The following is a 55,895-nucleotide window of genomic DNA, read 5'->3' as shown; positions in this document are numbered from 1 at the left end:
TGCCACGCGTGATCAGCATGATGACCACCGGGTCGGTGCGCGGGAAATGGTGCCCGCCGCAGGCGGGGCAGATGCGCTGCCAACCCGCCTGGTGCAGGTCGGACTCGGCGCCGCAGCGGGCGCAAAACCCGTGCGTGGCGTGCCAGCCGTGCAGCGCCTTGGCGGTCGAGGCCAGCTCGGCATCGCGCGGCGTCAGGCGCGTCATGATCTTGCGCAGCTCGGCAAAGCCGCCCTCCGGGCAGGCGGGATGGCTGTATTCGCTGGGATCGAGGAAAGACGCCGCCTGCGCCGCGTCGAAATCCGCCGGCGTCCAGCCGGAAATGTCGTGCGAAAAGACCGCCGCCCCGTTCTCGCGCCCCAACAGCAGCGGCGGCCCGCCCGCCTCGGCCAGCAGCGGATGGTTCAGCGGCAGGCGCATGAGGTCCAGAACCCCTTCCCCCGAAACCAAAGGCTTGCCACGCCAGATCAGCACCGTGCGCGCCGCCGGGTCCTGCATGGCCGCCGCCAGCGCGGGGACGTCGCCGCGCAACTCCGCCGCCCGGTCCAGCCCCGACCCCCCGAATGTCACCTCTTCCGCATGCCGCATGGCCCCTGCCCCTCCTGTCAGCCGTTGTGCATGCTTTGCCCACGATCCCGGCGAATGGCAAACCCCAAAACAGCCGGGAAACGCGGCTGTCGCAAGGGCCGCACGCCCCGACAGCAGAAAAAATGCCGCTGCGACACAAGCCTGTGTACACTTGGCGTCAGGCTACGCGCCACCACTGGTCTTAGGGGGATTCCATGCCAAACCTTGTCAAAAGCAACCTGTCACGCCGCCAGTTCCTTGCAGTCACAACGGCCGGAGCCGCCTTGATCACACTGCATCCCTATTCCGCCCGCGCCGCCGCCAACCAGGCCCACCTGCGCATCATGGAGACGACGGACATCCACGTGCACGTCCATCCCTATGACTACTACGCCGACAAGCCGGTGGACACCGTGGGCCTGTCGCGCACCGCCTCGATCGTCGATGGCATCCGCGCCGAGGCCACCAACACGCTGCTGGTGGACAACGGCGACTTTCTCCAGGGCAACCCGATGGGCGATTACATCGCCTACGAACGCGGCATGAAGGACGGCGACATGCACCCCATCGTCACCGCCATGAACACGCTGGGTTTCGACGCCGCCACCATCGGCAACCACGAGTTCAACTATGGTCTCGACTTCCTGATGAAGAGCATGGCCGGGGCCGACTTCCCGGTGGTGCTGGCCAACATCGCGAAATCGCAGGGCGCGACCGCGCGCGAGGACGAGACGCTGTTCAAGCCCTACGTCATCCTCGACCGGATGCTGACCGACGGCGCGGGCGACAGTTTTCCGATCAAGATCGGCATCATCGGATTCACCCCGCCGCAGGTGATGAACTGGGACCGCAAGCACCTGGAGGGCAACGTTACCGCGCGCGACATCGTCGAGACGGCCAAGGCCTACGTGCCGCAGATGCTGGAGGAAGGCGCCGAGATCATCATCGCGCTGTCGCACTCCGGCATCGGGTCGGCGGACCACACCGACGGGATGGAAAACGCCTCGGTGCCTTTGGCGGCGGTCGAAGGCATCGGTGCGGTGATGACCGGGCATTCGCACCTGGTGTTCCCCTCGCCGACCTACGCGGACTATGCCGCCGTCGACGTGGACAAGGGCACGATCCACGGCAAACCCGCCGTCATGGGCGGCTTCTGGGGCTCGCACATGGGGCTGATCGACCTGCTGCTGGAGCGCGACGGCAACAGCTGGCGCGTGGTCTCGACCATGTCCGAGGCGCGCCCGATCTCGAAACGCAACGAGGACCGCAGCTACACCGCGCTGGTCGAGGACTACCAGCCGGTGATCGACGCCACCCAGAAGGACCACGACGAAACGCTGGCCTACGTCCGCCGCGCCGTGGGCCAGACCGAGGCGCCGCTGCATTCCTATTTCGCCCTGGTGGCGGATGACCCGTCGGTCCAGATCGTCTCGATCGCGCAGAAATGGTACATCGCGCAGATGATGCAGGGCACCGAATACGAGGGCCTGCCGATCCTGTCGGCCGCCGCGCCCTTCAAGGCGGGTGGCCGCGGCGGACCGGAATATTATACCGACGTCGCGCCCGGCGCGGTGGCGATCAAGAACGTCGCCGACCTCTACCTCTATCCCAACACCGTGCGCGCGGTGAAGGTGACCGGCGCGCAGGTCAAGGACTGGCTGGAACGCTCGGCCGGGATGTTCAACCAGGTCACGCCGGGCAGCACCGACGCGGTGCTGCTGAACCCGGATTTCCCGTCCTACAACTTTGACGTGATCGACGGGGTGACTTACCAGATCGACCTGTCGCAGCCGTCGAAATACGACTCCAAGGGCGGGCCGCTGAACCCTGACGCCAGCCGCATCGTCAACCTCGCCTACAACGGCGCGCCGGTGACCGATGACATGGAGTTTGTCATCGCGACGAACAACTACCGCGCCAGCGGCGGCGGGTCCTTCCCCGGGGCGATGGGCGACACCATCATCTTCGAGGCGCCGGACACCAACCGCGACGTGATCGTGCGCTACATCGTCGAACAGGGCACCATCAACCCCTCGGCCGATGCCAACTGGTCCTTCGCGCCGATGGAAGGCACCACCGTCCTGTTCGAGACCGGGCCGCGCGCACGCGAGCACCTGGCCGACGTCAAGGGCGTCACCATCGAGGACGCTGGCGAGGGCGAAAACGGCTTCGCCCTGTTCCGCATCGCGCTCTGATCGCTGCTCGGGACGTCCGCCCCCAGGGCGGGCGTCTTCGGGGACGGCGGGCGGGGCGACATTCCGGCCCGCAGGGGCCGGAAGCAGCGCCGGACCGCCGTTCCCCCTGCCACGATTATGGCTTATGCCGGGGCCACAACGACCCAAGGCAGGATACCCGAATGCTCCGCTTTTTCCTCGGCATGATCGCCATGGCGCTGATCGCCGCCTTTGCCACGAAACCCGGCCGCGACGCGGCGCAGGACGAATTGCGCCGCCAGGTGCAACTGGCCGTCGCCAGCCAAGGGCTGGATGGCAAGTCCGGGCTCGATGCCGCCGCCCTGCTGCTGTGCCGCGCCGATCCGCGCGCCTGCACGGATTTCCTCGTCTCCGGCATCGACCTGACCTACGAGGACCGTTATCTCTACGCCCGCATCGACCTGTCCGGCTACGACATGACCGCCACCTGCTACGGACTCTACATGCGGTTCTGGTGCCCCGACGGATTGCGCCCGGCCGATCAGGGCTGAGGTCCGTCAGGGCAGGACAAACCGGGGTGCCTGCCCCAGCGGGATCACCCCCAGCGACAGACGCCCCGCGTCAAAGCTCAGCGGCAGGTCCAGCGTCTCGGCCCGCCCCTTCAGCCCCGCCGCCAGCGACAGCCCCGCCTCCAGCGTATCGGCCAACCCGTCCGGGATCTGCCCCGCCGCGCGCGCCTGTTGCAGCATCTCGCGCCAGTTCACCGCGCGCACGGTAACCTCGCCATCGGCGCGCCCGCCGTCCGACACCGCCAGCCGCCCGGCCAGGTTCAACTCCAGCCCTTCGAACCGGTACTCGGCCCGGCGCAGGTCGATCTTGCGCGGCTGCGGACGCGCCTCGGCCAGAACGCCGATGCGCCAGACCTTGTCGAACAGCACCTCGGCCTGCAGCTGCAACCCGTCGCCCTGCCCGCTGCCCGGCGTCATCGGCCCGCGTGGCCCCGCCACCGCCGCCGCGCTGAGACCCAGGCGATAGACCTCGGGCGCCGCACCGGGCGCCTCCAGCAGCGCCAGCCGGAACCCGGCAAAGGCCAGGGCGCGGTCAGGCATGTCCAGGTTCAGCTCCTCGGCCTCGAAATTCGCGCGCAGCACGACGCCTTCGGAGGTATGGATGACCGAGGCGCGCATCCCGCTGCCATCGACGGTGACCTTGCCCGACGGCAGCGTCAGCACCTGCCGGTCCGGCCAGGCCAGGATCAGGTGCCCGGGCTTGTAGGTCAGCCCGAGGACCTGGAAGAACGGACCTTCCCAGCCGGTGCCCCGCTCCGGGTCCATCAGGCGGACATCGCTCAGCGTCGCGTCCAGCCGGCTGGGAAAGCCGCGCACGGTCAGATCGGCATACTCCGCCTCCCAGCCTTCGGCCCGGCGCGCCTCGAACCAGCCCTCGATGTCACCGTGCAGGCGCCACGACGAGGTCATCCAGACCCCGGTCCACCCCAGGCCCAGCGCCAGGGTGACCCAGACCATCATGCGATAGATTTTCACCGCCGCCTCTCTTCCTCTGCCTCGCCCGATCGTGTTTACAAGGGGGCATCGGGAAGGACCAGAATGATGACGCTTTGGGTGTTCGGATACGCTTCGCTGTTGTGGAACCCGGGATTCCCGGTGGCCGAAAAGGTGCAGGCCCGCCTGCATGGCTATTCCCGCAGCTTCTGCATGTATTCGATCCACCACCGCGGAACCGAGGAAAAGCCGGGCCTTGTCCTGGCGCTGGACGAACAGGAAGGCGCCTGCTGCGACGGGCTGGCGCTGCGCGCGGTGCCCGGAACCGAGGACGAAACCCTCACCTACCTGCGCGAGCGTGAGCTGATCTCCTCGGCCTACCTGGAGCGGACCTTGCCGCTCAGCCTCAGGGACGGCCGCAGGGTGCAGGCGGTGTCCTACGTGATCGACCCGCACCACGTGCAATACTGCCACCTTCCGCTGGAGGAACAGGCGCGCATCATCGCCCGCGCGCACGGCGGGCGCGGGCCCAACACCGAATACCTCTACAACACCGCCGCCCACCTGGACGAGATCGGCGTGCCCGACGCCGACCTGCACTGGCTGGTGCGCGAGGTAAAGGCGCTGACCTCCGATTGCTGAGCCGACAAGGCGGCCGCCGGTGCCGCCGGGATGCGCAACTGACCTGCCGGGTGGCCACTGTTGCGCAAACCGCCGGTTTTCCCGGCCATGCACCGGGCATTGTTCATAACTTCTTGGCTCTGCCTCGCTAAACCCTTAGGAATGATATAACAGAACAAGCGTCAGGTGTCCGATGGACCAGCCCGACCTCGAGGCCGAGCCACACTTCAGTCAACCGGTCCGTCAGGTGCTCCTGATGCTGGCCGTCCTGGGTCTATCGGTATTTGGTGGCGTCCTGGCGCTGCCCAGCGTCCTGCCGGTGTTCCAGTCGAACCCCTACCTCAACGGCTTCATCGGGTTTGTCTTCATCATCGGCGTGCTGGCCTGTTTCCTTCAGGTCGCGCAGCTCATCGTCTCGGTGCGCTGGATCGAACGCTTTGCCGCCCGGGGCGATCAGGGCGTGCGGGCGCAGCCGCCACTGCTGCTGGCGCCGCTGGCCGCGCTGCTGCGCAAGCGCCGCGACAAGCGGATGCAGATCACCACCAGCTCCACCCGGTCGATCCTCGACTCCGTGGCGCAGCGGATCGACGAGGCGCGCGAGATCACGCGCTACATCGTCTCCCTGCTGATCTTTCTCGGCCTGCTGGGCACCTTCTACGGCCTGGCCACCACCGTGCCGGCGCTGGTCGACACCATCCGCAGCCTTGCCCCGAAAGATGGCGAAAGCGGCGCGGTGACCTTCTCGCGCCTGATGTCGGGGCTGGAGGGGCAGCTGGGCGGCATGGGCGTGGCCTTTGCGAGTTCGCTGCTGGGCCTGGCCTGCTCGCTGATCGTCGGCCTGCTGGAGCTGTTCGCCGGACACGGTCAGAACCGCTTTTACCGCGAGCTCGAGGAATGGCTGTCCACGATCACCCGGCTGGGCTTTTCGCATGACGGCGAAGCCGGGCCTGACCTGGGCGCCGCCGGCCTCGTGCTGGACCGCATGGCCGAGCAGATGGAGCGGCTGCAATTCCTCTTCGCCGAGGCTGAACACAGCCGGTCCGAGGTCGACACGCGCCTAGCGCAGCTGGCCGACAGCGTCGAGCGGCTGACCGAACGGATCGAGGCAACGGCGCCTTCGGCATCGTCGCTGGCGCGCATCGCCGAGGGGCAGGAACTGCTGGCCGAGGCGATCCGCGGGAAAGAGACCGAAGAGGGGCTCGACGCCGAAAGCCGCATGCGCCTGCGGTCGATCGACGTGCAGATGCTGCGCATCCTCGAGGAAATCAGCGCCGGCCGGCAGGAAAGCATGGCCGAATTGCGCACCGACCTTGCGGCGCTGGCGCGGTCTCTGGGGGCGTCCCGCAGCGTGCGGCCCCGCGGGGAGGGCTGAGCCATGCCCCTGTCGCGACGCACCGGCGCGCGGTTCCAGGCCAATATCTGGCCGGGCTTCGTCGATGCGATGACCGGCCTGCTGCTGGTGCTGACCTTCGTCCTGTCGATCTTCATGATCATCCAGTACGTCCTGCGCGAGACGATCACCGGGCAGGAAACCGAACTGGACAGCCTGAGCGTCGAACTGGACCGCCTGGCGCAGGCGCTGGGGCTGGAAAAGCAGCGCACCACCGCCCTGACAAACGATGTCGGGCGGCTGGAGGCAACCCTGTCGGACCGCAACCTGCGGCTGGCCGAACAACAAAACATCATCGACAGCCTGACCGCCACCCGCGACCGGCAGGCCGCCGACTTGGCCCTGGCCGAGGATCGCATCGCCTCGTTCGAAGACCGGGTGGCCGCCCTGCTGCTGGAGCGGGACGCGGCCCGGGACGAGGTGCAGACCCTGACCGTGGCGCGCGACGCCGCGCGGACCGAGGCCGAGGCGCTGGCCGCCGAGCGGGACGACCTGACCGCCGCGCTGGCCTCCGCCCGGACCGAGATCGACGCACAGGCCGAGGCCGCGCGCCTTGCCGCCAGCCGGCGCGAGGCGCTCGAGGTGCTGATCGCCGACCTGCGCGCCCGCAACGCCGACCGCGACGCACAGATCGGCACGCTGACCGCTCGGCTGGCCGAGGTCGAAACCGCCCTGACCGAAGAGGAACAGGCCCGCCTGGTCGAGGCCGAGGCCGCCGCCGCCCTGCGCAAGCGGCTGGAGGAGGCCGACGCCGAACTGACCGCGATGACCATGGCGCTGGAGCAGGAGCGCGCCCGCGCCGAGGAGACGCTGACCCTGCTCGCGGCCGCACGCGCAGCCGAACAGGACCTGAACGCCCAACTGGCGGCGGCATTCCTGGCCGGGCAACAGCAGAGCGACGGGTTGCAGGCGCGGATCGACGCGCTGGAGGCCCAACTGGCCGATGCCCGGCGCGCGCAGACCCGGCTGCAGGCGCAGCTGGCCGACTTGCAGGACGAAACCGCGCTCGAAGCGCAGCGCCTCAAGACCCGCATTGACGAGGCCGCGTTGCGCATCGCGAAGCTCGAAGCCGCGCTGACGCAATCCGAGGACGGCAGCGCACAGCTGGCCGCCGACCTTGCCGCCGCCCGCAGCGCCGGCGCCGAACAGGCCGTGTCGTTGCAGACCCAGGTCGACGCGGCGCTGGCCCGGATCACCGAACTGGAGGCCGCGCTGACCACGGCCCGCCAGACCGAGGCCGACCTGAATGCCGAGTTGGCGCAGACCCTCTCCGAAAGCGAAGCCGAGGCGCGCGCCCTGCAAACCCGCATCACCGAAGCGCTGGCCCGCATCGCCGAGCTGGAGGCAACCCTGGCCGACGCCCAGGCGCAGGGCGCGGACACCGACGAACGCCTGGCCGCCCTGCGCGATGACCTGACAGCGGCCAGGACCGCCGCCCGTGACGCCGAAGAGGCTCGCGCCCGCGAGGCCGATGCCCGAACAGAGGCGGAACGCGCGCTGGCCGACGCAAGGGCCGAGGCCACGGCACGCGCCTCGCGCCTCAGCGACCTGTCGGCGCAACTGGCGCAGGCGCTGGCCCGCCTGGCCGAGGCAGAGGCGCTGAAGACCGAGCTCGACTCGCTGCGCACGCGGAACCTGACGCTGGTGTCGGAGCTGTCGATTGCGCAGGGTCAGGCCCAGGACCGCGCCCAGGCCCTGGCCGAGTTGCGCGACGAGGGCCAGCGCCTCGAATCCGCCCTGGCGCTTGCGCGCAGCGAGATCGGCGAAGCGCGGGGCACTGTCGCCGCGCTGCAGGACCAGGTCGATGCGCTTGACCTCCAGCTGACCGAAACCCGCGCCCGCGAAGCCGACAAGACCGACCGGCTGGAGACGCTGCAAGGCCGGCTCGCCCAGATCGAGGCACAGCTGGACGCCGCCCTGAAACGGGTGTCCGACCGTGGCGACCGCATCGCGCAGCTGGAAACACAGAACGCCGACCTCGCCGCGCAGCTTGGCCAACTCGGCGGCGCGGCGGCGCAGAAGGATGCCGCCGTCGATGCCCTGCGCGCCGCCAACACGCGGCTGACCACCGAACTGGAACTGACCCGGGCGCTGTCGCTGGAACGCGACGCCGAAATGGCACGCGTGCAACAGGAACTGGCCGAAGCGCAGGCGCGGATCGACGACAGCACCGCCGAAGCCGCCGAACTGGCGACCCTGCGCGGCGACCTGGCCCAGTTGCAGACCCGGCTCGACACCGCGCAGCAGCGCGCGGCGCAGGGGCTGTCGCGCATCGTCGCGCTGGAGGCGGAGAACAGCGACCTGGCGCGCAAGCTGTCCGCCGCCGACGGCCGCGACGCCGAACGGCAGGCCGCGCTGGACCTGATGGAAACCCGGCTGGCGCGCATCAGTGCCGAACTTCAGGCCCTGCGCGACAGGGATGCCGGCCGCGATGCCATCATCGCCGACCTTCGCCAACAACTGGCCGAGGCCGAGGCCCGGGCCGCCGAACAGGCCGATTCCTCGCTTTCGCTGGAGGAGCGGCTGGCCGCCGCTCTGGCCGCCAGGCTGGCCGCCGAGGCCTCGGTCGAGGACACGCGTGAGCGGCTTGCCGCGGCCCTTGCCGCCCAGAAGGCCGCGGAGGCGCAACTGACCGATCGGCTGGACGAGGTCGAGCAGCGCCAGATCCTGCTAAACGAAGCGCGCGAGAAACTGGCCCAGACCCAGGAACGCGCGACCCGGTCCGAGTTGCAGGTGGAGGCGCTGAACCTCAACGTCGCCGAACTGCGCCGCCAGTTGGGCGAGCTGCAGGCGATCCTGGACGAGTCCAAGGTCAAGGACGTGGCAGATGAAGTCCGCCTGCAGAACCTCGGCTCCGAGTTGAACGCCGCGATTGCCCGCGCCGCGCAGGAAGAACGCCGCCGCCGCATCGCCGAGGAGGAAAAGCGCAAGGCCGAAGAGGAAAAGCGCAAGCTCGAGGAAGAGCGGGCGGCGCGGCTGGAGGAGGAAAAGAAGGACCTGGAGAAATACCGCTCCGAGTTCTTTGGCCGCCTGCGTGACATCATCAGCGACCGCGAGGGGATCACCATCGAAGGCGACCGCTTTGTCTTTTCCTCCGAGGTGCTGTTCGAGGTCGGCTCGGCCGATCTGTCGCCCGCCGGCCGGCAGGAGATCGAGAAGGTGGCCAACATCCTGCGCAGCCTCTCGACCGAGATCCCGCCGGGCATCGACTGGGTGATCCGGGTCGACGGTCACACCGACAACACCCGGATCCGGCCCGGCGCCGCCTTTGCCGACAACTGGGAACTCAGCCAGGCACGCGCGCTGTCGGTCGTCCGCGACATGATCGACAACTACGACATCCCGCCCAACCGCCTGTCGGCCAACGGCTTTGGTGAATTCCAGCCGATCGACGACCGCAACACGCCGGACGCCCGGGCCAGGAACCGGCGGATCGAGCTGAAGCTGACCGAACGCTGACGCCCGGCTCAGTCGGCCACGGTCACATGGGAAAAGCGGTGCGCGATGACGGCGCCGTCGCGGGTCAGCAGCGCCTTGCCCAGGTATTCCCCCTCCGGCCAGCCGCCGGCAGGGGCCTTCTTGCCGAACGCGCGCATCTGGCTGATCTGATCGTTTTCGAAGGTGATCTCGCGACGAAAGACCTCGGTGCCCGCAGGTCCCTTTGCCGACAGGGTCAGGACGTCGCCGGGTTGCGGATACCCGGCGTGGGCATAGACCACCAGCGGCTGACCGGGGGACAGGCCGTCGCGGCGCGCCGAGCCGTCATTCACCGCGTCCAGCGTCGGCACCCCATCCGAAAAGCCGGCGGTGATCAGTCCCGTCGGCGTATAGGCCGGCGGGTCGATCCACAGCGTTTCACCGGGTGCGCCGCAGGTGCCGGTGGCAGCGGGGCGAAAGGGATCGACGGTCTGGCCGTCGCGCAGCACGGTCAGGTGGACGTGGGGATGGTTGGTCTGCCCGGACAGACCGACCATGCCCAGCGCATCGCCCGCTTGCACCCGGTCGCCAGGCGCCACGGAGACGGAGCCCAGCCGCAGGTGGCAGTAGAGCGTTTGCCACCCCTCCCCGTGGTCGATCAGCACCGCGTTGCCGCAAGCGTTCGAGTCCGTCACGCCGCGCATCAGCCGGTCATCCGGCATCTCGTCCCGCGTGCGCAGCACTGTTCCCGCGGCAGAGACCCTGACCGCAACGCCCTGGGCAACAGAGCCGAAGTCCAGCAAGGCATAGTCCGTGCCACGATGCCCGTCGCGCGACTTGATCCCGCAGGTGTAGTCCTTCTGGCTCCGCTCCGCGGGGTCGTTGTCGACGTAGTCCTCGATATAGCAGGTCTGGCCAAGCACACAGTCGATGGGTTGGGCCAGACGAATGTCCTCCGCCCCGGCAACCGGGGCGGAGGTGATCAGGACAAGCGCCCCAATGAGGCGCGCGGGTGTCATTCCGCCGTGAGGAGCGGCGGTTTCTTCGACCCGAGGCGGGGCTTTTCCGGGCCGTCGAGGTCCAGCACCAGCTTGCCGTCGCGCATCGACACCTTGACGATTCCGCCCTTGGTCAGCTTGCCGAACAGCAGTTCCTCGGCCAGCGGTTTCTTGATGTGCTCCTGGATCACGCGGCCCAGCGGACGCGCGCCCATCTTGTCATCGTAGCCCTTGTCGGCCAGCCATTCGGCCGCCGGCTTGGTCAGTTCGATGGTCACGTTGCGATCCAGCAGCTGCGCTTCAAGCTGGAGGACGAACTTCTCGACCACCTGCATGATCACCTCCTTGGGCAGCGGCGCAAAGCTGATCACCGCGTCCAGGCGGTTGCGGAACTCCGGCGTGAAGGTCCGCTCGATCGCGGCAGTGTCCTCGCCTTCGCGGCGGTCGCGGCCGAAACCGATGGCCGACTTGGCCTGCTCCGCCGCACCGGCGTTCGAGGTCATGATCAGGATCACGTTGCGGAAGTCCACCGACCGGCCGTTGTGGTCGGTCAGGGTGCCGTGGTCCATCACTTGCAGCAGGATGTTAAAGACATCCGGATGCGCCTTCTCGATCTCGTCCAGCAGCAGCACGCAGTGCGGATGCTGGTCGACGCCGTCGGTCAGCTGGCCGCCCTGGTCAAAGCCGACATAGCCCGGAGGCGCGCCGATCAGGCGGCTGACGGCGTGCTTTTCCATGTACTCGGACATGTCGAAGCGCAGCAGTTCCACGCCCAGCGAATCCGCCAACTGCTTGGCCACCTCGGTCTTGCCCACACCCGTCGGGCCGGCAAAGAGATAGTTGCCGATCGGCTTTTCCGGTTCGCGCAGGCCAGCACGCGCCAGCTTGATCGCCGAAGACAGCGCCTCGATCGCGGCATCCTGGCCAAAGACCACGCGCTTGAGCGTGTTTTCCAGGTCTTTCAGCACCTCGGCATCGTCCTTGGAGACGTTCTTGGGCGGAATGCGGGCGATCTTGGCCACGACTTCCTCGATCTCCTTGGTGCCGATCGACTTGCGCCGCTTGGAGGCGGCCACCAGGTGTTGGGCCGCGCCGGCCTCGTCGATCACGTCGATCGCCTTGTCGGGCAGCTTGCGGTCGTTGATGTAGCGCGCCGACAGTTCGACCGCGGTCTTGATCGCGTCGCCGGTGTATTTCACGCTGTGGTGATCCTCGAAGTAGGGCTTCAGACCCTTGAGGATCTTGATGGTGTCCTCGACCGAAGGCTCGTTCACGTCGATCTTCTGGAACCGGCGGCTGAGCGCGCGGTCCTTTTCGAAATGCTGGCGGAATTCCTTGTAGGTGGTCGATCCCATGGTGCGCAGCTTGCCGCCCTGAAGCGCGGGCTTCAGCAGGTTGGACGCGTCCATCGCCCCGCCCGAGGTCGCCCCGGCGCCGATCACGGTGTGGATCTCGTCGATGAAGAGCACCGCGTCGGGATGTTCCTCAAGCTCCTGCACCACGGCCTTCAACCGCTCTTCGAAGTCGCCGCGGTAGCGGGTCCCGGCCAGCAGCGCGCCCATGTCGAGCGAATAGATCGTCGCCTCGGACAGCACCTCGGGCACTTCGCCCGAGACGATCTTGCGCGCCAGCCCCTCGGCGATGGCGGTCTTGCCCACACCGGGGTCGCCCACCAGCAGCGGGTTGTTCTTGCGCCGGCGGCACAGCACCTGGATGCAGCGCTCGACCTCGGCATGGCGGCCGATCAGCGGGTCGACATCGCCCTTGCGCGACTTGGCGTTGAGGTCGACGCAATACTTGCCCAGCGCGGATTCCTTGTCGGATCCCGGCGTCGCCGCCTCGGCCTGGGCCGCTTCTTCCTCGGCGTCCGTCGCGCCCTGCACCGGGCGGCTTTCGCCGTAGGCCGGGTTCTTGGCGACGCCGTGCGCGATGAAGTTGACCGCGTCGTAGCGGGTCATGTCCTGCTCCTGCAGGAAGTAGGCGGCATTCGACTCACGTTCGGCGAAGATGGCGACCAGCACGTTGGCGCCCGTCACCTCTGTCCGGCCCGAGCTTTGCACGTGGATGGCCGCGCGCTGGATGACCCTTTGGAACGCGGCGGTGGGCACCGCCTCGGATCCCTCGATGTCGGTCACCAGGTTCGACAGGTCATCGTCGATGAATTCGACCAGCGTGGTGCGCAACTCCTCGGTATCGACCGAGCAGGCTTTCATCACGCGGGAGGCATCCGGTTCGTCGATCAGCGCAAGGAGAAGATGTTCGAGCGTGGCGAATTCGTGGCTGCGCGAGTTCGCGAGCGCGAGCGCCGCGTGGATTGCCTGCTCAAGGGTGTTCGAGAATGAAGGCACGGTTGTGCTCCTCTTGTCTGCGCCGGTCCGTGAGGATCAGCATTGCCTCATAGTATTAAAGTTTGGTCGATTGTGTCCGCTCTTCAAGTTTTTTCTCTCGCGCAGCGCTTCACATTTGGACAAACCACCGAAACTTGGCGCGAGCATGGTCAAAACCTGTCCTTGCGCGCGCGCACCTCGGCAAAGACCTCGGCATCACTGGCATCGGGCAGGCCCACGGAAGCCTTTACGCCGGGCTGCGCGGCCCTGAGGAAGGGGTTTGTTGCCAGTTCGACGGAAAGCGGGACCTGCGCCGTCGGGCGCCCCTTTGCCCGCGCTGCATCGATGTCCTGCGATCGCGATATAAGCGCTTGGTTCTCCGGTTCAATGGTCAGCGCAAAGCGTGCGTTGGCCTGGGTGTATTCATGCCCCGAGTATACCATGGTTTCAGGCGGCAATGAGGCCAGCTTTTCCATACTTTCCCACATCATCTCGGGCGTGCCTTCAAAGACCCGCCCGCAGCCCAGCGCCATCAGGCTGTCGGCGGTGAACACCGCCCTGGCCTCGGGGTAGTGGTAGGCGATGTGGCCCAGGGTGTGGCCGGGCACCGCGATCACCTCGCAGCGGCCCTCGCCGGTGCCGCCGGCAAAGCCGGGCTCCAGCGCGTGATCCAGCCGGGGCAGCTTGTCGACCTCGGCCTTGGGGCCCATGACGGCACAGCCGTAGCGGTCGCGCAGTTCGGCGACGCCGCCGACGTGATCGTGATGGTGGTGGGTGATCATGATGACCCCCAACGTCCATCCCCGCGCGTCCAGGGCCGCGATGATCGGGGCGGCTTCGGGCGCGTCGATCAGCGCGGTGCCGTCCGGTCCGTGCACGAGGTAGGCGTAGTTGTCCTTCAGGCAGGGGACAGTGACGATCTCGAGGGGCATGGTCTTTCCTCCCTGGCTTTGTCAGGATGCGCTTGTGGCCACAGTGGCGCATCGGATCAGGGGTATCAATGCATCTGGATGTGCAGGTGTTGCGCGATTTCTACTACCGCAGTGCGCTGGGTCGCGCTGCGCAGAAGATCCTGCGCGACCAGGTGCTGCGCTTCTGGCCCGAGGCACAGGGACAGACCGTGGTGGGATACGGTTTCGCCGCGCCCTTGCTGCGCCCCTACCTCAAGGACTCGCGCCGCGTCCTGGCGCTGATGCCGGCGCCGCAGGGCGTGATGCCCTGGCCCGCGGGGATGGCCAACGTGTCGGTGCTGAGCGAGGAAACCCTCTGGCCGCTGGAAACCGGGCATGTCGACCGGCTGATCCTGATGCACGGGCTGGAAACCTCCGAGCGTCCATCGGACCTGCTGGACGAGGCGTATCGCGTGCTCGGACCCGGCGGCAAGGCGCTGTTCATCCTGCCCAACCGCTCGGGCCTCTGGGCGCGGGCGGACCACACGCCCTTCGGCTTTGGCCGCCCGTATTCCATCGGCCAGTTGGAGACGCAGCTGAAGGCGCATGACTTCGTCCCCGAACGCCACGTGTCGGTGCTGTATCAGCCGCCCTCGTCGCGCCGCTTCTGGATGAAGACAGGACCGGGCTGGGAACGGATCGGCCGCGCCGTGCCGGTGTTGGCGGGCGGGGTCATGCTGGTCGAGGCGGCCAAGCGCCACCCGCCGTCCCGGCGCCGCGTCGGCCAGGCCGCAAAAGTGCTGAACCCGCTCGAGGTGCTGAGCCCGGCGGGCAAGCCGAAACCGGTCTGACGGGCCCCGCGCGGGACACCGCAGGACAGCTCACCGGCGCCGGTTTTCGCACCGCGCAACGCGCTGGCAGGTCCGGGAAAACCGCCCGGGAATCGTGCAAATGCAGAAAAAACCGTGGTTTCGATGCACCTTGGGCAGGCACGAAAGGTCGCACCAACAGCCCGAACAGGGCCAAATATCTGAAAACGCACACTTTGGCGCCCGCTTTTATCTTTCCTTAGCATGTTGCTAGGTGGGGGAGGCTCTGCTACATCCGCGTCGATTTGATCGCCTTGGGAAAATTCAGGGTGAGGGACAGCCGGTCAGGTGCCGCCCCCGAGGGGGGCGCGTGCCGTGTCGGCATACTATCGGAAGGGTGGACGTGTCTGACTCAGCATCGATTTCCTCCGGCATCGCCAACCGCTATGCCACCGCCGTCTTCGAGATCGTCAAGGAGGCCGGCGCGCTTCCCGAACTCGAAGCCAACCTGGATGACCTTTCGGCCGCTCTCTCCGAGAGCGCGGACCTGCGGGAGCTGCTGGTGAACCCGGTCTACTCGCGCGACGCGCAGGGCGCCGCCATCGCCGCGATCGCCGACAAGATGGGCCTGATGCCCGCGATCAAGAACGTGCTGAGCCTCATGGCTTCCAAGCGCCGCCTGTTCGTCGTGCCGCACATGGTGTCCCGCCTGCGCGAGATGATCGCCGTCGAAAAGGGCGAGGTGACCGCCGAAGTGGTGTCCGCCACCGCGCTGACCGATGCCCAGGCCGCCCAGCTGGCGGATACCCTGAAGGCGAAGGTCGGCAAGGATGTGAAGATCAGTGCGACCGTCGATGAAAGCCTCATCGGCGGTCTTGTCGTCAAGATGGGCTCCAAGATGATCGACACCTCGATCCGCGCAAAGCTCAACTCCCTCCAGAATGCAATGAAAGAGGTCGGATAAATGGGTATCCAAGCAGCAGAGATTTCTGCGATCCTGAAGGACCAGATCAAGAACTTCGGCCAGGACGCCGAAGTCGCCGAGATCGGTCGCGTGCTCTCGGTCGGCGACGGTATCGCCCGTGTCTATGGCCTCGACAACATCCAGGCCGGCGAGATGGTCGAGTTCCCCGGCGGGATCATGGGCATGGCGCTGAACCTCGAAACCGACAACGTCGGTATCGTGATCTTCGGCTCCGACCGCGACATCAAGGAAGGCGACACCGTCAAGCGGACCAACGCCATCGTGGACGTGCCCGCCGGTGAGGCCCTGCTGGGCCGCGTCGTGGACGGCCTGGGCAACCCGCTCGACGGCAAGGGCCCGATCGCGACTTCCGAGCGCCGCGTCGCCGACGTCAAGGCGCCGGGCATCATCCCGCGCAAGTCGGTGCACGAGCCGATGGCGACCGGCCTCAAGGCCGTCGACGCCATGATCCCGATCGGCCGCGGCCAGCGCGAGCTGATCATCGGCGACCGCCAGACCGGCAAGACCGCCGTGGCGCTCGACACGATCCTGAACCAGAAGGCCTACAACGACGCCGCCGGCGACGACGAGAGCAAGAAGCTCTACTGCGTCTACGTCGCGATCGGCCAGAAGCGTTCGACCGTGGCGCAGCTGGTGAAGAAGCTCGAGGAAACCGGCGCGATCGACTATACCATCATCGTGGCAGCCACCGCCTCCGACCCGGCCCCGATGCAGTTCCTGGCGCCCTACGCCGCGACCGCGATGGCGGAATACTTCCGCGACAACGGCCGCCACGCGCTGATCATCTACGATGACCTCTCCAAGCAGGCCGTCGCCTACCGCCAGATGTCGCTGCTGCTGCGCCGCCCGCCGGGCCGCGAAGCCTATCCGGGCGACGTCTTCTACCTGCACTCGCGCCTGCTGGAACGTTCGGCCAAGCTGAACGAGGACAACGGCTCGGGGTCGCTGACCGCGCTGCCGATCATCGAAACCCAGGGCGGCGACGTGTCGGCCTTTATCCCGACCAACGTGATCTCGATCACCGACGGCCAGATCTTTCTGGAAACCGAACTGTTCTACCAGGGCATCCGCCCGGCCGTGAACACCGGTCTGTCGGTGTCGCGCGTGGGCTCCTCGGCCCAGACCAACGCGATGAAATCCGTCGCCGGCCCGATCAAGCTGTCGCTCGCCCAGTACCGCGAGATGGCCGCCTTCGCGCAGTTCGGCTCGGACCTCGACGCCGCGACCCAGCAGCTGCTGAACCGTGGCTCGCGCCTGACCGAACTGATGAAGCAGCCGCAGTATTCGCCGCTGACCAACGCCGAGATCGTGCTGGTCATCTGCGCGGGCACCATGGGCTTCCTCGACAAGGTCGCGGTCAAGGATGTCGGCCGCTACGAAAAGGGCCTGCTGGCCCATGTTCGCGGCAAGCACCAGGACCTGCTGGACTGGATCACCAAGGAAGACCCCAAGATCAAGGGTGACGCCGAAGCCAAGGTCCGCGCCGTTCTGAATGAATTCACCAAAGACTTCTCGTAAGGGGATCGACTGATGCCCAACCTGAAGGACCTCAAGAACAGGATCGCGTCGGTCAAGTCGACCCGCAAGATCACCAAGGCCATGCAGATGGTGGCCGCCGCAAAACTGCGGCGGGCACAGGATGCGGCCGAGGCGGCCCGCCCCTACGCGGACCGCTTCAACGGTGTGATGGCGTCGTTGGCCGCCTCGGTCGGTGACAGCGCCAGCGCGCCCCGGCTTCTGGCCGGGACGGGCTGTTCCGACGTGCATCTGCTGGTGGTCATGACCTCCGAGCGCGGCCTCTGCGGCGGCTTCAACACCAACATCGTGAAGCTGGCCAAGACCCACGCGGACAAGCTCAAGGCCCAGGGCAAGACGGTCAAGATCCTGACCGTCGGCAAGAAGGGCCGCGAGCAGCTGAAGCGCGACTACGGCAACCTCAGCGTCGGTCACATCGACCTCTCCGAGGTCAAGCGTGTCGGTTACGGCAACGCGCAGGACATCGCGCGCAAGATCCTCGGCCGGTTCGACGCCGGCGAGTTCGACGTCGCGACGATCTTTTACGCAAAGTTCCAGTCCGTCATCAGCCAGGTGCCGACCGCGCTGCAGATCATCCCCGCCGCCTACGAAAGCGACGGCTCGCAGGACGAGGGCGGCTCGACGCTCTACGACTACGAACCCGACGAAGAGGCGATCCTGGCAGACCTCCTGCCGCGCGGCGTGGCCACGCAGATCTTCTCGGCGCTGCTTGAGAACGCCGCCTCCGAACAGGGCGCGCGGATGTCTGCAATGGACAACGCGACGCGCAACGCGGGCGACATGATCGAGCGGCTGACCATCGAATACAACCGTTCGCGTCAGGCCGTCATCACCAACGAACTGATCGAAATCATCTCGGGCGCCGAGGCGCTCTAAGGAATACCGGAGAAACCACATGGCAAACGCACAAGGCAAGGTCACCCAGGTGATTGGCGCCGTGGTCGACGTGCAGTTCGACGACCACCTGCCGGCAATTCTGAACGCGCTGACCACTGAAAACAACGGCAAGAAGCTGGTGCTCGAAGTGGCCCAGCACCTGGGCGAAAACACCGTCCGCACCATCGCGATGGACGCGACCGAAGGCCTCGTTCGCGGCCAGCGCGTCAGCGACACCGACGGCCCGATCTCGGTGCCGGTCGGCCCGGCGACCCTGGGACGCATCATCAACGTCGTCGGCGAGCCGGTGGACGAAGGCGGCCCGGTCGAGGCGGACGAGTACCGCTCGATCCACCAGCCCGCCCCCGCGTTCAGCGAGCAGGCGACCGAGTCCGAGATCCTCGTGACCGGCATCAAGGTCGTCGACCTGCTGGCCCCCTACTCCAAGGGCGGCAAGATCGGCCTGTTCGGCGGCGCCGGCGTGGGCAAGACCGTTCTGATCATGGAACTGATCAACAACATCGCCAAGGTGCACTCGGGCTTCTCCGTGTTCGCCGGCGTGGGTGAGCGGACCCGCGAGGGCAACGACCTTTACCATGAGATGATCGAATCCAACGTCATCAAGCCCGACAACCTCAAGGAGTCGCAGGTGGCGCTGGTCTACGGCCAGATGAACGAGCCTCCGGGCGCCCGTGCCCGCGTCGCGCTGACCGGCCTGACCCTGGCCGAGCAGTTCCGCGATGCCTCCGGCACCGACGTTCTGTTCTTCGTGGACAACATCTTCCGCTTCACCCAGGCGGGCTCCGAGGTGTCGGCCCTTCTCGGCCGTATTCCTTCGGCCGTGGGCTACCAGCCGACGCTGGCCACCGACATGGGCCAGATGCAGGAACGCATCACCTCGACCAAGGCCGGTTCGATCACCTCGATCCAGGCCGTCTACGTTCCCGCGGACGACCTTACCGACCCCGCCCCGGCAACCACCTTCGCCCACCTCGACGCAACCACCGTTCTGTCGCGTGCGATCTCGGAACTCGGCATCTATCCCGCCGTGGACCCGCTCGACTCGTCCTCGCGCCTGATGGACCCGCAGATCGTCGGCGAAGAGCACTACCAGGTCGCGCGTGACGTGCAGGGCATCCTGCAGCGCTACAAGTCGCTCCAGGACATCATCGCCATCCTCGGGATGGACGAACTGTCCGAAGAGGACAAGCTGACCGTGGCCCGTGCACGGAAGATCCAGCGCTTCCTGTCGCAGCCCTTCGACGTGGCCAAGGTCTTCACCGGCTCTGACGGCGTGCAGGTTCCGCTCGAGGACACCATCAAGTCGTTCAAGGCGGTTGTCGCCGGCGAATACGACCACCTCCCCGAAGCGGCCTTTTACATGGTCGGCGGCATCGAGGACGTGATCGCCAAGGCCGAGCGTCTGGCCGCCGAGGCTGCCTAAGGTGGTGGTGGGTTGAAAACCCACCCTACGGAAACCTCAAACGCCGGGGTAGGGTGGGTTTGTAACCCACCGCCCCGGAACCGGAGATGAACATGGCAGAAACGATGCAATTCGACCTCGTGTCGCCCGAGCGACTGCTGATGTCGGCTGAGGTGATCTCGGTGCAGATCCCCGGCGCGGCCGGCGATCTGACCGCCATGCCGCACCACGCGCCGCTGATCACCACGCTGCGCCCCGGTGTCCTGACGGTCGAGACCGAAAAGGGCACCGAGCAGTTCGTTGTCACCGGCGGCTTCGCCGAGATCGGCGAGAGCCTGTCGATCCTGGCCGAGCAGGCGCTGCCGCGCGCGGACATGGACCAGGCGACCTACGAGGCTCTGGTGGACGAGGCGCACCGCGTCTACCAGCAGACCAAGGAAACCGCCGAGCATCCCGGCCTCGTCGACGACGCGGTCAAGATGCTGCAGGACATGGTGGCGATCGGCACGCACATCGGGCTGGACCCGAAACAGCCCTCGCTCTGAGGCGCCGCCTCGTGTAAGGCGAACAGGCCCCGCCCCGGCGGGGCCTTTTGTTTTCCGGCCGCGTCATTTGCGGCACAGCCCCGGTATTGGTCCCATGGCAGCACGGCGCGGCGCGCTCTGGTTCATCCTGGCCACCATCCTGCTCGACGCGATCGGCATCGGGCTGATCTTTCCGATCATGCCCGACCTGATGGCCCGCGTCGGTGCCGCGGACACCGCCACCGGGGCCTTCTGGGGGGGCGTGCTGATGGCGGCCTATGCCGGGGCGCAGTTCCTGTGCTCGCCCGCCGTGGGCGGCCTGTCGGACGCGCTGGGACGCAAGCCGGTGCTGCTGGTGACGCTGGCGGCGCTGGCCCTCGACTATGTCATCATGGCGCTGGCCACCGGCTTTTGGGTGCTGCTGGTGGGCCGGATCCTCGCCGGGATCGCCGGGGCCACCTACATCACCGCCACCGCCTACCTGGCCGACATCTCGGACCCGAAGGACCGCGCCGCCAACTTCGGCCTGATCGGCGCCAGTTTCGGCGTCGGTTTCATCCTCGGCCCCGCGCTGGGCGGGCTGCTGGCGGGGGTGCATGTCACCGCCCCCTTCTGGGCCGCCGCAGTCCTTGCCGCCGCCAACTTCCTCTTTGGCCTGGTCGTGCTGCCGGAAAGCCTGCCGCCCGAAGGCCGCCGCGCCTTTCACCTGCGCGACCTCAACCCCTTCGGCAGCATCCTCGCCGCGCTGCGCCTGCCGGGCCTCGGCCTGCCGCTGGCGGGCCTGTTCCTGTTCGAGTTCTCCAACATGGTCTACCCGGTGCTCTGGGCCTACTGGACGCGCGAGACATTCGGCTGGTCCTCGGCGCTGATCGGATTGTCGCTGGCGGCCTACGGGGTGGGCGTGGTCATCACCCAGGGCGGGCTGATGCGCGTCATGATCCCGAGCCTGGGCGAATGGCGCACGCTGATGGTGGCCGTCGCGGCCGGCATCGTCGTTGCGTGCGCCTACGGGGTCATTCAGTCGGCCTGGCTGGTCTGGGCCTTCCTGCCGCTGGCCTGCCTGTCGGACATGGCCCCGCCCAATGCCACTGGCATCGCCTCGAACCTGGTCGACGACGACCGGCAGGGCTTGCTGCAAGGCGTGATCGCCAGCCAGAACGCCATCGCCGCCGTGACCGCGCCGCTGATCGTCACCCCGCTGTTCCGCGTCTTTGCCGCGCCCGATGCGCCGGTCTACCTGCCGGGCGCGCCCTTCCTGCTGACCGCCGTCCTGCTGGTGGTCAGTGCCGCCGTCTTCTGGCCTCTGCGGCCGCGCGGTGTCGCAGGTGCGTGACGCCCTTTCCGCTTCACATTTCCGCCCGATTGAAAAACTATCGAACATGGAACGAGGCGAGGCAGGGCATGAAGAAATACGTGGGCAGCCTGATCGGCGTGGATCAGGGCAATGACGAGGTGTTTTCCGATTTCGCCAATGGCGGCGAGATGTGGACGGGCGACGGTGCCCGTGAGCGGCGCAAGCCGGTCCTCTTCTCCGAACCCTTCCTGTCGGACCCCACGGTGCAGGTCTCGCTGTCGCTCTGGGACATGGACCAGGGCGCCAACGTCCGCGCCGACATCGCGGCCGAGAACATCACCCCCACCGGCTTTGACCTCGTGTTCCGTACCTGGTCCGATACCCGGGTCGCCCGGGTCCGCATGAGCTGGACGGCGATCGGTGAAGTCAGATCCGAAGACGACTGGGAACTGTACTGACCGCTACTCGACCAGCGTCTCGAACAGGGCCATCAGCTGCGTGACCTCCGCCTCGGTCAGCCTGCCATGGCCCGACATGAGATACTGCGCCACCGGCACCCCGGTCTCGACCCCGGTCAGCGTGCCGCCTGTCCGTGTCACGCCCTGAGAGAGAAACCCGGCGGGATCCGCCCCGTGGCACTTGCCGCAGGCGCGCGCGAACAGCGCCGCCGTGGCGGCCTCATCCGCCTGCGCCATGCCGCAGGACAGCGCCATCATTGCCCCGGCCAAGGGGACCAACACGCGGTTCATCAGCACGCTCCTGAAAACCTTTCGAGGGACAGTAGCACCCCCGCGGGCCCGGTCCTTGATCCGGGTCAAGCCCCGTGGCCTGCCGGTCCGATCTCAGAGGATGCCTTCGTAGATCGGGCCCAGCGTGTCGGTCTCGAACAGCGACGACACCGAGGTGCCGTTCCAGATGTTCAGGATCGCCTGCGCGAACAGCGGCGCGGTCGGCAGGACGCGGATATTGGTGGCGCCCGACACCTCATCGGTCGGCTCGATGGTGTCTGTCAGCACCAGCGACTTCATCACCGATTTGGACACCCTCTCGACCGCCGGGCCGGACATGACGCCGTGCGTGATGTAGGCATGCACCTCGGTCGCGCCGTGCTCCATCAGCACCTCGGCCGCCTTGCACAGCGTCCCGGCGGTGTCGCACATGTCATCGACGATGATGCAGCGCTTGCCCTCGACGCTGCCGATCACGGTCATCTCGGCGACCTCGCCGGGGTTCTCGCGGCGCTTGTCGACGATCGACAGCGGCGCGTTGATCCGCTTGGCCAGTTCGCGCGCCCGCGCCACGCCGCCCACGTCGGGCGAGATCACCATGACGTCGCCCAGGTCCTGGAACTGCCGCTTGATGTCCAGCGCAAAGATCGGCGAGGCATAGAGGTTGTCCACCGGGATGTCGAAGAAGCCCTGGATCTGCGCCGCGTGCAGGTCCATCGTCAGGACCCGTTCGATCCCGGCCTCGGCGATCATGTTGGCCACCAGCTTGGCGGTGATCGGCGTGCGCGCCTTGGTGCGGCGGTCCTGCCGGGCGTAGCCGAAATAGGGGATCACCGCGGTGATCCGCGCCGCCGATGAGCGCCGCAGCGCGTCCGACATGATCAGCAGTTCCATCAGGTTGTCATTCGCCGGGTTCGACGTCGACTGGAGGATGAACATGTCCTCGCCGCGGACGTTCTCGAAGACCTCGACAAAGATTTCCTGATCGTTGAACCGCTCGACCCGCGCATCGACCAGCTTGACGCTCATCCCGCGGTACAGCGACATGCGGCGGGCGATGGCCTTGGCCAGTTGCGGGTTGGCGTTGCCGGCGATCAGTTTGGGTTCGATGACAGAGGGCATGGGCGCGTCCCTTGCAGATGACGGATTCGTGACGTGTTGCGGTTCGGTTAGCACGACCCTAGGGTCGGCGCCAGCACAGGACCCCGGAGGCGGCAACATGGCCCATATCGACTATTTCTTCTCGACGATTTCCCCGTTCACCTATTTCGCAGGTGACCGGCTGGAACAGATCGCCGAGAAACACGGCGCAACGATCACCTACAAGCCGCTCGACATCATTGCCCTGTTCGGCCGGACCGGAGGCACCCCGCCCGGCCAACGCCACGCCAGCCGGCAGGCCTACCGCCTTCAGGAACTGGCCCGCGCGTCGAAAAAGACCGGCCTGCCCTACCATGCCAAGCCCGCACATTTCCCCACCAATGCCGCGCCGTCCTCCTACGCCATCATCGCCGCGCAAAAGGCCGGCGGAGGCGACATCGGCCTGCTCTGCCGCCGCCTCCTGTCCGCCTGCTGGGCGGAACAGAAGGACGTCGCCGACGAAGCCGTGATCAAGGCCAGCCTGGAGGCCGCCGGCTTCGACCCGGCCTTGGCCGACAGCGGGCTGCTGACCGGGGCCGAGATCTACCCGGCCAACCTCGAAGAGGCGGTGGAGCGCGGCGTCTTTGGCGCGCCCTTCTACGTGGTGGACAGCGGCCAGAGCTTCTGGGGCCATGACCGGCTGGAGGATCTCGACGCGCATCTTTCCGGCACGCTCTGATGCGCGATGCGGCCCCGGTAAGCGGCTTGCACAGCCGGAGCTGGGGCAGCGGCCCCGCCCCGGTACTGGCCCTGCACTGCGGGCTGGGCCAGGGCGGGATGTGGAAAGCCGTGGCCGAAACACTGGCCGCCGATTGCACCCTGACCGCCCCCGACCTGCCCGGCCATGGCCGCAGCCCCGGCTTCCCTGGCGGCGCGGACGTGCATGACGCGGCCTGCGCCGCGCTGCGGCCCTTTCTGGACAGCGGCATTCACCTCGCCGGTCACAGCTTTGGCGCGACGCTGGCCCTGCGCCTGGCGCTGGAGCACCCCGGGCAGGTCGCCTCGTTGCTGCTGATCGAACCGGTGTTCTTTGCCGCCGCGCCGGACAGCCCGCTGAAGCGCGATCACCAGGCGGCCGAGGCCGCGATATACAGCGAATGCGACGCCGGCAACCTGCCCCTGGCCGCGCGCCTGTTTCACGAACTCTGGGGCGGCGGCCTGCCCTGGGACGGTTTCCCCGAGCGGATCCAGGCGGGCATGGCGCGGCAATTGCCCTTTGTCCGCGCCACCGAATCCGCGCTGTGGCACGACCGCGCCGGGATGCTGGTGCCCGGCGGGCTTGAGCGGCTGGATATCCCCGTCACGCTGCTGCGCGGCGCGCAAACCCTGCCGATCGTCGCCGAGGTGCATCGCGGCCTGATGTCCCGCCTGCCGCAGGTGCGTGAGACGGTCGTCGGCGGTGCCGGTCACATGGTCCTGACCTCGCAACCCGGCCCGGTGGCCGAGGCGCTGAGACAGCAGATCGCCGAGGCGCAGGGTCAGAGCCGCGCCTGATACAGCTTGACCGACAGCCCGCCAAAGGCCACCGGCGGCCCGGCCTCCAGCGGCAGGCCGGTCGCCTTGGCCAGCCCGCCGTCCGCCGTCACCATGCCCAGCCGCCAGCCGCCAAACCGCTCGCGCAGCACCGCGCCCAGGCTGCCATACAGCGCGAACAGCAGCTTGCGGTTGCCGATCCGGGCGCCATAGGGCGGGTTGACCATGACTAGCCCGGGCGGGCCCTCGGGGCGCTGAAGGTCGCTCACCGCCGCGCGGGTAAAGGTGCAGAGCTCCGCCACCCCGGCGCGGGCCGCGTTGGCCTGACTCATGCGGATCGCGCCATCATCCCGGTCCGATCCGTAAAAGCGCTGCGCCACCGGCCGCGCCGTGGCCGGGCTGGCTTCGGGCACCGCGACGGCCAGCTGTTGAAAGCCAAAGGCGCGCGACCGGCCCGGCGCCAGCCCCGCCGCCCATTCCGCCGCCTCGATCACGAAGGTGCCCGAGCCGCACATCGGATCCACCACCGGCTGCGTGCCGTCATAGCCGCAGGCGCGCAGGAACAGCGCGGCCAGCGTCTCGCGCATCGGCGCCTTGCCGACCTGCTCCTTGTGGCCGCGCTTGTGCAGCGGCACGCCCGAGGTGTCGACCGAGAACACCGCCAGGTCGTCCTCGATCCGCAGCATGATGCGCACCGCCTCGTCCGAAGCCTCGGACAACACCGGCGCGCCCACGGTCGCGGTGATGGCTCCTTCGACCCGTTGGCGCGCGGCGCGATCATGGTAGATCTTCGAATTGCGGCAGGTCGCTTCGACCCGCACCGGCACGTCCGCGCGCAGCATCGCGGCCCAATCCAGCTTTTTCGACCGCTTGTCGAGTTGTGCCAGGTGCATCGCCCGAAAGGACGCGAACCGCGCCAAAATGCGCCCCGCCCCGCGCAACTCGCGGTTGGCCCGCGCCACCTGCGCCCAGCCGCCCTGAAAGGTCACGCCGCCCGGCACCGCCACCGCACCGGCAAAGCCCGCCTGCCGCACCTCGTCCAGCAGGAAAGGCTCCAATCCGGGAGGCGCGCTTGCGAATATCTCGAATGTCTGGTCCATCGCGCCGTCATAGCGCCCCTTGCCGGCGAACGGGAGGTCCTTGCCGCCCCCCATTGCAAAATGTCTCCGGGTCGCCTAAATGAGGCCTCGAGAGGTTGTGCGGGCAGGCGCCTCGCCAACTCGGTCAGGTCCGGAAGGAAGCAGCCGTAACGAGTCCCGCTTGGGTCGTTGCAATCTCTCACCTCCGGGTTTTTCGCGCAGGCGAAAAAACCGCGTTGGCAAGGGTGTCTTTCGCAGCGCGAAAGATCACCGCCAACTCCCTCTCCATGCCAGGCATCCATTTCCGATTTCATTCGCAGAGCCGACGGCGTTTGGCCCCCTATCGCACCGCAGACGCGGCGCACACCAAGATCGCCAACCGGGACAAAGCCTTGGCCCGCGCTCCTGCCGGAACACCTCAGCCGGACTTCGCGTGCCGGACAAACGGCACAGGCTCACGCTCTGCCGCAAGAGCCCAGTCCAACTGCTCCTGCGACAGGAACAATCCGCCCTGGACCCCTTCCAGACGCGCCTGCGCCTCGTCCGGCGCTTCGCCCGCCTCGATCATCAATCGCAGGCTCATCATGCCGGCCCGGCCACGCCCTTCGCGGCTGTGGATCATCACGCGCCCGCCGCCCAGCAGCGCGCGCCGCGCCTGCGTGCTGATGGCGGGCCAGCTTGCCTCGACATTGGCGTTCGGAGCCTTGCCCATGCGGATCGGCAGATGCGACCATCGCGTGCCCTTGTCCTGGATGTTCTGGCCCAGTTCCTTGGCCCCGGCCTCCAGCATCTCGACATGGCTGACCAGAGAAATCACCAGCGCAGGGCGCCAGCTGGACAGATGCTCCAGGTCACCGCGATAATCGCCCCCGGCGCCCGGCAGCGGGGACAGCGCCAGGATGCCGCCGCCGACCGGCAACACATGCAGGACAACAGTCTCGGCCTTTCCGGCACGATCCTGCTCATCCTCAAGCATGTAAAATCTCCTCAAGAAACGGCAGCGCAGAGCAAGGCCCGTCCCCACGGGCGCGGAAATCCGCCACCCCGGATAATACACGCCGCGTCCCGATGTCCTAGCGATTCGACCCGGACCAAATGCGCATTCATGGCCGGATTCAGGACAGTTGGGGCCAGTTTTTCACGCACTGCGTTCAGAATGTCACGCTCTGGCCGCGCGGTTTCAGACCACCTGCCCGGGATAGCGTTCGGCCCAATCCTCGAGAAAGCCGCGTATGTCCTCGCGCCCGGAAAACCCGATCGCGTGCCTTGGCAGGGCCACGCCCTCGCGCAGCGCCAGCTCCAGGCAGGCGATGTGGTCCCGCGTGTCACGGTCGGGCGCGTTGTCGGCGCCGTGCAGGATCGTCGACAGCAGCGTGCCGCCGTAGCCGTTCACATGACCCAGGTCTGGCTTCAGGCGCAGGAACGCGGCCATGACCTCGGGCAGCCCCTCCCACCCGGCGACTTGCACCGGCGTGACCCCCATGCCGTCCGGCAAATCCCAGGGCAGGCCCAGCGCCACCAGCCGCCGGATCTGCGGCAGGCGTCCGGGCAGGTGCAGTATCTCGCGCAGGATGTTGCGATAGGCCTCTGGCAGGCGCGCCGGGTCGATGAACTCACCCGGGCTGTCCAGCCCCTCGGCCGCGCGCGCCATCAGCGCCTCCTCGCGGCTCAAGGGCACAGCACCACCCCGCGCCTCGATCGCCTCCCTGACCGCCGTGTTGCCAAACACGCAGGCATAGGCATAGGCGCTGGCGCCCTTGTAGCTCCGCGCCGGGTCGGCGCCCGCCTCCAGCAGCAGGTCCACCATGCGCCGGTCACAGCCGCGCCGCGCGGCCTGGTGCAGCGCGGGGACGACCCAGGGCTGCTCACCGCCGATCACCTCGTCGTTGTAATCGTCGGCCCGCGCCCCGTGCGCCAGCAGCAGGGCCACGGCGTCATGGTCGTGAAAGTCCATCGCCCGCAGCAGGGCATTGGTGCCGCGCGGATCGGCGCCCGCCTCCAGCAGCATGCGCAGCCCCTCGTGATGCCCCAGTTCCGTGGCGTGGTAGAGTGACTCGCCGTCGTTTGCGTCCGCGCCGTGCTCCAGCAGCCAGCGCCCCAACACCATGTTGTCCGCATGGCCGATCGCGCCGTAGAGCGCCGACAGCAGGTGGTCGTCCCCTTCCTCGAAGGGGTATCCGTCGTTCACGTCCGCGCCATGCGCGACCAGCATTTCCGCCACGGCCAGCATGTCCGCCTCAAGGTCCGGCCGCTGGTGGATCCAGCGGGAAAAGGCCAGGTGCAGGATCGGCCGTTTCGGCCCCATGGGGCGCACCGCCAGCCCGGGGTCGCGCGCCAGCGCCGCCGCCACCGCCGCCCGGTCAAACAGCGCGCATTGCAGGCCAAACAGCCCCTCGGCCAGGTCCGGCGCCTGCTCCAGCAGCTGCGCCGCCACCGCGTTCTGACCATGCGCCAGCGCGATCTTCAGCCGTTGCTGGCGCGCGGCGCGGTCCAGCCCCTGCGTCTCGGCCGCGAGTTTCAGCGCGGGCCAGCTGGCAAAGCCGGTCTCCTGCGCGACCACGTGCAGGAAATCGGCGCGTTTCAGCGCCTGCGCTCCCCGCCGGGGCGGATGCTGGCGGACGCGCTGCACGGCCCAGGCCTCGCCCCGGTCATAGGCGCGGTGCAGGCGTTTGGCGTCGAATCGCAACGCATCGAGGGAAAGGTCGGACATGGTTCGGGTTCCTCCATGAGGGCCCGTGATCCGCTGCGTCGGGCCAGAGAAAACCGATATGTGGTGTCGGCTCAGGTCAGGCAGGTGCGCGCGCTTTCCGCGGATCGGGCGGCCCCCTGCGCCGGGCCTGCCGCATGGTGCCACGCGGACCCCGGCGCAGGCAAGCCCGTTACAGCCGGTCCGTGTTGAAGGTGTCGCAAACGGTGGGATCGCCGGAGTCGAACCCGGTGACGAACCAGCGCGACCGCTGTTCCGACGTGCCATGGGTGAAGGTATGCGGCTGCGGCACCCGCCCCGCGCGCCGTTGCAGCGCGTCGTCGCCGATCTTGCGCGCGGCGTTCAGCGCCTCGTTCAGGTCGCCGCGCTCCATCAGCCCCTTCACGTTTCGCGCCCAGACCCCGCTGAGGCAGTCCGCCTGCAATTCCAGCCGCACGGTCAGCGCGTTGGCCTGGGTCTCGCTGGCGCGCTGCCGGGCGTCCTGGACCTGTGACAGGATGCCCAGCTCGTTCTGGACGTGATGGGCGACCTCGTGAGCGATGACATAGGCGGCGGCGAAATCCCCCTCCGCGCCCAGTTGCCCCCGCAGCGTGGCAAAGAACTGGGTGTCGAGGTAGGCCTTTTCGTCCGCCGGGCAGTAGAACGGCCCCGTCGCGCCCGAGGCGCCGCCGCAGGGGCTTTGCGTCACGCCCGAGAACAGCACCAGCACCGGCGGCGCATATTCCAGGCCGAAAGCCTGCGGAAAGACCTCGTCCCACACCTGTTCGGTGGTGGCCAGCACGCGGGCGCTGAACTCGCCGGCCTGCTTCTCGGCCTCGCTCAGGTCGCGCGGGGCGCTGGCCTGGGTGCCGGGCTGGTCCCCGGTCAGCAGGGGGGTGACGTCAATGCCGGTGAAATAACCCAGCGCCAGCACGATCAGCACCCCGCCGATCCCCAGCCCGCCGAGGCCCGCCGCCGCGCCGCCCCTGCGCCCGCGCCGGTCCTCGACGTTCCGGCTGCTCTTCACGTTTCTCAACCGCATGGCTTTCCCCCCGCCGCGACCCGTCAACCTTCAACCCGCCGCACCCCGCCCCGGTTCCGGCGCGATCTGCTTGCCCTCCCCCCGGCGCAACCGATAGCCTCCACAGGTCGCCGGAAGGACCGTACATGACCGACTCGCCCGCCTACCAGGTGCTCGCCCGCAAGTACCGCCCCGAGACCTTTGCCGATCTCGTCGGACAGGATGCCATGGTGCGCACCCTGCGCAACGCCTTCAAGGCGGATCGCATCGCGCAGGCCTTCATCATGACCGGGATTCGCGGCACCGGGAAGACGACGACCGCGCGGATCATCGCCAAGGGCATGAACTGCATCGGTCCGGACGGCCAAGGTGGCCCGACGACCGACCCCTGCGGCACCTGCGAACACTGCGTGGCCATCATGGAGGGCCGCCATGTCGACGTGATGGAGATGGACGCCGCCTCGCGCACCGGCGTCAACGACATCCGCGAGATCATCGATTCGGTGCACTACCGGGCGGCCTCGGCCCGCTACAAGATCTACATCATCGACGAGGTTCACATGCTGTCCAAGAACGCGTTCAACGCGCTTCTGAAGACGCTCGAGGAGCCGCCGGCGCATGTGAAGTTCATCTTTGCCACCACCGAGATCCGGCAGGTGCCGGTCACCGTCCTGTCGCGCTGCCAGCGGTTCGACCTGCGCCGGATCGAACCCGAGGTGATGATCGCACTGTTGCGCAAGATCGCCACCTCCGAAGGCGCCGAGATCACCGACGAGGCGCTGGCGCTGATCACCCGCGCCGCCGAAGGCTCGGCCCGCGACGCCACCTCGCTGCTGGACCAGGCCATTTCGCACGGCGCCGGAGAGACCACCGCCGACCAGGTCCGCGCCATGCTGGGCCTCGCCGACCGCGGCCGCACCATGGACCTGTTCGAAAGGATCATGCGCGGCGACGCGGCGGGCGCGTTGGAGGAACTGTCGGCGCAATATGCCGACGGCGCCGATCCGCTGGCCGTGCTGCGCGACCTGGCCGAACTCACGCACTGGATCTCGGTCGTCAAGATCACGCCCGACGCGGCCGAGGACCCCACCGTGTCACCGGATGAACGCGCACGCGGCAAGGCTTATGCCGAGGGGCTGGGCATGCGCGCGCTGGCCCGCGCCTGGCAGATGCTGCTCAAGGCGATCGAGGAGGTGTCCAACGCCCCCTCCGCCATGATGGCCGCCGAGATGGCGGTGATCCGCCTGACCCACGTCGCCGACCTGCCCTCACCGGACGACCTGGTGCGCAAGCTGCAGGACACGCCGCCGCCGATGCCCTCGGGGCCGGGGGGTGGCGGGGCCGGCACGTCCTCCGGGGCAACCCAGGCACGCGGGCCGCGCGCGGCACCACCGACCGGCGGCGGCGGCACGGTCACCGCCCTCGCCCCGCAGGCGGCCGAGGCGCTGGCGCATTACCCCACCTTCGAACACGTGCTGGAGCTGATCCGCGCCAACCGCGACGTCAAGCTGCTGGTCGAGGTCGAGGCCGGCGTGCACCTCGCCGCCTATCAGCCCGGCCGGATCGAGTTCACCCCCGCGCCAGCGGCGGCGCAGGACCTGGCCCAGCGCCTGGGCAGCGCGCTGCAACGCTGGACCGGCAACCGCTGGGCGGTGACGCTGGTCAACGGCTGCAAGACGCCGACAATCGTGCAGCAGCGCGACGCCGAGCGCCTCGCGCTCGAGGCGGAGGCGCGCGAACATCCGCTGGTCAAGGCGACGCTCGCCGCCTTTCCCAAGGCGCGCATCACCGGGATCAAGACCCTCAAGGAAGCCGAGACCGAGGCCCTGCAAGACGCCCTGCCCGAGGTCGAGGACGAATGGGATCCGTTCGAGGAATGACCTGGATCCCCGCGGCGCAAACACGCGGCATCGCCCTCGCCCTCACGGTCCTCGCGCCGACCTCCGCCCTGGCCGAAGCCTGCGCCCAGGCGCGCCCCGGCTGGGACGGCACCCCGGCCGACGCCCTGAGCGAGACCCTGTACCTCGCCTCCTCGCTGCCCTCGGTCGTGCTGATCGTCGCCACCGCGCTGGCGCTGCGCTTTCGCAGCAAATGGGGCGGGCTGGCCGTGGTCTGCGGCTGGTCGATCCTGATCTCGCTGCTGGTTTTCGACAGCGATCCGACGGGCGTCCGGCAAATGGCGACAAACGAAGGCTGCATCGGGTCGCCCACCTTGTTCATCGCCCTCGTGGCTGCGATATGTACCGGGACCATCCTCTACACCGCGCCGACGGAACGGCGGTCCAACGACTAGGAGAACAGACGATGCTGAAAGGTTTGGGCGGGCTTGGCGACATGGCCAAGATGATGAAACAGGCGCAGGAGTTGCAGGCCAAGATGGCGCAGATGCAGGACGACCTGGCGCATATGACCGTCACCGGCGAATCCGGTGCCGGGCTGGTCAAGGCCACCGCCACCGCCAAGGGCGAATTGACCGGCCTCGAGATTGACCCTTCCATCTTTGTCCCCTCCGAAAAGGAAGTGGCCGAGGACCTGATCCTCGCCGCGATCAAGGACGCGCAGGCCCGCGCCTCGGCCCGCGCGCAGGAAGAGATGGGCAAGCTGACCGAGTCGCTCGGCCTGCCCGCCGACATGAAGCTGCCGTTCTGAACCATGCGCAAACGGCCCGTCCTGACCGCTGCCCTTGCCGCCGCCCTCGCCCTGGCCGGGCTGGTGACGTCGGCCAGTGCGCAGGACTGGGCCACGCGCGAATTCTGCCAACCGCCCCGGATCGAGGTCATCGACAGCGTCTTTGACCCCGAGGGCCGCGCCGAACTGGAGAGCCGCGCCGCCGGGATCCCCAACGGGGTCGGCCGCTTCTGGCAGGTCACCGGCCCCGATGGCGCGGTGTCGCACCTCTGGGGCACCATGCACAGCAGCCACCCCAGCGTGCTCGACCTGCCCGACGAGGTGGTGGCGACGCTGACCGATGCCCGTCTCATCGCGCTCGAGATCGACCCCACCTTTCCCGACCGCGCCAGCCACGGCCGGTTCATGCGCGGCGCCGATGTCTACCGCCCCGCAGAGTCGACCTTCCGCTTTGCCGATCTGGGCCTGCCGCGCGACATCGAACGCCACATCTCGGCCCGGCTGACCGCGCTCGGCTGGCACGAGACGGCGATCGACGACCTGACCTACGGCGCGCTCACCGACCTGCTGCTGTTCGACCCCTGCGAGGACTTCACCGCCGGGGTGCTGCCGACGCAGGACAGCTATATCCAGACCCTTGCGCATATCGAGGGCATCCCGGTGATGGCGCTGGAACCGGTGAACCGGCTGGCGAAAAAGCTGGACCAGACCGGCAACGAGGATCTGGCCCGCGCGGTGATCGCCACCTATTCCGTCTACCTGCTGCCGGGCAGCAGCCGCGACAGCCGCGCCGCGTCCTTTGCGCTGTACCAGCAGGGCCGCGTCGGCCTGATGATGGCCTGGGACGAGGCCGCGGTGATCGGCACCCTGGGCGCCGAAGGTCCGGCGCTCTACGACCGGATGAACGCTTACCTCGTCGAAGAGCGCAACATCGACTTCTTCAAGGCCTCGGTCGAGGCGCTGCGCGAGGGCGGCGTGTTCCTGGCGGTGGGCAACTTTCACCTGCCGGGAGAGACCGGTCTGGTCGCGCAACTGCGCAACGCCGGGTTCGAGGTGACGCGCATCCCGCTCCCGGGCGAGGCCCCCTGAATGGCCCGCGACGCCGACCCGATTGCCCACCTGATCGACCTGATGGCCCGCCTGCCCGGCCTTGGCCCGCGCTCGGCCCGCCGCGCCGTCCTGCACCTGATCCGCAAGCGCGCCGTGTTGCTCGGACCGCTTGCGCAGGCCATGACCGAGGTCGCCGCCCGCGCCCGCGAATGCCTGAACTGCGGCAACGTCGGCACCGCCGAGATCTGCCCGATCTGCGCCGACGAGTCCCGCGCCAACGGGCTGCTCTGCGTGGTCGAGGAGGTTGCGGACCTCTGGGCGATGGAACGCTCCGGCACCTTCAAGGGCCGCTATCATGTGCTGGGCGGCACGCTGTCGGCGCTGGACGGCATCGGCCCCGAGGACCTGCGCATCCCGCAACTGCTGACCCGGATCGAGGCCGAGGCTGTCGCGGAGGTGATCCTGGCGCTGAACGCCACCATCGACGGCCAGACCACCGCCCATTACATCGCCGATCAGCTGGAGGGCCGCGTCGCGCTCAGTTCGCTGGCGCAGGGCGTGCCCATCGGCGGCGAACTCGACTACCTCGACGATGGCACGATCACCGCCGCGCTGAACGCGCGCAAGCGGATGTGACTGCGCCGCATCAGCGCTGAGCGCTGGCGAATTGGCCACAGTGGCCCCTCCACCCGGCCTGTGCCAGACAGTGCGCGCGACCCATCGGCCGCCCCCACCTGCATTCCAGGATGATCCGGTGCTCAGACCCCTCGCCCTCACCGCCTGCCTCGCCCTCGCGCCCGTCACGGGCCTTGCCCAGACCCTCCAAGGCACCACGGTCCCGGGCAAGACCGTCAGCGCCGTGGTCAACGTGCCGCCCGCCCTGCGGATCGACGAGGCGCCGCTGTCCTCCTCCGACCGCCTGTCGCGCGAACTGGGCTTTGGCATCGCCGGCACGGCGCTGGGGTTCCAGACCCGGGGCGCCTGGCTGGGCACCTTCGTCACCGGCGGCGGCATCGCGCCGGACATATCGCAGGGGGCGGACCATGCCCTGCGCGGGGCGGTGGCCGGATACGGCTTTGACTGGCTGGGCCTGTCACCCTTCATCGGCTACGGCCAGGGCAAGAGCGGGCTGGACGACGGCGTCACCGAAACGCGCATCCGGTCCTACTTCATCGGCCTGGGTCTGTCGGGGGAAACGCAACGGTTCCGCTATGGCGCAGCGGTATATGCCGGCCGCTCGCACAACGCGATTTCCGCCCCCAACGCGCTGACCGGCGAGACCGACCATGACGGCCGCATCCTCGGGATCAGCCTCAGCGGCAGCGGCATCGTCTGGCAGTCCCCCACCGCCGACCGCGCCGTCGACCTGCGCCTGCGGGCCGACGTCCTGCACCACAGCACAGACGCCCATGACCTGACCGGCCTGCGGGGCGGCAGCATCGCTGAACGCACCGCGACCAGCACGGCCCTGCGGGTGGAACTGGGGATGCCGATGGCGCGCGGCGAGGTGGCGTTCCGGCCCTACCTTGGCCTGTCGTCCTTTGGCGGAACCCAGGACGACATCGGCTTTTCCCTGCCCGGCGTCAGCGCGCAATTTGCCGCCGCGGATGTTCTGACCGGCAATGCCGTCTCGATCGGGTCGGACTTTGCCATGGGGGGAAACGGGCTGAAGGGCCGGATGGACCTCAGCCGGGACGATGCGGGTCAGACCATGTGGAACGTCAACCTGGGGCTGGCCTTCTAGGGGCCCGGGGGCCATCACCCGACTCAAGGCACCCATGCTCGCCCGGGCACCGTCAAGGGACGGTGGGCGGGGCGATGCGGCCCACAGGGCCGCGAGCGTCCGTCCCGCCGTACCCCGTCACCATCAGCGGCGGGGATCTTCGTCCTCGTCCTCGTCCTCGTCGTCGTCCTTGCCGCCCGGCAGGTTGAAGAAGCTGTCCGCGTCGAGGTAGTTCGCGTTGTCCTTCTCTTCCTCTTCGTCCTCGCCGCGCGGGTCGGACAGGCTGAAGGTCTCGAGCCCCTCGATGGCGGTCGGCAGGCGCTGCTCGGTCGGCTCCATGCCCAGGCTCTGCTCGGTCGACACCAGCTTGCGCCGCTCGTCGTCGCTCATCACCTGCTGCGTGGCCTTGGCGGCCTTGGCCACCGCGGCGTCCAGCTCGGACTGGCGGCACAGGCCCAGCGCCACCGGGTCGATCGGCTGCATGTTCTGGATGTTCCAATGGGTGCGCTCGCGGATCGACTGGATCGTCGGCTTGGTGGTGCCCACCAGCTTGGAGATCTGGCCGTCGCTCAGCTCGGGGTGGAACTTGACCAGCCACAGGATCGCGTTCGGCCGGTCCTGCCGCTTGCTCAGCGGGGTGTAGCGCGGGCCGCGCCGCTTTTCCTCGTCGCGCGCCGCCGGGTTGTGCTTCAGCCTCATCCGGTAGGTCGGGTCCTTCTCGGCCTTTTCGATCTCGGACGGGTCCAGCTGGTTGTTGGCGACCGGGTCAAAGCCCTTGACCCCCGCGGCCACGTCGCCATCGGCGATGCCCTGGATTTCCAGCTCGTGAAAGCCGGTGAACTCGGCGATCTGCTTGAAGGACAGCGTGGTGTTGTCCACCAGCCAGACGGCGGTCGCCTTGGGGTGCAGCAGTTTCGACATGGCTCTTCTCCTAGCTTTGACCGGACCCGCCTGCATGCCTCCTGCCCGACCCGAGGCTTTTGGGCCAAGGGCGGCTCCGGCGGGCGGAGCGGGTTACCGTTGTCGGGGAACTTCGGGCCTATATAGTGACGTCAGCCGAAAAGGGGAAGCAAAAATGCGCGCATTGTATGGACTGGCCCTGGCCCTGGCCCTGTCGGGATCGCTGGCCCGCGCCGATGGCGAACAGGCGGGGGTGTTCGATTACTACGTCCTGTCGCTGTCCTGGTCGCCCAACTGGTGCGCGCGCGAGGGCGACGCCCGCGAGGCCGAACAATGCGCCACCGATGCCGGCTGGATCCTGCACGGGCTCTGGCCGCAGTATCACCGCGGCTGGCCGGCCTTCTGCCCCACGGCCGAACGCGCGCCGACGCGGCGGATGACCGGCGAGATGGCCGACATCATGGGGTCGGGCGGGCTGGCCTGGCACCAGTGGCGCAAACACGGCGTCTGTTCGGGGCTGAGCGCGGCGGACTACTTTGCGCTCTCCCGCGAGGCCTATGGCCGGATCACCCGCCCCGAGGTGCTGCGCCGGCTGGACAAGCCCGTGACCCTGCCCGCCGCGCTGATTGAAAAGGCCTTTCTCGAGGCCAACCCGGGGATGGCACCGGACATGATCACCATCACCTGCACCGACGGCCACATCCAGGAGGCCCGCATCTGCCTGTCGCGGGACCTGGACCCGGTGCCCTGCGGCCGCGACGTGGTGCGCGACTGCACGATGACAGACGCCCGGTTCGAGCCGGTACGCTAGGCGATCCCGGCACGGGGCCTATTGACCTGAACGAACAGCCCGGAAGTCCCGGACCAGGTCCGGGGCGCGCCTGACCCATGTCAAAGACGGAATGTGTTCTCCCGGTGCAGACTCGGCCCTGCGCCATCGCGGCGCGACACGAAAGGGAGAGACGCATGTCACGTATCGCAGCACTTGCCGCAGCCGCCCTGCTGGCCTTTGGCGCGGTCCCGGCACAGGCCGGGGACTGCACCGGATGGGTGGTGGGCGTGCGCCCGACCAGCCAGTACAACCACGCCAAGGGCAGCGGTTTCCTAGCCGTGCGCACCGGCCCGGGCAGCGGCTATGCCCAGATCGGCGAAGTGTACCTGGGCGACGAGATCGCGGTCTGGAACCGCTCCGGCAGCTGGTATCAGGTGCAATGCATGTCGGGGCGCTGCCTGAACCCGCTCTGGGGCACCCCGAACCCGAACGGCTGGGTTTATGGCAAGTACCTCAACATCGGCGGCGTCTGCCCGTAACCGATCGCCTCAGAAGGCATAGCCAAAGCGCGCCACGTCCTCGGCGCAGGCCACCGCCACGATGGCCTGCGTCTCGTCGCTGTACTGCGCCCGGTAATCCGCCGCCCGGTCCGACCGGTTGACATGCGGCATCTCGGGGACAAAGCCAAGATGCGCCACCACCGGGGCCATGTCCTCGGCCAGGTGTTCCAGCCGGACGCAGAGCCCGTGCTCGGCCCCGGTCACATCGCGCATGTAGCGCGAGGCGGGCCAGGCGGCGAGGCTTGCCTGCGTGTGCGGCTGGCGCAGGAAGCCGGCGAACTCATGCGCCTTGGCCAGCGTCACCGCGGCATGGTCGAACTCCTGCACCCGCAGCCAGTGGTAATAGCTGACCACCCGGTCCCACGGGTTGCGCACCAGGCAAAAGCACAGCATCCCGCCGATCTCGGCCGGCGTCACCACCCCGTCGATATCGGCCAGCGTGGAATGCTTCCACAGCCGCCCGCGTGCGGTCAGCGCCTTCAGCCGCCCGCGCCGCCGCAGCGCCTTGGGCGTGTCGCCGATCAGGATGTCGTCGGCCTGCGCGCGCGTCTCAAGCGCCAGCGCCATCGAGGTGCCGCCTGTCTTGGGGATATGGACAAAGATGTAGCGGCGCCCGCGCGAAATGATCATGGCGCCAGACTAGGTCAGGCGCGCCCATCGCGGCAACCGGGATCGCAGGCCCCGGGGGCGCGGTCCCCGGACCCCGGGATATTTCCGGACCAAAGATGCCGGCAGCGGGCGCGGGGCACTGGGCGGCCTGCCGATTCCTGCGCGGGGGGCTTTTCTTGTGCGGGTCTCTTGCGCATAGTCCACCGGGCAGACGACAGGAGAGAGCACCATGGGCTGGCTGGCTGACGAGACCGGACTGGGCAGGACCGCGGCAAACCACGTGCCGCTGACGCCGCTGAGCTTTCTGCGCCGCGCGGCCGGCATCTGGCCGGACCAGTTGGCCGTCGTCTACGGCAGCCACCGCAAGACCTATGGCCAGTACATCGCCCGGGTGTCGCGGCTGGCCTCGGCGCTGGCGCGTGCGGGCGTGGCGCCGGGTGACGTGGTGGCCACAATGCTGCCCAACATCCCCGCCCATGCCGAGGCGCATTTCGGCGTGCCGGCCTGCGGCGCGATCCTCAACGCCATCAACACGCGGCTGGACGTGGGCACCGTGGCCTTCATCCTCGACCATGGCGGCGCCAAGGTGGTGCTCTGCGATCCGCAGTTCCTGCCGGTGCTGGCCGAGGCCGTCGAGGTCATGGAAGGCCCGCCGCCGATGATCGTCGAGGTCGCCGACGCGCAGGCCGGGGTGCATGCCGAAGGCCATTACACCGAGTACGAGGGTTTTCTGGAAACCGGCGACCCGGATTTCGACTGGATCCTGCCCGAGGACGAATGGGAATCCATCGCGCTCAACTACACATCCGGCACCACCGGGCGGCCCAAGGGCGTGGTCTACCACCACCGCGGCGCCTACCTGAACGCCATGGGACAGGTGCTGTCCTGGCGCATGGTGCTGCACCCGGTCTACATGACCATCGTGCCGCTGTTTCACTGCAACGGCTGGTGCCACACCTGGATGATGCCCGCCATGGGCGGCACGCTGGTCTGCTGCCGCGACGTGCGCGCCAAGGCGATCTTTGACGCCATCGCCGACGAGGGCGTGACCCATTTCGGCGGCGCGCCAATCGTGCTCAACACGCTGGTCAACGCCCCCAAGGCCGAGCGGCGCGAGTTTTCCCACGTGGTCGAGGTCTTTACCGCCGGCGCGCCCCCGGCCCCCGCAACCCTGGCCAAGATCGAACCGATGGGCTTCAACGTCACCCAGGTCTACGGCCTGACCGAAACCTACGGCCCGGCGACCGAATGCACCTGGAAACCCGAGTGGGAGCCGCTGAAGGGCGAGGCCCGCGCCGCGATCAAGGCGCGGCAGGGGGTCGCCATGCCCTTCATCGAGGAGGTGACGGTGCACGACACTGACGGCGCCGAGGTGCCGCGCGACGGCGAAACCAAGGGCGAGATCAAGTTCCGCGGCAACGGCGTGATGAAGGGATACTACAAGAACCCCAAGGCCACGGCCGAGTCCTTTGCCGGGGGCTATTTCCATTCCGGCGACATCGCGGTGATGCATCCCGACAGCTTTGTCCAGATCGCCGACCGCGCCAAGGACATCATCATCTCGGGCGGCGAGAACATCTCTTCGGTCGAGGTCGAAAGCGTGCTGATGGGCCACGACGCCGTGCTGCTTTGTGCCGTGGTGGCCAAGCCGGACGACAAGTGGGGCGAGGTGCCCTGCGCCTTTGTCGAGGTCAAGGACGGCCACGAGGTCAGCGAGGCCGAGTTGATCGCCTACGCGCGCCAGCGGCTGGCCGGGTTCAAGACACCCAAGAAGGTGGTGTTCCGGGAGCTGCCCAAGACCTCCACCGGCAAGATCCAGAAATTCGAACTGCGGACCCTGGCCAAATCGCTGGACTGAGGCGCGGAGCCGCCCTGACCCGGTCAGGTGTCGTGGCGGTTCCGGCGCAAGGGGCTCGATTGCCCCCTCCCGCGGCCCATGATAGCTTTTGGCGAAACGTGAGGCAGAGCAGCCCGGTATGACCGCCCTCAAACAGTTCGACCGTCTCGAAGCGACCGGCCTCTGGCGCCCGACGCCCGAGGACCAGCGGCGTGAGGTCATCGTCTCGCTGGGCGATGCGACCCTGACCCTGTCCGAAATCAACGGGCGGGCGCTGGCGCATTGGTCGCTGGGGGCGGTGAACCGCGCCAACGGCAAGGACGTCCCGGCGATCTACTTTCCCGACAACGCCCCGGGCGAGACGCTGGAACTGCCCGAGACCGAGGCCGAGATGATCAACGGCATCGACCGCCTGCTGCGCGCGATCGAACGCCGCCGGCCGCGCCCGGGCAAGCTGCGGTTCCTGCTGTCGGGCGGACTGCTGGCGGCGCTTGCCGCGGCGGGCGTGCTGTGGCTGCCCGGCGCGCTGGAACGCTACACCGTGACCGTGGTCCCGGCGGTCAAGCGCGCCGAGATCGGCAACAGCCTGCTGGCCCATATCGAGCGGCTGTCGGGCAAACCCTGCGCCTCGCGCGATGCGCGGGTCCCGCTGGAGCGGCTGGCCGCGCGGCTGGACCGGCGCCGCATCGTCATCCTGCCGGGCGGCGCGCTGGTCAGCGCGCATCTGCCGGGCGGCATCGTGCTGCTGAACCGCTCGGTGATCGAGGACTACGAGGACCCGGATGTCGCCGCCGGCTATGTCGTCGCCGAGACGGTGCGCGCGCAGCAGACCGATCCGCTGGCCGTGCTGCTGGATCATGCCGGACTGATGGCCAGCCTGCGTCTGCTGACCACCGGCGTGCTGCCCGACAGCGTGCTGGAAAGCTACGCCGAGGTCGTGATGACCCGCACCGCCACCCGGCCCGAGACCGAGCGCCTGCTGGCCGCCTTTGCCAAGGCCGAGTTGCGCAGCACGCCCTATGCCTACGCGCTGGACATGACCGGCGAACGCACCCTGGCGCTGATCGAGGCCGACCCCCGCGCCGAACAAGGCAGCCGCCCGGTGCTGAGCGACCCCGACTGGGTGCGGCTTCAGGGCATCTGCGGATCGTGACGCGACAGGAACGCAGCCGCCCGCGTGGCGGGCACGCGGGCGGGCGGGTCCGTGGGGACGGACTTCAGCGGACGTAGGCCTGCGTGTACCCGGTGCCATGCACGCGGTTCAGCGCGTGGCGCAGCGCGGCGTCGTCGGCATAGGGCCCGACCCGCAACAGCGAGAAACTCCGGCCGTTCTGGCTGTGCTGGCCCATGCGGACGGTAAAGCCCGCCGCCTGCAACCGCGACACCGCCTGGCGCGCCTTGCCCTCGGTGGAAAAGGCGCCGACCTCGATCCAGCGGCCGACCGTGACCGGCACCTTGCCCTTGGTGGTCACGACCGGGGTCAGCGGCAGCGGCGAGGCCGCGCGGCCCACGACCACCGGCGGCTTGACCTCGTGACGCCGCGCCTGGCTGACCAGTTCGCGCGGCACGGTGTTGGTCCAGACCTGCTGGGTGTCCTGGTGGCCCTGAACGGTCTGATAGGCGCGGTAGGAATTCAGCCGGTCATCTTCCCAGGCCGGGCTGTAGCCCTCGGGCACATGGGCCACCTGCGTGTCGCGCTGATCGTAGACGTGCTTGGGCACGATGCGGGTCTCGGGCGGCAGGTCCAGGCTGCTGCCTTCCCAGCTTTTCTTGTTGTAATAGACGTTCGCGCCGCTGGCGGGTGCGTCACCGCGACGGATCACCGTGGCGTGCGGCGTCTGCTGCGGGCCACAGCGGATCGGGGTCTTCCTGCCATCGACGACACGGTAGGTTCGGCCTTCGGCGCAGGCGATCTGCGCGGGCACCTTGATCGGCCCCATCGGCAGGACCTTGGCCTTGCCATGCGCGGGGACGCTGGTGGTGACGACGGGTGCCGCGGGTTGCGGCGCCGGCACGCGGCGCACCACGCGCGGCGGTTCGGCGGCGGGCGGCTTGGGCGCCGGGGCGGTCATCACGCGGCGCACCACCGGCTGGGGAGCGGGCTGGCTGCGCACCACCCGTTGCGGCGTCGGCGCGGCGGCAGGCCGGGGCGCGGGCGGGGCCGCGGTGACCTGCGCCGGCTGCGGTGCCGGGGCCGGCTGCGCCCGCGGCGCGGGCGCCGGGGCGGCCACCTGGGTCGAGCCGAAGGTGGGCGTCTGGCCGCAGATATGCTCGCGCCCGCGGGTCACGCGCGGCACCCAGTTCACCAGCCCGTCAAACCCCGCGCGCACATAGACGCAGCCCCGGTTGTCGACGAATTGGGTGCCCTGAAAGGACGCCGGCGGAAAGTTGAGCGGGATGTCCGTGCTGTTCTGCGCCGCCACCGGATGGGAAAAAATTCCGAATCCGGAAACGGCCAGCACGAAAAAAGAGAAAGATTTCAAGGTCATGTTCTGCCCCCACAGATGCGACTCGCAGGATACCCTCTGGCAAGCCGGTCTGTAAAGCCTTGAAAATATTAACGGCTTTGGGATACCCACAGCCCGATTGCGGAACAATGCAGCCCGGTTTTCCCGATTGTCCGACGCTGCGGGACACCTGTTCCACCGCTGGAACCAGTGCCCCGCGACAGGGTCATTTGGTGCCGTACATCCGGTCCCCGGCGTCGCCCAGGCCGGGCACGATATAGCCCTTTTCGTTCAGCCTTTCGTCCAGCGCGGCGGTGATCACCGGCACGTCGGGATGCGCCTCGGCCATCCGCCGCACACCCTCGGGCGCCGCCAGCAGGCACAGGAACCGGATGTCCGTCGCCCCGGCCTTCTTGACCAGGTCGATGGCCGCGGCCGAGGAATTGCCGGTGGCCAGCATCGGGTCGACGACGATGGCGATGCGTTCGCCCATCTGGGTCGGCAGCTTGTTGTAGTACTGCACCGGCTTCAGCGTCTCCTCGTCGCGGTAGAGACCGACAAAGCCCACCCGCGCCGCCGGGATCAGCTCCAGGATGCCGTCCAACAGGCCGTTGCCCGCCCGCAGGATCGAGATCAGCGCCAGCTTCTTGCCCTCGATCACCGGGGCGTCCATCTCGCACAGCGGGGTTTCGATCCGCCGGGTTGTCAGCGGCAGGTCGCGCGTCACCTCGTAGGCCAGCAGCAGGCTGATTTCGCGCAACAGCCGGCGAAAGCTGGCGGTCGAGGTGGTCTGTTCACGCATCAGGCTCAGCTTGTGCTGCACCAGCGGATGGTCGACGATGGTCAGGGTGTCGCTCATGCCGTCTCCAGTCTCTTCTTCACCGCCTCCCGGGTGGCCGCATCGCAGAAGGCGGCGTCGAGGGCGGTGCGGTTGATGTCTGCGAACACCTCTTCGTCCCATCCGAAGGTCTTGGCAAGGCCAAGGTACTCCTGCCGCATGGTGGTGTGAAAGAACGGCGGGTCGTCGGTGGACACCGTCACCCGCACGCCCCGGTCGCGCAGCCTGTCGATCGGGTGGTCCTTCAGCGTGGGGTACACCCCCAGAAAGACGTTCGATCCCGGGCAGACCTCCAGCGTGATTTCGCGTTCGGCCAGCATGTCGACGGTGGCCAGATCGGGCGCGGCCCGCACGCCGTGGCCGATCCTCTCGACCCCCAGGTCCTCAACCGCGTCGCGCACCTCCTGCGGGCCGTTCCATTCCCCGGCGTGGCTGGTCAGACGCAACCCCGCCTCGCGCGCCAGGTCAAAGCTCCAGGCAAAATCCTTCTGCTTGCCCTTCTTCTCGTCCCCGGCCATGCCGAAGCCCACCAGCCAGTCGCCCGCCGTCTCGGCGGCACACAGCGCGGCGCGCCTGGCCTTGTCGGGGCCGAAATGGCGGATGCAGGTGACGATGCCGCGCAGGGTGATGCCGTGGCTGCGCTCGGCCCGCTCGGCCGCCTCGCGGATGGCCAGCAGGTATTCCCGCCAGGCCCCGACATCGCCGCCACCGCAGAAATCCGGGCTGAGGAAGGTCTCGGAGTAGACCACGCCATTCCTGGCGGACTCCTCCAGCACGGCGGTGCAGAGGCGGGCATAATCCTCGGGCGTCTTCAGCACCGAGGTCGCCGCCTCGTAGACCTCGAGGAAGTGCCAGAAATCGCGGTAGGCGTAAGATCCGTCGCGGTTGAACACCTTGGCGATGTCGACCTTCTTTTCCTTGGCCAGCCCGCGGATGAAGGCCGGCGGCGCGCCGCCTTCGAAATGCAGGTGCAACTCCACCTTGGGCAGGCGCGCGATGCGGTCGAGGTGTTCCTCGTCGGTGATCGGGCGGAGCCGGTCGTCTTCGTGTCTCACAGAAAGGATCTCCCCGGCCCTTGCGCGGGCACGTCCAGGTGTGCGGCGATGGAGGCGGCAACATCGGCAAAGCCGATCTGACCGAGGCTGCCCGCGCCCTTGCCCGCGATCAGCACCGGCACCCGTTCGCGCGTGTGGTCTGTGCCGGTCCAGGTCGGGTCGTTGCCATGGTCGGCGGTGATCAGCAGCAGGTCGCCGTCGCGCAGGCGCGGCAGCAGACGGCCGATATGCGCGTCGAACCATTCGAGGTGCCGCGCATAGCCCGACACGTCGCGCCGATGCCCGTAAAGACTGTCGAACTCGACGAAATTGGCGAATGTCAGCGAGCCGTCCTCGGCCGTCTCCACCAGGTCTGACAGGTGCCCCATCAAGGTCGCATCATCGCCCTTGCGCACCTCGTCGATGCCCGCCATCGACAGGATATCGCCGATCTTGCCCACGGCATAGACCCGCCGTCCCGCGTCCTGCACCCAGTTGGTCAGGATCGGCTGCGGCGGCTGAATCGCATAATCATGCCGGTTGATCGTGCGTTTGAAGCGGCCCGGCTCCCCGACGAAGGGCCGCGCGATCACGCGGCCCACCTTCATCCCGTGCAGGGTGGGCGCCAGCGTCTCGCACAGGTGCAACAGCCGGTCGAGGCCGAAATGTTCCTCGTGCGCGGCGATCTGGAACACGCTGTCGGCGGAGGTGTAGCAGATCGGTTTGCCGGTGCGGATGTGCTCCGCGCCGAAACGGTCCAGCATGACGGTGCCCGAGCCGTGGCAATTGGCCAGGATGCCGTCCGTCCCGGCGATCTCGCAGACTTTCGCGGTCAGTTCCGCCGGAAAGGCCGGCTGGGTATCGGGGAAATAGGTCCAGTCCCAGGGCACCGGCAGCCCGGCCAGTTCCCAGTGGCCAGAGGGCGTGTCCTTGCCCTTCGACACCTCCGTCGCCGCCCCCCACAGGCCCGTGGGCGTGCCCGTCGCCCGATGCCCGCCGCTGGCGAGATCGGCGGCGGCGTACAGCCCCAGCCCGGCCAGCACCGGCACCTGCAAAGGCCCCGATCGCCCGTCCTCCGCATCCCCGCGCGCGCAGGCGTCGAAGATATGGCCCAGCGTGTCCGCGCCGGTATCGGGCAAGCCGTCGTTGAAAAACGCATCGGCATCCGGCGCGCCGCCGATCCCGACCGAATCCATCACCACCAGGAAGGCGCGCATCAGGTCACCCGCTCCAGCACCAATGGCACCTCCTTCGGCGCGTCGCCCAGGGTGATCGCCGCCAAAACCGCCTGCGCCGCTGCCGCCGCCTGTTCCTCGCGCGCGGCATGGACGCGGCACAGCGGCTGGCCCCGGCTGACCTTTGCGCCCAGCCGCACCACCTCGGACAGGCCGACCGAGGGGTTGACGCTGTCGGTCTCGACCCGCCGCCCGCCGCCCAGGTCCACCACCGCCAGCCCCAGCGCCTCGCCATCGAACGCCGCGACCACGCCATCCTCGGGCGCGGGCACCTCCAGGATCACCGTCGCCTCGGGCAGAAAGCGCCGCCAGTCGTCGACAAAGGCCAGCGGCCCGCCCAGCGCGTAGACCATGCGCCCGAACCGCTCCGCCGCCTCGCCCGAGGCAATCGCCTGACGCAACTTCGCCTCGCCGTCGGCAATGCCCGCCGTGGTCAGCAGCTCGGCCCCCAAAGCGATGCTCAACTCCAGCAACGGCCCCTTGGCCTGCCCGGTCAGCACGCGCATGGATTCGTCCACCTCCAAGGCATTGCCCAGCGACGGCGCCAGCGGCTGCGTCATGTCGGTCAGCAGCGCCGTGGTCGGGCAGCCGGCGGCATTGGCGGTCGAGACCAGCGCCTGCGCCAGGGCCCGCGACTCCTCGCGCGATTTCATGAAGGCGCCCGAGCCGGTCTTGACGTCCAGCACCAGCGCCTGAAGCCCCGCCGCCAGCTTTTTCGACAGGATCGAGGCGGTGATCAGGTCCAGGCTCTCGACCGTTCCGGTCACGTCGCGGATCGCGTACAGCCGCTTGTCCGCCGGGGCGATATCGGCCGAGGCACCGACAATTGCGCAGCCCACGTCGCCGACGATGTGGCGAAACAGCGCCTCGTCCGGCGCGACCATGTAGCCCGGAATCGCCTCCAGCTTGTCCAGCGTGCCGCCGGTGTGACCCAGGCCGCGCCCCGAGATCATCGGCACGTAGACCCCGCAGGCCGCCAGCGCCGGGGCCAGCACCAGCGACACGCAGTCGCCCACCCCGCCGGTCGAATGCTTGTCCACCACCGGCCCGTCCATCTGCCAGTCCAGCACCCGGCCCGAATCCCGCATCGCCAGCGTCAGCGCCACGCGCCCCGCCTCGGACAGCCCGCGCAGGCAGACGCCCATGGCAAAGGCCCCGGCCTGCGCGCCGCTGACCGTGCCATCGGCCAGCCCCTGCGCGAACCAGGCCAGTTCCCGGGGCGCGGGTTCCTCGCCCCGGCGCAACTCGGCGATGATGCTGCGGGCGTCCATCAGGCGCGGTCCATGTGCTTGGTGCCAAATGCGCCGGGCAGCAGGTCCGCCACCGTCACCACCTCTTCGGCGCCGTCGACCGTGGCCAGCGTCACCCGCACATCGGCGCGGGCGAATTCCATCAGCTTTTGCCGGCAGCCGCCGCAGGGCGCCACCGGATGCGCGCTGTCGGCGATGACATAGGCCTCGGTGATCTCGGTCTCACCGGCCGCGACCATGGCGGCAATCGCCCCCGCCTCGGCGCAGGTGCCCTCGGGGTAGGCCACGTTCTCGACGTTGCAGCCGACGTAGACCGCACCCGAGGGCGCGCGCAGCGCCGCGCCCACCTTGAAATGCGAATAGGGCACATAGGCGTTTTCGCGCACCGCGCGGGCAGCGGCCGCCAGATCGGATGGGCTCTGTGTCATGGGCTGGGACGTCCTCGCTGGGTGCCCCCCATGTTGCGAAGCCGCCTGCCGGAATGCAAGTCCCGCGTGTTAGCGCAAAAGCGGGCAGGCCGCCTTCCTTTGCGGCAGCTTTGCAATTCCCACACATGGGGTAAACTGCTATCGGACACGCGACTCTCCGGCCGCCGCCCGAGATCGTTTAACGCTGAACATATTCTCGGGAGGGAGTTGTCCATGACCGACACGACCAAGGAAACCCTGCGCCAGGCGGCGCTGTTCTACCACGAGAACCCGCGCCCCGGCAAACTCGAGATCCGCGCGACAAAACCGCTGGCCAATGGCCGCGACCTCAGCCGCGCCTATTCCCCCGGCGTCGCCGAGGCCTGCCTCGAGATCAAGGCCGACCCCGCCAACGCCGCCCGCTACACCACGCGCGGCAACCTGGTGGCCGTCGTGTCGAACGGCACCGCCGTGCTGGGCCTGGGCAACATCGGCGCGCTGGCGTCCAAGCCGGTGATGGAGGGCAAGGCGGTCCTGTTCAAGAAGTTCGCCAACATCGACTGTTTCGACATCGAGGTCGACGAATCCGACCCCGAAAAGCTGGCCGAGATCGTCTGCGCGCTGGAGCCGACCTTTGGCGCGATCAACCTCGAGGACATCAAGGCGCCGGACTGTTTCATCGTTGAACGGATCTGCCGCGAGCGGATGAACATCCCCGTCTTCCACGACGACCAACACGGCACCGCCATCGTGGTCGGCGCCGCGGCGACCAACGCGCTGCACGTCGCCGGCAAGGCCTGGGGTGACGTCAAGGTGGTCAGCACCGGCGGCGGCGCGGCGGGAATCGCCTGCCTGAACATGCTGGTCAAGCTGGGGGTCAAGCGCGAGAACATCTGGCTCTGCGACATCCACGGCCTGGTCTACGAAGGCCGCGCCGAGGACATGAACCCGCAAAAGGCCGATTTTGCCCAGCCGTCCGACCTGCGCACGCTGGACGATGTCATCGACGGCGCCGACCTGTTCCTGGGCCTGTCCGGTCCCGGCGTGCTGAAGCCCGAGCAGGTCGCCCGCATGTCCCGGCGCCCGATCATCTTTGCCCTGGCCAACCCCACGCCCGAGATCATGCCGGACGAGGCCCGCGAGGTCGCCCCCGACGCGATCATCGCCACCGGGCGCAGCGATTTCCCGAACCAGGTCAACAACGTGCTGTGCTTTCCCTTCATCTTCCGCGGTGCGCTGGACGTCGGCGCGACCACGATCAACGACGAGATGAAAATCGCCTGCGTCGACGGCATCGCCGCGCTCGCCCGCGCCACCACCAGCGCCGAGGCCGCCGCCGCCTACCGCGGCGAACAGCTGACCTTCGGCGCCGACTACCTGATCCCCAAGCCGTTCGATCCGCGCCTGTCCGGCATCGTCTCGACCGCCGTGGCCAAGGCGGCGATGGAGTCCGGCGTCGCCACCCGCCCGCTGGAGGACCTCGCCGTCTACAAGCAGCGGCTCGACGCCTCGGTCTACAAGTCCGCCCTGCTGATGCGCCCGGTGTTCCAGGCCGCCGCCACCGCCTCGCGCAAGATCGTCTTTGCCGAGGGCGAGGATGAACGCGTGCTGCGCGCCGCGCAGGCGATCCTGGAGGAGACCACCGAACTGCCGATCCTGATCGGCCGTCCGGAGGTCATCGCCACCCGCTGCGAACGGCTGGGCCTGATGATCCGCCCCGAACGCGACTTCAACATCGTCAACCCCGAGAACGACCCGCGCTACCGCGACTACTGGGGCACCTACCACGAGATCATGGCCCGGCGCGGCGTGACTCCGGACCTGGCCCGCGCGATCATGCGCACCAATTCCACCGCGATCGGCGCCATCATGGTCTACCGCGAAGAGGCCGACAGCATGATCTGCGGCACCTTCGGCGAATACGTCTGGCACCTGAACTACATCCGGCAGGTGCTGGGCGACCGCAAACATCACCCGCAGGGCGCGTTGTCGCTGATGATCCTCGAGGACGGGCCGCTGTTCATCGCCGACACCCACGTCCACCAGCAGCCCACCGCCGCGCAGATGGCGGAAACCGCCATCGGCGCCGCACGCCACGTCCGCCGCTTCGGCATCGAGCCCAAGATCGCGCTCTGCTCGCAATCGCAGTTCGGCAACCAGCAGTCCGACAGCGGGATGCGCCTGCGCGAGGCGATGCAGATCCTCGATTCGCGCGGCTGCGACTTCAGCTACGAGGGCGAGATGAACGTCGACACCGCGCTGGACCCGGACCTGCGCGAACGCCTGTTCCCCGGCAACCGGATGCAGGGCGCGGCCAACGTGCTGATCTTCGGCCATGCCGACGCCGCCTCGGCCACCCGCAACATCCTCAAGATGAAGGGCGGCGGGCTCGAGGTCGGGCCGATTCTGATGGGCATGGGCAACCGCGCCCACATCGTGACGCCCGCGATCACCGCGCGCGGGTTGCTGAACATGGCGGCCATCGCCGGCACGCCGGTGGCGCATTACGGCTGACCTTGGCGGGGGCGCACCGGCACGGCAGCGCCCCCATGCCGCCGCCGATCAAGCCCCGGGACGGCGGGCGGATGCCCCACCCGTCCCGGGCCCGACCCGCGACCTCACGGACGCGGGGTCAGCTCGAAATCACTGAGGTCATAGAGCGCGTCGCAGACCGGCTCCTGCCCCTCTTCGGCCTCCACGCCCTTGCAGCGCGACCCCTTGAACGACATCTTCACCACGCCCGGCTCGACCGTCTCGGCATCCTGCACCGCGTTCAGGAAAACCCGGCGATAACGCCCGTCGTCCAGCCCCTGCCAGAGCGAGGTCAGGCACCCCGCCGTGCCGCAGACCAGGTCCGGCGTGCTGTCGCAGACCAGCGCGCCGTGATTGACCCGCAGGTCCATCGGTTCCTGCCCGTCGAGGTCAAAGGGCACGGCAAACCCCGCGCCCTCGGTCAGCGTGCCGCTCAGGACAGAGCAGGCCTCGCGCATGTCGGACAGGACCTTGGCGGCCGGATCGGCCAGCGTGCGGCGCTCCAGTTCGCGTTCCGCGAAATCCGGCAGCGGGCATTGTTCCTGCACCGCGCTGATGGCCGCGTTCGATCCGATCAGAGTGAACTGGTGGATTTCCGGCGCCCCTTCGGCGCTGTACCAGACATGCAGCTGCGCACGGATCCCCGCCCTCAGCCGGTCGATGCCGCGCAGATGCGTTTCCTCCAGCGGCGCGCGAAAGCTTTCCAGCCCACTCTGGCTGAACTCCAGCGACCCCGCCAGCTGCGAGCCGACAAACAGCAGCGTGTCCAGCCGCGGCGCGGCCACCATCTCGGCCATGTTGCGCGAGGTCAGGCGAAACCCCAGCGGCTCGCCCGTGGTGCAGCCGAGTTCAAAGCACAGCACCTGATCGCGGCCTTCGCAGACGCGGGCGGTGTGCACCTCGGCCTCGGGGCCGCCTTCGAATTCCCAGTTCGCCAGCGCCGCGGTGGCCGGTGCGCAAAACGCCAGAACGGTCAGGACCAGTGCCCTGAAGGCGTTGCTTTGCATACAAGTACTCCTTTTGCCTTCTTGCGCCGATGAGTCCACGGCAGGGCGGGCAGGTCAAGCCATCTGACCGATCACAGTTGCGGCACGACCCGATCCGCCCGCTTTGCACCGGGGCCGAATCCGCCCGACTCGCCCCGATCAGGTGCCAAATTTTGCAAAATCGGCCCCACATCAAACCTGCAAGCAAGATTTCAGGTGGTTTGCAAATATTTGCAGCGCAAATTCGCAAACCGTCTGCGGTAATCTGTCCTGACCGCCGGTAACAGACTTGCCCGGTCGGCGGCGCAGGGCCTAAGCCGCTGCCAAGGGAATAGAGGAGGCACCCCATGGGCTATCAAGACGTGTACGACAGCGCCAAATCCGATCCGGAAGGCTTCTGGATGGCGGCGGCCGAGGCCATCGACTGGGACAGGAAGCCCTCGAAGGCCCTCTTCGACCGTGGCGACCACATGTACGAATGGTATGCCGACGGCCTGGTGAACACCTGCTGGAACGCGGTCGACCGCCATGTCGAAAACGGCCGTGGTGAGCAGACCGCCATCATCTACGACAGCCCGATCACCCACACCAAGCGCGAGATATCTTACGTCGAACTGCGCAACCGCGTGGCCAACCTGGCCGGCGCGCTGCGCGCCAAGGGCGTGGAAAAGGGTGACCGCGTCATCATCTACATGCCGATGATCCCCGAGGCGCTGGAGGCCATGCTGGCCTGCGCCCGCCTCGGCGCGGTGCATTCGGTGGTGTTCGGCGGCTTTGCCGCGAATGAACTGGCGGTGCGCATCGACGACGCCAAGCCCAAGGCGATCATCGCCGCCTCCTGCGGGATGGAGCCGGGCCGCGTGGTGCACTACAAGCCGCTGCTCGACGGCGCCATCGACCTGGCCAGGCACAAGCCCGACTTCTGCGTGATCTTCCAGCGCGAACAGGAAGTGGCCAAGCTTATCGAGGGCCGCGACTACAACTGGCACGGCTTCCAGTACGGCGTGGAACCGGCGGACTGCGTCCCGGTCGAGGGCAACCACCCGGCCTACATCCTCTACACCTCCGGCACCACCGGCCAGCCCAAGGGCGTGGTGCGCGCCACCGGCGGCCACCTGGTGGCGCTGAACTGGACGATGAAGAACCTCTACAACGTCGATCCCGGCGACGTGTTCTGGGCCGCCTCGGACGTGGGCTGGGTCGTGGGGCATTCCTACATCTGCTACGGCCCGCTGATCCACGGCAACACCACCATCGTGTTCGAGGGCAAGCCCGTGGGCACGCCCGACGCGGGCACCTTCTGGCGGGTGATCTCCGAGCACAAGGTCAAGAGCTTCTTCACCGCCCCCACCGCCTTTCGCGCCGTGCGGCGCGAGGATCCCAAGGGTGAGTTCGTCCGGAAATACGACCTGTCCGGCCTGCGCGCCGTCTACCTGGCCGGCGAACGGGCCGACCCGGACACCATCCAGTGGGCGCTGGACCAGCTCAAGGTGCCGGTGATCGACCATTGGTGGCAGACCGAAACCGGCTGGTGCATCGCCGGCAACCCGCTGGGGATCGAGGAACTGCCGATCAAGCTGGGCTCGCCGGCGAAACCGATGCCGGGCTACGACATCCATATCCTCGACGAGGCCGGGCACCCGATGCCCAAGGGCGAGCTGGGCGCCATCGCGGTCAAGCTGCCGCTGCCTCCGGGCACGCTGCCGACGCTGTGGAACGCCGAAGGGCGCTTTCGCAAGTCCTACCTCGAACATTTCCCCGGCTACTACGAGACCGGCGATGCCGGCATGATCGACGACGAAGGCTATGTCTACATCATGGCCCGCACCGATGACGTGATCAACGTCGCCGGCCACCGCCTGTCGACCGGCGGCATGGAAGAGGTGCTGGCCAGCCACCCGGACGTGGCCGAATGCGCGGTGATCGGCGTCAGCGACCAGCTCAAGGGCCAGTTGCCGCTGGGCTTCCTGTGCCTGTCCTCGGGGGTGAACCGCCCGCACGAGGAGATCGTCAAGGAATGCGTGCGGCTGGTGCGCGACAAGATCGGCCCGGTGGCGGCGTTCAAGCTGGCCTGCGTGGTGGACCGCCTGCCCAAGACCCGCTCGGGCAAGATCCTGCGCGCCACCATGGTCAAGATCGCCGACAGCGAGACGTTCAAGCCCCCGGCCACCATCGACGACCCGGCGGTCCTCGACGAGATCCGCGTGGCACTTCAGGCGCTGGGCTACGCCAAGGCCTGAGCGCAACCTCCGTCACAAAGCGCCCAAGGCTTTTCGAAAAGCCTTGGGTCAACGCGCTTGCAAGCGCGTTGTAAAAGCGGCTTCCAAGCCGCTTTTTTCAAGCCGTTTCGAAACGGCTTGGCCGCTCTCGGAAAGCGCGCGGCACGCCCTATATGCAGGTCATGAAACACATGATCCCCGCCCTCATGCTGATGCTCTCCGCCATGCCCCTGTCCGCCGACCCAGTCCGCCTTGCCGATCTGTCGGACCCGGCCGAGGCCCGCCAGTGGCGGTTCTTCACCGACGGGGTCATGGGCGGCGTGTCCTCCGGCACGGCGGTCATCGACGCCGGGCGCCTCAGCCTGACCGGCACCGTCTCCACCGCCAACAACGGCGGCTTCATCCAGGTCCGGCGCGAGGCGCTGACCCTGCCCGACGGCACCGACGCGCTGCGCATCCGCGTCCGCGGCGATGGCCAGACCTACTACCTGCACCTGCGCACCTCGGCCACCATCTTGCCCTGGCAATACTACCAGGCGGGTTTCACCGCCCCGCCAGAGTGGGCCGAGATCACCCTGCCCCTGGGCGATTTCCGCCCATCCGGCGCGCTGCTGCCGCGCGCGCCCTCCCCCGGCGCCGTGCGCTCCGTGGCGCTTGTCGCCTACGGACGCGATCACAGCGCCGATGTCAGCCTGTCGGACCTCTGGGCCGAGGTCACTCGGTGAAGGTCACCGTGACCACCGGGTCGCCCGGCAGCCCGACATAGGTGACCGAGGCCCCGCCCTTGGCCTGCGGCGGCGCCAGCAGCGGCCCGATGGAGCCGACCGAGATCAGGTCACCCTCCTGCATGATGTAGCCCTTGGACATCAGGAACAGCACCGCGTTGACCGGATTGCCCAGCACCGCCGCGCCGGGCGCCTCGGACATCACGGTGCCCTCGGCGTCGCGCACGGTTACCGTCATCGCCGCCAGCGCCGCCAGCATGACATCCGGGTCCTCGACCGGGATCGCCGCCCCCAGCACGCCCATCCGCGCCGCCACGCCGTTCGCCGTCAGGGTCACGTCGGTGATCGGCTGGCCCTCGGCATAGACGATGTCGGGCAGTTCGATGAAGGGATGCACCGCCGAGATGTGCATGATCGCCTCTTCGGCCGTCGCCGCGCCGTTGATCCCGTCGTCGCCGATGACCAGGATCAGGTCCGCCTCGAACAGCGACCGCGCGCCAAAGTTCACCGGCACCGCGGCGCCGTCCTCGAGCATCATGTTGGCGTAAAGCACGCCGGCCACCGGCTCGGTCGCGCCAAACCGCTCCTGCGCGGGCTTGCTGGTCAGACCGGCCTTGTAGCCGATCACCTCGCCCAGGTGCGGGATCAGCGCATCGACCAGCTTTTCCTGCGTGCACTGCGCGTCGTCCATGGTGCCATCCGGCACCAGCGCCGCGGTCGGCGTCTTCGACAGGTAGTCGGCCACGTAGGTCTCGATCGCCGCATCGCTGGCGCAGTCGGCCAGCGCCGCGCCGGACCCCACCGCCACTAGGCCCCCCGCCAATAGCAGTCCCCTGAAATCGGTCATGTCATCCTCCCCATCCCACGCGCCGGCGGCGCATGTCTCCGTGTCCATCCTGCCGAAATCACGCAGGACTGACAACGAGTCGCAAGGGATCAGACGAATTGCTCACGGATCAGCCGCTCTTCCAGCCCGTGACCGGGATCGAACAGCACCCGGTGCACCACCCCCGGTTCGGACCGGATGTGCACGGCGATCACGCCACGCACCGCCCCGCCGTCCGCCTCGGCCATGACCGGTCGCTTTTCCGGCTCCAGCACCTCGAACATGACCTCGGCCGCCTTCGGCAGCAGCGCGCCGCGCCAGCGCCGGGGCCGAAAGGCCGCGACCGGCGTCAGCGCCAGCACGTCCGCGCCGATCGGCAGGATCGGCCCATGCGCGGAATAATTGTAGGCCGTCGACCCCGCAGGGGTCGACACCAGCGCGCCGTCGCAGACCAGCTCGGCCATCCGCACCTTGCCATCCACGCTGATCCGCAGCCGCGCCGCCTGCGACCCCGAGCGGTGCAAGGAGACCTCGTTGATCGCCAGCGCCTTGTGCTCGACCCCCTCGGCACAGACCGCGCGCATCGCCAGCGGGTTGATCACCGCCTCCTCGGCCGCCTGCAACCGTTCGACCAGCCCGTGTTCCGAATAGGCGTTCATCAGGAACCCGACGGTGCCCCGGTTCATGCCGTAGACCGGCGCGTCCAGCGCCTGCGTGCGGTGCATGGTGGCCAGCATGAAGCCGTCGCCGCCCAGCGCCACGATCACGTCCGCGCCTTCCTCGGCATGATCGCCATAGCGCCGGGTCAGCCCGGCCCGGGCCGCCTGCGCAATGGGCGCGTTGGAGGCGCAAAAGGCGATCCGCAATGTCATCAAGGGTTTCCTGTCGTCGGCGTTCGGGTCGGATGGAAGCACATGTTCCCGCCCGGGGCCAGTGCCGCCGCCCGCATGCCGCTGGAATGTCGCAGCCCGCCGCTTTACCTTCTTTGCGATCGACGCGGTTTCCGATACGAAACCGGCCAACCCGAATCCAAAGGAGCAGCGCCATGAACGCCCCCCACCGCGACACCGGTTTCTTCACCGAGTCGCTCTCCTCCCGCGACCCCGAACTCTATGCCTCGATCACCGGCGAACTCGGCCGCCAGCGCGACGAGATCGAGCTGATCGCCTCGGAAAACATCGTCTCCCGCGCCGTGATGGAGGCGCAGGGCTCGGTGATGACCAACAAGTACGCCGAAGGCTACCCCGGCCGACGCTACTACGGCGGCTGCCAGTGGGTCGATGTGGCCGAAGAGCTGGCCATCGACCGCGCCTGCAAGCTGTTCGATTGCGGCTTTGCCAACGTGCAGCCGAACTCAGGCAGCCAGGCCAACCAGGGTGTCTTTCAGGCACTGCTGAAACCGGGCGACACCATCCTCGGGATGTCGCTTGATGCCGGCGGCCACCTGACCCACGGGGCCAAGCCCAACCAGTCCGGCAAGTGGTTCAACGCGATCCAGTACGGCGTGCGCAAGCAGGACAACCTGCTCGACTACGACCAGGTCGAGGCGCTGGCCAGGGAACATCAGCCCAAGATGATCATCGCCGGCGGCTCGGCCATCCCGCGCCAGATCGACTTTGCCCGCATGCGCCAGATCGCCGACATGGTGAGTGCATACCTGCACGTCGACATGGCGCATTTCGCGGGCCTCGTGGCGGCGGGCGAACACCCCAGCCCCTTCCCGCACGCCCATGTCGCCACCACCACCACGCACAAGACCCTGCGCGGCCCGCGCGGCGGCATGATCCTGACGAATGACGAGGATCTGGCGAAAAAGTTCAACTCGGCCATCTTCCCGGGCATCCAGGGCGGCCCGCTGATGCATGTCATCGCCGCCAAGG

The 55,895-nt window shown here is 68.2% G+C and carries 51 protein-coding genes and 1 other RNA gene (2 of these 52 running past the window's edge); 30 read left to right on the top strand and 22 right to left on the bottom strand.

Annotation, left to right across the window (positions count from 1 at the left end; translation table 11 throughout):
* On the bottom strand, window positions 1-586 hold the 5' portion of the coding sequence (gene nudC, locus MAA8898_RS06970; protein WP_094020269.1) for an NAD(+) diphosphatase. It extends 380 nt beyond the left edge of the window; only the first 586 of its 966 coding nucleotides appear in the window; it begins with the start codon at window positions 584-586; the stop codon falls past the left edge of the window.
* A 194-nt stretch (window positions 587-780) separates the two neighbouring features.
* Between nudC and MAA8898_RS06965 the strand changes: the two genes are divergently transcribed.
* The gene (locus MAA8898_RS06965) at window positions 781-2,760 is read left to right on the top strand and encodes a bifunctional 2',3'-cyclic-nucleotide 2'-phosphodiesterase/3'-nucleotidase (RefSeq protein ID WP_094020268.1); all 1,980 of its coding nucleotides are present in this window, start codon (window positions 781-783) and stop codon (window positions 2,758-2,760) included.
* Window positions 2,761-2,921: 161 nt separating this feature from the next.
* Window positions 2,922-3,269, top strand: coding sequence for a hypothetical protein (locus MAA8898_RS06960; RefSeq protein WP_094020267.1), 348 nt, complete (start codon window positions 2,922-2,924; stop codon window positions 3,267-3,269).
* A 6-nt stretch (window positions 3,270-3,275) separates the two neighbouring features.
* On the opposite strand, the gene MAA8898_RS06955 is transcribed toward MAA8898_RS06960, so the two are convergent.
* The gene (locus tag MAA8898_RS06955) at window positions 3,276-4,262 is read right to left on the bottom strand and encodes a DUF2125 domain-containing protein (RefSeq protein WP_176445088.1); all 987 of its coding nucleotides are present in this window, start codon (window positions 4,260-4,262) and stop codon (window positions 3,276-3,278) included.
* A 66-nt stretch (window positions 4,263-4,328) separates the two neighbouring features.
* Between MAA8898_RS06955 and MAA8898_RS06950 the strand changes: the two genes are divergently transcribed.
* The 3 genes from MAA8898_RS06950 (at window position 4,329) to MAA8898_RS06940 (ending at window position 9,690) form a co-directional block, all read left to right on the top strand.
* Complete coding sequence (locus tag MAA8898_RS06950) at window positions 4,329-4,862, top strand: gamma-glutamylcyclotransferase (protein ID WP_094020447.1); 534 nt, start codon at window positions 4,329-4,331, stop codon at window positions 4,860-4,862.
* Between the two features lie 172 nt (window positions 4,863-5,034).
* Window positions 5,035-6,213, top strand: coding sequence for a biopolymer transporter ExbB (locus MAA8898_RS06945; RefSeq protein WP_094020265.1), 1,179 nt, complete (start codon window positions 5,035-5,037; stop codon window positions 6,211-6,213).
* Window positions 6,214-6,216: 3 nt separating this feature from the next.
* Entirely contained in the window at window positions 6,217-9,690 is a 3,474-nt protein-coding gene (locus MAA8898_RS06940) for a peptidoglycan -binding protein (protein ID WP_094020264.1), read from the top strand.
* Window positions 9,691-9,698: 8 nt separating this feature from the next.
* Here MAA8898_RS06940 and MAA8898_RS06935 read toward each other — a convergent pair whose 3' ends face one another.
* From MAA8898_RS06935 to gloB, 3 genes are all read right to left on the bottom strand, one after another.
* On the bottom strand, window positions 9,699-10,667 hold the full coding sequence (locus tag MAA8898_RS06935) for a M23 family metallopeptidase (protein ID WP_094020263.1): 969 nt from the start codon (window positions 10,665-10,667) through the stop codon (window positions 9,699-9,701).
* On the bottom strand, window positions 10,664-12,994 hold the full coding sequence (gene clpA / locus MAA8898_RS06930) for an ATP-dependent Clp protease ATP-binding subunit ClpA (RefSeq protein WP_094020262.1): 2,331 nt from the start codon (window positions 12,992-12,994) through the stop codon (window positions 10,664-10,666). Before clpA ends, MAA8898_RS06935 begins: the two co-directional genes overlap by 4 nt.
* Before the next feature lie 149 nt (window positions 12,995-13,143).
* Window positions 13,144-13,905 (bottom strand): hydroxyacylglutathione hydrolase, encoded by a 762-nt coding sequence (gloB, locus tag MAA8898_RS06925; protein WP_094020261.1) that lies wholly within the window; start codon window positions 13,903-13,905, stop codon window positions 13,144-13,146.
* 68 nt (window positions 13,906-13,973) lie between these two features.
* On the opposite strand from gloB, the gene MAA8898_RS06920 reads away from it, so the two are divergent.
* From MAA8898_RS06920 to MAA8898_RS06885, 8 genes are all read left to right on the top strand, one after another.
* On the top strand, window positions 13,974-14,714 hold the full coding sequence (locus MAA8898_RS06920; protein WP_094020260.1) for a methyltransferase domain-containing protein: 741 nt from the start codon (window positions 13,974-13,976) through the stop codon (window positions 14,712-14,714).
* Window positions 14,715-15,069: 355 nt separating this feature from the next.
* Complete coding sequence (locus tag MAA8898_RS06915; RefSeq protein ID WP_094020259.1) at window positions 15,070-15,636, top strand: F0F1 ATP synthase subunit delta; 567 nt, start codon at window positions 15,070-15,072, stop codon at window positions 15,634-15,636.
* Entirely contained in the window at window positions 15,637-17,175 is a 1,539-nt protein-coding gene (gene atpA / locus MAA8898_RS06910) for a F0F1 ATP synthase subunit alpha (protein ID WP_094020258.1), read from the top strand.
* A 12-nt stretch (window positions 17,176-17,187) separates the two neighbouring features.
* Entirely contained in the window at window positions 17,188-18,069 is an 882-nt protein-coding gene (locus MAA8898_RS06905; protein ID WP_094020257.1) for a F0F1 ATP synthase subunit gamma, read from the top strand.
* Window positions 18,070-18,088: 19 nt separating this feature from the next.
* Window positions 18,089-19,513 (top strand): F0F1 ATP synthase subunit beta, encoded by a 1,425-nt coding sequence (gene atpD / locus MAA8898_RS06900; protein ID WP_094020256.1) that lies wholly within the window; start codon window positions 18,089-18,091, stop codon window positions 19,511-19,513.
* 92 nt (window positions 19,514-19,605) lie between these two features.
* Window positions 19,606-20,037 carry a F0F1 ATP synthase subunit epsilon gene (locus MAA8898_RS06895; RefSeq protein ID WP_094020446.1) on the top strand — a complete coding sequence of 144 codons (432 nt, stop codon included), beginning with the start codon at window positions 19,606-19,608 and terminating at the stop codon, window positions 20,035-20,037.
* 94 nt (window positions 20,038-20,131) lie between these two features.
* Entirely contained in the window at window positions 20,132-21,349 is a 1,218-nt protein-coding gene (locus tag MAA8898_RS06890; protein ID WP_094020255.1) for an MFS transporter, read from the top strand.
* Window positions 21,350-21,417: 68 nt separating this feature from the next.
* Window positions 21,418-21,768: an H-type lectin domain-containing protein gene (locus tag MAA8898_RS06885; protein WP_094020254.1), complete on the top strand. Its 351-nt coding sequence runs from the start codon at window positions 21,418-21,420 to the stop codon at window positions 21,766-21,768.
* 3 nt (window positions 21,769-21,771) lie between these two features.
* Here the strand turns inward: MAA8898_RS06885 and MAA8898_RS06880 are convergent, their stop codons facing one another.
* Together MAA8898_RS06880 and MAA8898_RS06875 are read right to left on the bottom strand one after the other, a co-directional pair.
* On the bottom strand, window positions 21,772-22,059 hold the full coding sequence (locus MAA8898_RS06880; protein ID WP_094020253.1) for a hypothetical protein: 288 nt from the start codon (window positions 22,057-22,059) through the stop codon (window positions 21,772-21,774).
* A 93-nt stretch (window positions 22,060-22,152) separates the two neighbouring features.
* A complete protein-coding gene (locus MAA8898_RS06875; protein ID WP_094020252.1) occupies window positions 22,153-23,160 on the bottom strand; it encodes a ribose-phosphate pyrophosphokinase in 1,008 nt (335 codons plus the stop codon).
* Window positions 23,161-23,257: 97 nt separating this feature from the next.
* Between MAA8898_RS06875 and MAA8898_RS06870 the strand changes: the two genes are divergently transcribed.
* Both MAA8898_RS06870 and MAA8898_RS06865 read left to right on the top strand, forming a co-directional pair.
* On the top strand, window positions 23,258-23,857 hold the full coding sequence (locus MAA8898_RS06870; RefSeq protein ID WP_094020251.1) for a 2-hydroxychromene-2-carboxylate isomerase: 600 nt from the start codon (window positions 23,258-23,260) through the stop codon (window positions 23,855-23,857).
* Complete coding sequence (locus tag MAA8898_RS06865) at window positions 23,857-24,672, top strand: alpha/beta fold hydrolase (protein ID WP_094020250.1); 816 nt, start codon at window positions 23,857-23,859, stop codon at window positions 24,670-24,672. Before MAA8898_RS06870 ends, MAA8898_RS06865 begins: the two co-directional genes overlap by 1 nt.
* Here the strand turns inward: MAA8898_RS06865 and MAA8898_RS06860 are convergent.
* Window positions 24,657-25,805, bottom strand: a complete 1,149-nt coding sequence (locus tag MAA8898_RS06860) for a THUMP domain-containing class I SAM-dependent RNA methyltransferase (RefSeq protein WP_245853269.1) — start codon at window positions 25,803-25,805, stop codon at window positions 24,657-24,659. The genes MAA8898_RS06865 and MAA8898_RS06860 overlap by 16 nt on opposite strands.
* A gap of 32 nt (window positions 25,806-25,837) precedes the next feature.
* On the opposite strand from MAA8898_RS06860, the gene ffs reads away from it, so the two are divergent.
* Window positions 25,838-25,937: signal recognition particle sRNA small type (gene ffs / locus MAA8898_RS06855), an RNA gene on the top strand.
* Window positions 25,938-26,148: 211 nt separating this feature from the next.
* Here the strand turns inward: ffs and MAA8898_RS06850 are convergent.
* From MAA8898_RS06850 to ypfJ, 3 genes are all read right to left on the bottom strand, one after another.
* A complete protein-coding gene (locus tag MAA8898_RS06850) occupies window positions 26,149-26,706 on the bottom strand; it encodes a protein-tyrosine phosphatase family protein (protein ID WP_094020249.1) in 558 nt (185 codons plus the stop codon).
* Between the two features lie 204 nt (window positions 26,707-26,910).
* The gene (locus MAA8898_RS06845) at window positions 26,911-28,440 is read right to left on the bottom strand and encodes an ankyrin repeat domain-containing protein (protein WP_094020248.1); all 1,530 of its coding nucleotides are present in this window, start codon (window positions 28,438-28,440) and stop codon (window positions 26,911-26,913) included.
* A gap of 169 nt (window positions 28,441-28,609) precedes the next feature.
* A complete protein-coding gene (ypfJ, locus tag MAA8898_RS06840; protein WP_094020247.1) occupies window positions 28,610-29,458 on the bottom strand; it encodes a KPN_02809 family neutral zinc metallopeptidase in 849 nt (282 codons plus the stop codon).
* Window positions 29,459-29,583: 125 nt separating this feature from the next.
* Between ypfJ and MAA8898_RS06835 the strand changes: the two genes are divergently transcribed.
* From MAA8898_RS06835 to MAA8898_RS06810, 6 genes are all read left to right on the top strand, one after another.
* Window positions 29,584-31,317: a DNA polymerase III subunit gamma/tau gene (locus tag MAA8898_RS06835; RefSeq protein ID WP_094020246.1), complete on the top strand. Its 1,734-nt coding sequence runs from the start codon at window positions 29,584-29,586 to the stop codon at window positions 31,315-31,317.
* A complete protein-coding gene (locus MAA8898_RS06830; protein ID WP_094020245.1) occupies window positions 31,314-31,730 on the top strand; it encodes a hypothetical protein in 417 nt (138 codons plus the stop codon). Before MAA8898_RS06835 ends, MAA8898_RS06830 begins: the two co-directional genes overlap by 4 nt.
* 11 nt (window positions 31,731-31,741) lie before the next feature.
* Entirely contained in the window at window positions 31,742-32,086 is a 345-nt protein-coding gene (locus MAA8898_RS06825) for a YbaB/EbfC family nucleoid-associated protein (RefSeq protein ID WP_094020244.1), read from the top strand.
* Window positions 32,087-32,089: 3 nt separating this feature from the next.
* Window positions 32,090-33,154, top strand: a complete 1,065-nt coding sequence (locus MAA8898_RS06820; RefSeq protein ID WP_094020243.1) for a TraB/GumN family protein — start codon at window positions 32,090-32,092, stop codon at window positions 33,152-33,154.
* Complete coding sequence (gene recR / locus MAA8898_RS06815) at window positions 33,155-33,751, top strand: recombination mediator RecR (RefSeq protein WP_094020242.1); 597 nt, start codon at window positions 33,155-33,157, stop codon at window positions 33,749-33,751.
* 118 nt (window positions 33,752-33,869) lie between these two features.
* Window positions 33,870-34,859: an autotransporter outer membrane beta-barrel domain-containing protein gene (locus MAA8898_RS06810; protein ID WP_094020241.1), complete on the top strand. Its 990-nt coding sequence runs from the start codon at window positions 33,870-33,872 to the stop codon at window positions 34,857-34,859.
* Between the two features lie 123 nt (window positions 34,860-34,982).
* Here MAA8898_RS06810 and MAA8898_RS06805 read toward each other — a convergent pair whose 3' ends face one another.
* Window positions 34,983-35,759 carry a DUF1013 domain-containing protein gene (locus tag MAA8898_RS06805; RefSeq protein WP_094020240.1) on the bottom strand — a complete coding sequence of 259 codons (777 nt, stop codon included), beginning with the start codon at window positions 35,757-35,759 and terminating at the stop codon, window positions 34,983-34,985.
* Window positions 35,760-35,913: 154 nt separating this feature from the next.
* Here MAA8898_RS06805 and MAA8898_RS06800 point away from each other — a divergent pair, with 154 nt between their 5' ends.
* The gene (locus MAA8898_RS06800; protein ID WP_094020239.1) at window positions 35,914-36,549 is read left to right on the top strand and encodes a ribonuclease T2 family protein; all 636 of its coding nucleotides are present in this window, start codon (window positions 35,914-35,916) and stop codon (window positions 36,547-36,549) included.
* Between the two features lie 155 nt (window positions 36,550-36,704).
* A complete protein-coding gene (locus tag MAA8898_RS06795; protein WP_176445087.1) occupies window positions 36,705-37,049 on the top strand; it encodes an SH3 domain-containing protein in 345 nt (114 codons plus the stop codon).
* Between the two features lie 9 nt (window positions 37,050-37,058).
* On the opposite strand, the gene MAA8898_RS06790 is transcribed toward MAA8898_RS06795, so the two are convergent.
* Complete coding sequence (locus MAA8898_RS06790; RefSeq protein ID WP_094020237.1) at window positions 37,059-37,700, bottom strand: sulfotransferase family protein; 642 nt, start codon at window positions 37,698-37,700, stop codon at window positions 37,059-37,061.
* 208 nt (window positions 37,701-37,908) lie between these two features.
* Here MAA8898_RS06790 and MAA8898_RS06785 point away from each other — a divergent pair, with 208 nt between their 5' ends.
* On the top strand, window positions 37,909-39,537 hold the full coding sequence (locus MAA8898_RS06785) for an AMP-binding protein (protein ID WP_094020236.1): 1,629 nt from the start codon (window positions 37,909-37,911) through the stop codon (window positions 39,535-39,537).
* A 118-nt stretch (window positions 39,538-39,655) separates the two neighbouring features.
* Window positions 39,656-40,669, top strand: a complete 1,014-nt coding sequence (locus MAA8898_RS06780) for a hypothetical protein (protein ID WP_094020235.1) — start codon at window positions 39,656-39,658, stop codon at window positions 40,667-40,669.
* Window positions 40,670-40,733: 64 nt separating this feature from the next.
* Here the strand turns inward: MAA8898_RS06780 and MAA8898_RS06775 are convergent, their stop codons facing one another.
* The 6 genes from MAA8898_RS06775 to MAA8898_RS06750 form a co-directional block, all read right to left on the bottom strand.
* A complete protein-coding gene (locus MAA8898_RS06775; RefSeq protein ID WP_094020234.1) occupies window positions 40,734-42,005 on the bottom strand; it encodes an SPOR domain-containing protein in 1,272 nt (423 codons plus the stop codon).
* A 184-nt stretch (window positions 42,006-42,189) separates the two neighbouring features.
* Entirely contained in the window at window positions 42,190-42,822 is a 633-nt protein-coding gene (upp, locus tag MAA8898_RS06770) for a uracil phosphoribosyltransferase (protein ID WP_094020233.1), read from the bottom strand.
* Window positions 42,819-43,856, bottom strand: coding sequence for an adenosine deaminase (locus MAA8898_RS06765; RefSeq protein ID WP_245853267.1), 1,038 nt, complete (start codon window positions 43,854-43,856; stop codon window positions 42,819-42,821). The genes upp and MAA8898_RS06765 overlap by 4 nt, the downstream gene beginning before the upstream one ends.
* Window positions 43,853-45,055, bottom strand: coding sequence for a phosphopentomutase (locus tag MAA8898_RS06760; protein ID WP_176445097.1), 1,203 nt, complete (start codon window positions 45,053-45,055; stop codon window positions 43,853-43,855). The genes MAA8898_RS06765 and MAA8898_RS06760 overlap by 4 nt, the downstream gene beginning before the upstream one ends.
* Window positions 45,052-46,341 carry a thymidine phosphorylase gene (locus tag MAA8898_RS06755; protein ID WP_094020231.1) on the bottom strand — a complete coding sequence of 430 codons (1,290 nt, stop codon included), beginning with the start codon at window positions 46,339-46,341 and terminating at the stop codon, window positions 45,052-45,054. Before MAA8898_RS06755 ends, MAA8898_RS06760 begins: the two co-directional genes overlap by 4 nt.
* Window positions 46,341-46,748: a cytidine deaminase gene (locus MAA8898_RS06750; RefSeq protein ID WP_094020230.1), complete on the bottom strand. Its 408-nt coding sequence runs from the start codon at window positions 46,746-46,748 to the stop codon at window positions 46,341-46,343. The genes MAA8898_RS06755 and MAA8898_RS06750 overlap by 1 nt, the downstream gene beginning before the upstream one ends.
* Window positions 46,749-46,961: 213 nt before the next feature.
* On the opposite strand from MAA8898_RS06750, the gene MAA8898_RS06745 reads away from it, so the two are divergent.
* On the top strand, window positions 46,962-49,241 hold the full coding sequence (locus MAA8898_RS06745; RefSeq protein WP_094020229.1) for an NADP-dependent malic enzyme: 2,280 nt from the start codon (window positions 46,962-46,964) through the stop codon (window positions 49,239-49,241).
* A gap of 104 nt (window positions 49,242-49,345) precedes the next feature.
* On the opposite strand, the gene MAA8898_RS06740 is transcribed toward MAA8898_RS06745, so the two are convergent.
* A complete protein-coding gene (locus MAA8898_RS06740; protein WP_094020228.1) occupies window positions 49,346-50,266 on the bottom strand; it encodes a hypothetical protein in 921 nt (306 codons plus the stop codon).
* A 326-nt stretch (window positions 50,267-50,592) separates the two neighbouring features.
* Here MAA8898_RS06740 and prpE point away from each other — a divergent pair, with 326 nt between their 5' ends.
* Both prpE and MAA8898_RS06730 read left to right on the top strand, forming a co-directional pair.
* Window positions 50,593-52,485, top strand: a complete 1,893-nt coding sequence (prpE, locus tag MAA8898_RS06735) for a propionate-CoA ligase PrpE (protein ID WP_094020227.1) — start codon at window positions 50,593-50,595, stop codon at window positions 52,483-52,485.
* A gap of 161 nt (window positions 52,486-52,646) precedes the next feature.
* Window positions 52,647-53,189: a CIA30 family protein gene (locus MAA8898_RS06730; RefSeq protein ID WP_094020443.1), complete on the top strand. Its 543-nt coding sequence runs from the start codon at window positions 52,647-52,649 to the stop codon at window positions 53,187-53,189.
* Here the strand turns inward: MAA8898_RS06730 and MAA8898_RS06725 are convergent.
* Both MAA8898_RS06725 and MAA8898_RS06720 read right to left on the bottom strand, forming a co-directional pair.
* Window positions 53,179-54,036 (bottom strand): 2-keto-4-pentenoate hydratase, encoded by an 858-nt coding sequence (locus MAA8898_RS06725; protein WP_094020226.1) that lies wholly within the window; start codon window positions 54,034-54,036, stop codon window positions 53,179-53,181. The genes MAA8898_RS06730 and MAA8898_RS06725 overlap by 11 nt on opposite strands.
* An 89-nt stretch (window positions 54,037-54,125) precedes the next feature.
* Entirely contained in the window at window positions 54,126-54,887 is a 762-nt protein-coding gene (locus tag MAA8898_RS06720; RefSeq protein WP_094020225.1) for an NAD kinase, read from the bottom strand.
* 173 nt (window positions 54,888-55,060) lie between these two features.
* On the opposite strand from MAA8898_RS06720, the gene glyA reads away from it, so the two are divergent.
* A protein-coding gene (glyA, locus tag MAA8898_RS06715; RefSeq protein ID WP_094020224.1) for a serine hydroxymethyltransferase crosses the window boundary here: on the top strand, window positions 55,061-55,895 show its 5' portion. Its footprint extends 461 nt past the window's final position; only the first 835 of its 1,296 coding nucleotides appear in the window; it begins with the start codon at window positions 55,061-55,063; the stop codon falls past the right edge of the window.

This window comes from Antarctobacter aquimaris (assembly GCF_900184945.1).
GTDB classification, from domain to species: Bacteria; Pseudomonadota; Alphaproteobacteria; order Rhodobacterales; family Rhodobacteraceae; genus Maliponia; species Maliponia aquimaris.
This window is presented reverse-complemented; position numbering and strand designations above follow the sequence as displayed.

What these genes read in the sequence shown, in the direction of transcription:
- MAA8898_RS06965 (WP_094020268.1), top strand. Translation starts at nt 781, where the DNA reads ATGCCAAACCTTGTCAAAAGCAACCTGTCACGCCGCCAGTTCCTTGCA.
- MAA8898_RS06960 (WP_094020267.1), top strand. Translation starts at nt 2,922, where the DNA reads ATGCTCCGCTTTTTCCTCGGCATGATCGCCATGGCGCTGATCGCCGCC.
- MAA8898_RS06950 (WP_094020447.1), top strand. Translation starts at nt 4,329, where the DNA reads ATGACGCTTTGGGTGTTCGGATACGCTTCGCTGTTGTGGAACCCGGGA.
- MAA8898_RS06945 (WP_094020265.1), top strand. Translation starts at nt 5,035, where the DNA reads ATGGACCAGCCCGACCTCGAGGCCGAGCCACACTTCAGTCAACCGGTC.
- MAA8898_RS06940 (WP_094020264.1), top strand. Translation starts at nt 6,217, where the DNA reads ATGCCCCTGTCGCGACGCACCGGCGCGCGGTTCCAGGCCAATATCTGG.
- MAA8898_RS06935 (WP_094020263.1), bottom strand. Translation starts at nt 10,667, where the DNA reads ATGACACCCGCGCGCCTCATTGGGGCGCTTGTCCTGATCACCTCCGCC.
- gloB (WP_094020261.1), bottom strand. Translation starts at nt 13,905, where the DNA reads ATGCCCCTCGAGATCGTCACTGTCCCCTGCCTGAAGGACAACTACGCC.
- MAA8898_RS06920 (WP_094020260.1), top strand. Translation starts at nt 13,974, where the DNA reads ATGCATCTGGATGTGCAGGTGTTGCGCGATTTCTACTACCGCAGTGCG.
- atpA (WP_094020258.1), top strand. Translation starts at nt 15,637, where the DNA reads ATGGGTATCCAAGCAGCAGAGATTTCTGCGATCCTGAAGGACCAGATC.
- MAA8898_RS06905 (WP_094020257.1), top strand. Translation starts at nt 17,188, where the DNA reads ATGCCCAACCTGAAGGACCTCAAGAACAGGATCGCGTCGGTCAAGTCG.
- atpD (WP_094020256.1), top strand. Translation starts at nt 18,089, where the DNA reads ATGGCAAACGCACAAGGCAAGGTCACCCAGGTGATTGGCGCCGTGGTC.
- MAA8898_RS06895 (WP_094020446.1), top strand. Translation starts at nt 19,606, where the DNA reads ATGGCAGAAACGATGCAATTCGACCTCGTGTCGCCCGAGCGACTGCTG.
- MAA8898_RS06890 (WP_094020255.1), top strand. Translation starts at nt 20,132, where the DNA reads ATGGCAGCACGGCGCGGCGCGCTCTGGTTCATCCTGGCCACCATCCTG.
- MAA8898_RS06885 (WP_094020254.1), top strand. Translation starts at nt 21,418, where the DNA reads ATGAAGAAATACGTGGGCAGCCTGATCGGCGTGGATCAGGGCAATGAC.
- MAA8898_RS06880 (WP_094020253.1), bottom strand. Translation starts at nt 22,059, where the DNA reads ATGAACCGCGTGTTGGTCCCCTTGGCCGGGGCAATGATGGCGCTGTCC.
- MAA8898_RS06875 (WP_094020252.1), bottom strand. Translation starts at nt 23,160, where the DNA reads ATGCCCTCTGTCATCGAACCCAAACTGATCGCCGGCAACGCCAACCCG.
- MAA8898_RS06870 (WP_094020251.1), top strand. Translation starts at nt 23,258, where the DNA reads ATGGCCCATATCGACTATTTCTTCTCGACGATTTCCCCGTTCACCTAT.
- MAA8898_RS06865 (WP_094020250.1), top strand. Translation starts at nt 23,857, where the DNA reads ATGCGCGATGCGGCCCCGGTAAGCGGCTTGCACAGCCGGAGCTGGGGC.
- MAA8898_RS06860 (WP_245853269.1), bottom strand. Translation starts at nt 25,805, where the DNA reads ATGGGGGGCGGCAAGGACCTCCCGTTCGCCGGCAAGGGGCGCTATGAC.
- MAA8898_RS06850 (WP_094020249.1), bottom strand. Translation starts at nt 26,706, where the DNA reads ATGCTTGAGGATGAGCAGGATCGTGCCGGAAAGGCCGAGACTGTTGTC.
- MAA8898_RS06845 (WP_094020248.1), bottom strand. Translation starts at nt 28,440, where the DNA reads ATGTCCGACCTTTCCCTCGATGCGTTGCGATTCGACGCCAAACGCCTG.
- ypfJ (WP_094020247.1), bottom strand. Translation starts at nt 29,458, where the DNA reads ATGCGGTTGAGAAACGTGAAGAGCAGCCGGAACGTCGAGGACCGGCGC.
- MAA8898_RS06835 (WP_094020246.1), top strand. Translation starts at nt 29,584, where the DNA reads ATGACCGACTCGCCCGCCTACCAGGTGCTCGCCCGCAAGTACCGCCCC.
- MAA8898_RS06830 (WP_094020245.1), top strand. Translation starts at nt 31,314, where the DNA reads ATGACCTGGATCCCCGCGGCGCAAACACGCGGCATCGCCCTCGCCCTC.
- MAA8898_RS06825 (WP_094020244.1), top strand. Translation starts at nt 31,742, where the DNA reads ATGCTGAAAGGTTTGGGCGGGCTTGGCGACATGGCCAAGATGATGAAA.
- MAA8898_RS06820 (WP_094020243.1), top strand. Translation starts at nt 32,090, where the DNA reads ATGCGCAAACGGCCCGTCCTGACCGCTGCCCTTGCCGCCGCCCTCGCC.
- recR (WP_094020242.1), top strand. Translation starts at nt 33,155, where the DNA reads ATGGCCCGCGACGCCGACCCGATTGCCCACCTGATCGACCTGATGGCC.
- MAA8898_RS06805 (WP_094020240.1), bottom strand. Translation starts at nt 35,759, where the DNA reads ATGTCGAAACTGCTGCACCCCAAGGCGACCGCCGTCTGGCTGGTGGAC.
- MAA8898_RS06800 (WP_094020239.1), top strand. Translation starts at nt 35,914, where the DNA reads ATGCGCGCATTGTATGGACTGGCCCTGGCCCTGGCCCTGTCGGGATCG.
- MAA8898_RS06795 (WP_176445087.1), top strand. Translation starts at nt 36,705, where the DNA reads ATGTCACGTATCGCAGCACTTGCCGCAGCCGCCCTGCTGGCCTTTGGC.
- MAA8898_RS06790 (WP_094020237.1), bottom strand. Translation starts at nt 37,700, where the DNA reads ATGATCATTTCGCGCGGGCGCCGCTACATCTTTGTCCATATCCCCAAG.
- MAA8898_RS06785 (WP_094020236.1), top strand. Translation starts at nt 37,909, where the DNA reads ATGGGCTGGCTGGCTGACGAGACCGGACTGGGCAGGACCGCGGCAAAC.
- MAA8898_RS06780 (WP_094020235.1), top strand. Translation starts at nt 39,656, where the DNA reads ATGACCGCCCTCAAACAGTTCGACCGTCTCGAAGCGACCGGCCTCTGG.
- MAA8898_RS06775 (WP_094020234.1), bottom strand. Translation starts at nt 42,005, where the DNA reads ATGACCTTGAAATCTTTCTCTTTTTTCGTGCTGGCCGTTTCCGGATTC.
- upp (WP_094020233.1), bottom strand. Translation starts at nt 42,822, where the DNA reads ATGAGCGACACCCTGACCATCGTCGACCATCCGCTGGTGCAGCACAAG.
- MAA8898_RS06755 (WP_094020231.1), bottom strand. Translation starts at nt 46,341, where the DNA reads ATGGACGCCCGCAGCATCATCGCCGAGTTGCGCCGGGGCGAGGAACCC.
- MAA8898_RS06750 (WP_094020230.1), bottom strand. Translation starts at nt 46,748, where the DNA reads ATGACACAGAGCCCATCCGATCTGGCGGCCGCTGCCCGCGCGGTGCGC.
- MAA8898_RS06745 (WP_094020229.1), top strand. Translation starts at nt 46,962, where the DNA reads ATGACCGACACGACCAAGGAAACCCTGCGCCAGGCGGCGCTGTTCTAC.
- MAA8898_RS06740 (WP_094020228.1), bottom strand. Translation starts at nt 50,266, where the DNA reads ATGCAAAGCAACGCCTTCAGGGCACTGGTCCTGACCGTTCTGGCGTTT.
- prpE (WP_094020227.1), top strand. Translation starts at nt 50,593, where the DNA reads ATGGGCTATCAAGACGTGTACGACAGCGCCAAATCCGATCCGGAAGGC.
- MAA8898_RS06730 (WP_094020443.1), top strand. Translation starts at nt 52,647, where the DNA reads ATGAAACACATGATCCCCGCCCTCATGCTGATGCTCTCCGCCATGCCC.
- MAA8898_RS06725 (WP_094020226.1), bottom strand. Translation starts at nt 54,036, where the DNA reads ATGACCGATTTCAGGGGACTGCTATTGGCGGGGGGCCTAGTGGCGGTG.
- MAA8898_RS06720 (WP_094020225.1), bottom strand. Translation starts at nt 54,887, where the DNA reads ATGACATTGCGGATCGCCTTTTGCGCCTCCAACGCGCCCATTGCGCAG.